General features: G+C 63.8%; 51 protein-coding genes and 1 pseudogene (2 of these 52 running past the window's edge). 24 read left to right on the plus strand and 28 right to left on the minus strand.

Features of this window, described 5'->3' with window-relative positions; all coding sequences use genetic code 11:
- A protein-coding gene (betT, locus tag ACRDT3_RS04855) for a choline BCCT transporter BetT (RefSeq protein WP_431491903.1) crosses the window boundary here: on the minus strand, positions 1–96 show its beginning. Its footprint begins 2,205 nt before the window's first position; only the first 96 of its 2,301 coding nucleotides appear in the window; it begins with the start codon at positions 94–96; its stop codon lies off the left edge, out of view.
- 205 nt (positions 97–301) lie between these two features.
- On the opposite strand from betT, the gene ACRDT3_RS04860 reads away from it, so the two are divergent.
- Entirely contained in the window at positions 302–1,045 is a 744-nt protein-coding gene (locus ACRDT3_RS04860) for an IclR family transcriptional regulator (RefSeq protein WP_431491904.1), read from the plus strand.
- A 17-nt stretch (positions 1,046–1,062) separates the two neighbouring features.
- On the opposite strand, the gene ACRDT3_RS04865 is transcribed toward ACRDT3_RS04860, so the two are convergent.
- Positions 1,063–1,953, minus strand: a complete 891-nt coding sequence (locus ACRDT3_RS04865; RefSeq protein WP_388024428.1) for a LysR family transcriptional regulator — start codon at positions 1,951–1,953, stop codon at positions 1,063–1,065.
- A gap of 127 nt (positions 1,954–2,080) precedes the next feature.
- On the opposite strand from ACRDT3_RS04865, the gene ACRDT3_RS04870 reads away from it, so the two are divergent.
- The gene (locus tag ACRDT3_RS04870; RefSeq protein WP_431491905.1) at positions 2,081–3,154 is read left to right on the plus strand and encodes an MBL fold metallo-hydrolase; all 1,074 of its coding nucleotides are present in this window, start codon (positions 2,081–2,083) and stop codon (positions 3,152–3,154) included.
- A gap of 32 nt (positions 3,155–3,186) precedes the next feature.
- Positions 3,187–4,611, plus strand: coding sequence for an MFS transporter (locus ACRDT3_RS04875; RefSeq protein WP_431491906.1), 1,425 nt, complete (start codon positions 3,187–3,189; stop codon positions 4,609–4,611).
- Between the two features lie 25 nt (positions 4,612–4,636).
- Here the strand turns inward: ACRDT3_RS04875 and ACRDT3_RS04880 are convergent, their stop codons facing one another.
- The gene (locus tag ACRDT3_RS04880) at positions 4,637–5,572 is read right to left on the minus strand and encodes a LysR family transcriptional regulator (protein WP_431491907.1); all 936 of its coding nucleotides are present in this window, start codon (positions 5,570–5,572) and stop codon (positions 4,637–4,639) included.
- A gap of 74 nt (positions 5,573–5,646) precedes the next feature.
- On the opposite strand from ACRDT3_RS04880, the gene ACRDT3_RS04885 reads away from it, so the two are divergent.
- A complete protein-coding gene (locus ACRDT3_RS04885) occupies positions 5,647–6,975 on the plus strand; it encodes an MFS transporter (RefSeq protein WP_431491908.1) in 1,329 nt (442 codons plus the stop codon).
- A 97-nt stretch (positions 6,976–7,072) separates the two neighbouring features.
- On the plus strand, positions 7,073–9,409 hold the full coding sequence (locus ACRDT3_RS04890; protein ID WP_431491909.1) for an arylsulfatase: 2,337 nt from the start codon (positions 7,073–7,075) through the stop codon (positions 9,407–9,409).
- 25 nt (positions 9,410–9,434) lie between these two features.
- Here ACRDT3_RS04890 and ACRDT3_RS04895 read toward each other — a convergent pair whose 3' ends face one another.
- The 5 genes from ACRDT3_RS04895 to ACRDT3_RS04915 form a co-directional block, all read right to left on the minus strand.
- Complete coding sequence (locus ACRDT3_RS04895; protein ID WP_431492014.1) at positions 9,435–10,310, minus strand: formylglycine-generating enzyme family protein; 876 nt, start codon at positions 10,308–10,310, stop codon at positions 9,435–9,437.
- 171 nt (positions 10,311–10,481) lie between these two features.
- Positions 10,482–10,955 (minus strand): DUF3237 family protein, encoded by a 474-nt coding sequence (locus ACRDT3_RS04900; protein WP_431491910.1) that lies wholly within the window; start codon positions 10,953–10,955, stop codon positions 10,482–10,484.
- A gap of 49 nt (positions 10,956–11,004) precedes the next feature.
- Positions 11,005–12,366: an MFS transporter gene (locus tag ACRDT3_RS04905; RefSeq protein ID WP_431491911.1), complete on the minus strand. Its 1,362-nt coding sequence runs from the start codon at positions 12,364–12,366 to the stop codon at positions 11,005–11,007.
- Positions 12,367–12,453: 87 nt separating this feature from the next.
- Positions 12,454–13,467, minus strand: coding sequence for a PDR/VanB family oxidoreductase (locus ACRDT3_RS04910; RefSeq protein WP_431491912.1), 1,014 nt, complete (start codon positions 13,465–13,467; stop codon positions 12,454–12,456).
- Between the two features lie 40 nt (positions 13,468–13,507).
- Complete coding sequence (locus tag ACRDT3_RS04915) at positions 13,508–14,602, minus strand: Rieske 2Fe-2S domain-containing protein (protein ID WP_431491913.1); 1,095 nt, start codon at positions 14,600–14,602, stop codon at positions 13,508–13,510.
- 169 nt (positions 14,603–14,771) lie between these two features.
- Here ACRDT3_RS04915 and ACRDT3_RS04920 point away from each other — a divergent pair, with 169 nt between their 5' ends.
- Complete coding sequence (locus ACRDT3_RS04920) at positions 14,772–15,353, plus strand: PadR family transcriptional regulator (protein ID WP_431491914.1); 582 nt, start codon at positions 14,772–14,774, stop codon at positions 15,351–15,353.
- A gap of 58 nt (positions 15,354–15,411) precedes the next feature.
- Here ACRDT3_RS04920 and ACRDT3_RS04925 read toward each other — a convergent pair whose 3' ends face one another.
- The 10 genes from ACRDT3_RS04925 to ACRDT3_RS04970 all read right to left on the minus strand — a co-directional run bounded on the left by ACRDT3_RS04925 (position 15,412) and on the right by ACRDT3_RS04970 (position 25,253).
- A complete protein-coding gene (locus ACRDT3_RS04925) occupies positions 15,412–16,281 on the minus strand; it encodes an ABC transporter ATP-binding protein (RefSeq protein WP_431491915.1) in 870 nt (289 codons plus the stop codon).
- On the minus strand, positions 16,271–17,044 hold the full coding sequence (locus ACRDT3_RS04930) for an ABC transporter permease (protein ID WP_431491916.1): 774 nt from the start codon (positions 17,042–17,044) through the stop codon (positions 16,271–16,273). The genes ACRDT3_RS04925 and ACRDT3_RS04930 overlap by 11 nt, the downstream gene beginning before the upstream one ends.
- Positions 17,041–17,874, minus strand: a complete 834-nt coding sequence (locus ACRDT3_RS04935; RefSeq protein ID WP_431491917.1) for an ABC transporter permease — start codon at positions 17,872–17,874, stop codon at positions 17,041–17,043. The genes ACRDT3_RS04930 and ACRDT3_RS04935 overlap by 4 nt, the downstream gene beginning before the upstream one ends.
- A complete protein-coding gene (locus ACRDT3_RS04940; RefSeq protein WP_431491918.1) occupies positions 17,871–18,845 on the minus strand; it encodes an ABC transporter substrate-binding protein in 975 nt (324 codons plus the stop codon). Before ACRDT3_RS04940 ends, ACRDT3_RS04935 begins: the two co-directional genes overlap by 4 nt.
- A gap of 83 nt (positions 18,846–18,928) precedes the next feature.
- Positions 18,929–19,927, minus strand: coding sequence for an ABC transporter substrate-binding protein (locus ACRDT3_RS04945; protein WP_431491919.1), 999 nt, complete (start codon positions 19,925–19,927; stop codon positions 18,929–18,931).
- A gap of 217 nt (positions 19,928–20,144) precedes the next feature.
- Positions 20,145–21,662 carry an acyl-CoA synthetase gene (locus ACRDT3_RS04950; RefSeq protein ID WP_431491920.1) on the minus strand — a complete coding sequence of 506 codons (1,518 nt, stop codon included), beginning with the start codon at positions 21,660–21,662 and terminating at the stop codon, positions 20,145–20,147.
- Positions 21,663–21,724: 62 nt separating this feature from the next.
- Positions 21,725–22,180 (minus strand): MaoC family dehydratase, encoded by a 456-nt coding sequence (locus tag ACRDT3_RS04955; RefSeq protein WP_388024459.1) that lies wholly within the window; start codon positions 22,178–22,180, stop codon positions 21,725–21,727.
- A gap of 54 nt (positions 22,181–22,234) precedes the next feature.
- On the minus strand, positions 22,235–23,422 hold the full coding sequence (locus ACRDT3_RS04960) for an acyl-CoA dehydrogenase family protein (RefSeq protein ID WP_431491921.1): 1,188 nt from the start codon (positions 23,420–23,422) through the stop codon (positions 22,235–22,237).
- Positions 23,422–24,312, minus strand: coding sequence for an amidohydrolase family protein (locus ACRDT3_RS04965; protein ID WP_431491922.1), 891 nt, complete (start codon positions 24,310–24,312; stop codon positions 23,422–23,424). The genes ACRDT3_RS04960 and ACRDT3_RS04965 overlap by 1 nt, the downstream gene beginning before the upstream one ends.
- Before the next feature lie 17 nt (positions 24,313–24,329).
- The gene (locus tag ACRDT3_RS04970; protein ID WP_431491923.1) at positions 24,330–25,253 is read right to left on the minus strand and encodes an SDR family NAD(P)-dependent oxidoreductase; all 924 of its coding nucleotides are present in this window, start codon (positions 25,251–25,253) and stop codon (positions 24,330–24,332) included.
- A 133-nt stretch (positions 25,254–25,386) separates the two neighbouring features.
- On the opposite strand from ACRDT3_RS04970, the gene ACRDT3_RS04975 reads away from it, so the two are divergent.
- The 7 genes from ACRDT3_RS04975 to pcaC all read left to right on the plus strand — a co-directional run bounded on the left by ACRDT3_RS04975 (position 25,387) and on the right by pcaC (position 31,442).
- On the plus strand, positions 25,387–25,860 hold the full coding sequence (locus ACRDT3_RS04975; RefSeq protein WP_388024465.1) for a MarR family winged helix-turn-helix transcriptional regulator: 474 nt from the start codon (positions 25,387–25,389) through the stop codon (positions 25,858–25,860).
- 164 nt (positions 25,861–26,024) lie between these two features.
- The gene (locus ACRDT3_RS04980; protein WP_431491924.1) at positions 26,025–27,221 is read left to right on the plus strand and encodes a 4-hydroxybenzoate 3-monooxygenase; all 1,197 of its coding nucleotides are present in this window, start codon (positions 26,025–26,027) and stop codon (positions 27,219–27,221) included.
- A 40-nt stretch (positions 27,222–27,261) separates the two neighbouring features.
- Complete coding sequence (gene pcaH / locus ACRDT3_RS04985; protein WP_431491925.1) at positions 27,262–28,110, plus strand: protocatechuate 3,4-dioxygenase subunit beta; 849 nt, start codon at positions 27,262–27,264, stop codon at positions 28,108–28,110.
- Complete coding sequence (gene pcaG / locus ACRDT3_RS04990) at positions 28,111–28,689, plus strand: protocatechuate 3,4-dioxygenase subunit alpha (protein ID WP_431491926.1); 579 nt, start codon at positions 28,111–28,113, stop codon at positions 28,687–28,689.
- A 144-nt stretch (positions 28,690–28,833) separates the two neighbouring features.
- Entirely contained in the window at positions 28,834–30,240 is a 1,407-nt protein-coding gene (locus ACRDT3_RS04995) for a lyase family protein (RefSeq protein WP_431491927.1), read from the plus strand.
- Positions 30,222–31,019, plus strand: a complete 798-nt coding sequence (locus ACRDT3_RS05000) for an alpha/beta fold hydrolase (RefSeq protein ID WP_431491928.1) — start codon at positions 30,222–30,224, stop codon at positions 31,017–31,019. The genes ACRDT3_RS04995 and ACRDT3_RS05000 overlap by 19 nt, the downstream gene beginning before the upstream one ends.
- 18 nt (positions 31,020–31,037) lie before the next feature.
- Entirely contained in the window at positions 31,038–31,442 is a 405-nt protein-coding gene (pcaC, locus tag ACRDT3_RS05005) for a 4-carboxymuconolactone decarboxylase (protein WP_431491929.1), read from the plus strand.
- A gap of 161 nt (positions 31,443–31,603) precedes the next feature.
- Here pcaC and ACRDT3_RS05010 read toward each other — a convergent pair whose 3' ends face one another.
- The 5 genes from ACRDT3_RS05010 to ACRDT3_RS05030 all read right to left on the minus strand — a co-directional run bounded on the left by ACRDT3_RS05010 (position 31,604) and on the right by ACRDT3_RS05030 (position 39,154).
- Entirely contained in the window at positions 31,604–33,082 is a 1,479-nt protein-coding gene (locus ACRDT3_RS05010) for a type I restriction-modification system subunit M (protein WP_431491930.1), read from the minus strand.
- Complete coding sequence (locus ACRDT3_RS05015; protein ID WP_431491931.1) at positions 33,079–34,041, minus strand: Abi family protein; 963 nt, start codon at positions 34,039–34,041, stop codon at positions 33,079–33,081. The genes ACRDT3_RS05010 and ACRDT3_RS05015 overlap by 4 nt, the downstream gene beginning before the upstream one ends.
- A gap of 199 nt (positions 34,042–34,240) precedes the next feature.
- Positions 34,241–35,158, minus strand: a complete 918-nt coding sequence (locus tag ACRDT3_RS05020) for a DUF5655 domain-containing protein (RefSeq protein WP_431491932.1) — start codon at positions 35,156–35,158, stop codon at positions 34,241–34,243.
- Positions 35,151–36,377, minus strand: coding sequence for a restriction endonuclease subunit S (locus ACRDT3_RS05025; RefSeq protein WP_431491933.1), 1,227 nt, complete (start codon positions 36,375–36,377; stop codon positions 35,151–35,153). Before ACRDT3_RS05025 ends, ACRDT3_RS05020 begins: the two co-directional genes overlap by 8 nt.
- Positions 36,374–39,154, minus strand: a complete 2,781-nt coding sequence (locus ACRDT3_RS05030) for a DEAD/DEAH box helicase family protein (protein WP_431491934.1) — start codon at positions 39,152–39,154, stop codon at positions 36,374–36,376. The genes ACRDT3_RS05025 and ACRDT3_RS05030 overlap by 4 nt, the downstream gene beginning before the upstream one ends.
- 132 nt (positions 39,155–39,286) lie before the next feature.
- Here ACRDT3_RS05030 and ACRDT3_RS05035 point away from each other — a divergent pair.
- Positions 39,287–39,655: pseudogene (locus ACRDT3_RS05035) on the plus strand (carboxymuconolactone decarboxylase family protein).
- Positions 39,656–39,671: 16 nt separating this feature from the next.
- Here the strand turns inward: ACRDT3_RS05035 and ACRDT3_RS05040 are convergent.
- Positions 39,672–40,463 (minus strand): aspartate dehydrogenase domain-containing protein, encoded by a 792-nt coding sequence (locus ACRDT3_RS05040; protein WP_431491935.1) that lies wholly within the window; start codon positions 40,461–40,463, stop codon positions 39,672–39,674.
- Positions 40,464–40,585: 122 nt separating this feature from the next.
- Positions 40,586–41,881, minus strand: a complete 1,296-nt coding sequence (locus tag ACRDT3_RS05045) for a benzoate/H(+) symporter BenE family transporter (RefSeq protein ID WP_431491936.1) — start codon at positions 41,879–41,881, stop codon at positions 40,586–40,588.
- A gap of 202 nt (positions 41,882–42,083) precedes the next feature.
- On the opposite strand from ACRDT3_RS05045, the gene ACRDT3_RS05050 reads away from it, so the two are divergent.
- Complete coding sequence (locus ACRDT3_RS05050) at positions 42,084–42,935, plus strand: helix-turn-helix transcriptional regulator (RefSeq protein WP_431491937.1); 852 nt, start codon at positions 42,084–42,086, stop codon at positions 42,933–42,935.
- Here ACRDT3_RS05050 and ACRDT3_RS05055 read toward each other — a convergent pair.
- Together ACRDT3_RS05055 and ACRDT3_RS05060 are read right to left on the minus strand one after the other, a co-directional pair.
- The gene (locus tag ACRDT3_RS05055; protein WP_431491938.1) at positions 42,932–43,363 is read right to left on the minus strand and encodes an acyl-CoA thioesterase; all 432 of its coding nucleotides are present in this window, start codon (positions 43,361–43,363) and stop codon (positions 42,932–42,934) included. The genes ACRDT3_RS05050 and ACRDT3_RS05055 overlap by 4 nt on opposite strands.
- A gap of 49 nt (positions 43,364–43,412) precedes the next feature.
- Positions 43,413–44,540, minus strand: coding sequence for a hypothetical protein (locus ACRDT3_RS05060; RefSeq protein ID WP_431491939.1), 1,128 nt, complete (start codon positions 44,538–44,540; stop codon positions 43,413–43,415).
- A 179-nt stretch (positions 44,541–44,719) separates the two neighbouring features.
- On the opposite strand from ACRDT3_RS05060, the gene ACRDT3_RS05065 reads away from it, so the two are divergent.
- Positions 44,720–46,567 (plus strand): calcineurin-like phosphoesterase C-terminal domain-containing protein, encoded by a 1,848-nt coding sequence (locus ACRDT3_RS05065; RefSeq protein WP_431491940.1) that lies wholly within the window; start codon positions 44,720–44,722, stop codon positions 46,565–46,567.
- 96 nt (positions 46,568–46,663) lie between these two features.
- A complete protein-coding gene (locus ACRDT3_RS05070) occupies positions 46,664–47,635 on the plus strand; it encodes a D-2-hydroxyacid dehydrogenase family protein (protein WP_431491941.1) in 972 nt (323 codons plus the stop codon).
- Here the strand turns inward: ACRDT3_RS05070 and ACRDT3_RS05075 are convergent.
- On the minus strand, positions 47,604–48,317 hold the full coding sequence (locus ACRDT3_RS05075) for a phosphatase PAP2 family protein (protein ID WP_431491942.1): 714 nt from the start codon (positions 48,315–48,317) through the stop codon (positions 47,604–47,606). The two genes, ACRDT3_RS05070 and ACRDT3_RS05075, sit on opposite strands and share 32 nt — an antisense overlap.
- 63 nt (positions 48,318–48,380) lie before the next feature.
- Between ACRDT3_RS05075 and ACRDT3_RS05080 the strand changes: the two genes are divergently transcribed.
- The 7 genes from ACRDT3_RS05080 to ACRDT3_RS05110 all read left to right on the plus strand — a co-directional run.
- Positions 48,381–48,839 (plus strand): 23S rRNA (pseudouridine(1915)-N(3))-methyltransferase RlmH, encoded by a 459-nt coding sequence (locus tag ACRDT3_RS05080; RefSeq protein ID WP_431491943.1) that lies wholly within the window; start codon positions 48,381–48,383, stop codon positions 48,837–48,839.
- A 63-nt stretch (positions 48,840–48,902) separates the two neighbouring features.
- On the plus strand, positions 48,903–49,367 hold the full coding sequence (locus tag ACRDT3_RS05085) for a hypothetical protein (protein WP_431491944.1): 465 nt from the start codon (positions 48,903–48,905) through the stop codon (positions 49,365–49,367).
- Between the two features lie 3 nt (positions 49,368–49,370).
- Positions 49,371–49,832, plus strand: a complete 462-nt coding sequence (locus tag ACRDT3_RS05090) for a hypothetical protein (RefSeq protein ID WP_431491945.1) — start codon at positions 49,371–49,373, stop codon at positions 49,830–49,832.
- Positions 49,816–50,118 (plus strand): transcriptional regulator, encoded by a 303-nt coding sequence (locus ACRDT3_RS05095; RefSeq protein ID WP_431491946.1) that lies wholly within the window; start codon positions 49,816–49,818, stop codon positions 50,116–50,118. Before ACRDT3_RS05090 ends, ACRDT3_RS05095 begins: the two co-directional genes overlap by 17 nt.
- A 39-nt stretch (positions 50,119–50,157) precedes the next feature.
- Positions 50,158–54,825, plus strand: a complete 4,668-nt coding sequence (locus ACRDT3_RS05100) for an ATP-dependent helicase (protein ID WP_431491947.1) — start codon at positions 50,158–50,160, stop codon at positions 54,823–54,825.
- Positions 54,826–54,879: 54 nt separating this feature from the next.
- Entirely contained in the window at positions 54,880–55,698 is an 819-nt protein-coding gene (locus ACRDT3_RS05105; protein ID WP_431491948.1) for a DNA-formamidopyrimidine glycosylase family protein, read from the plus strand.
- A gap of 536 nt (positions 55,699–56,234) precedes the next feature.
- Positions 56,235–56,588, plus strand: the start of a protein-coding gene (locus ACRDT3_RS05110; RefSeq protein WP_431491949.1) for an aromatic ring-hydroxylating oxygenase subunit alpha. It continues 786 nt past the right edge of the window; the window shows 354 of its 1,140 coding nt (coding positions 1–354); it begins with the start codon at positions 56,235–56,237; its stop codon lies off the right edge, out of view.

A 56,588-nucleotide genomic window follows, 5' to 3' on the forward strand; every position in this document is an offset into this window, starting at 1 on the left:
GTGCTTGGGCTTCTTGCTGACGCCGAATTTGCTGCGTTCCACGACGGGGTTCAGCTTCCCGTCTGGATCCGGCGGCGAGTCGCGGTGCTCTGCCATGGTGTCCTCCCTCAGTCCCGGCGCGTTCACGGCTCCGGACCACTGCGGGCGCCTGCCCGGGCCCCCAGGCCAGTGGTCATCGGGATGCCTGCGCCCATCGCAGGCGTGCTCCGGGCTACTGGTCTAGCATTTCTCGTGTTGGCTTGCCCTGAATCGGCTTCTGGCGGACCACTGGCGTGCTGGCCTGCTGGTCTAGAGTAGTTCCATGGCCAATTCGACCAGCGGGGACTCGATGCTGGACCGCCTGGTGCGGATCCTGGATGCCTTCGACGCGCACAACCCGCAGCTGACCGTCAACGCCCTGTCCCGCCGGGCCGATGTCCCACGGGCCACGGCCTACCGGCTGGTCGAATCGCTGGTCTCCCACGAACTGCTCTCCCGCGATGACGATGGACAGGTGCGCCTGGGCCTGCGGCTGTGGGAGCTGGCCAACCGCAGCGCTTCCACGCTGGGCCTGCGCCAAGCGGCCTTGCCCTTCATGGAGGACATCAACCAGCTCATCGGCCAGAATACCCAGCTATCGGTCCTGGACCGGGATGAAGTGCTGATCATCGAACGCCTTTCCCGGCCCGGGTCCGTGGTGAACCAGGCCAGCGTGGCCGGCCGGATGCCGGTGCACCGCACCTCCATGGGCATGGCCTTGCTGGCATTCGCCCGGCCCGAGGCCATCGCCGGCTACCTGGGGCGCCACCAGGCGGCGGTGGACGCAACCCATCCGGATTTCCGCGCCAAGATCGCCGAGATCCGCCGCAACGGCTTTGCCTCCTTCGATGGATTCATCGACCCGGAGACTACCGGGGTCGCCGCCCCGATCCTGGACGAGTCGGGCTACCAGCTGGCGGTGATCTCGGTCGTGGTGCCCAGGGGTTCGGGAAACCTGCAGTCCGCCGCGCTGGCGCTGCGCACCGCGGCCCGCGGCATTTCCCGCGCCTTGGCCCCGGCTTCCTGATTCCGGCCGGCCCCGGGCTAGGCCCACTGGCCCTGCAGGGCCGCCAGCGTCTCGGTGACCATGGCGCTGCGGCTGACCGATTTCGGCATGGCAGCCACCAGCGAATTGGGCTCGGTGCGCTCGGAGAGTGGCCGGAAGACCAGCGGCCGGTCCTCCAGGCTGCTCTGTGTGGGCTGCATCAGCAGCGAGTAGGCCAATCCGCGGCCCACTACCGCGTGGATGGAGGGCACATTCGCCAGCAGCCAGCTGACCTGTGCGGTGGCCCCATGGCGCTTGAACTCGTCCAGCGTATGCTGCAGGGCGGGCTCCAGGTCCAGGAAAGCGGCCGGGTACCGGGCCAGCTGGGAGAAGCTGATCTGCTCGAACCCGGCCAGCGGATGCTCGGGGCTGACCACGACCTGGCGGTGGAATTCCTTGAGCACCACCAGCGCGCAGTCGGGCCCGAACTGGGTCTCGTAGCCGATGGACAGCTGGGTGCGGCCGGAAAACAGCGCCTCCTGGATCTCGGGGCCGCTGCCTTCGATGAAGCTGAGCTGCAATTGCGGATGCCTGGTGCTGAACCACTCGATGAGGTGCGGGATGACATGGACCGCCAGCGTGGTGAAGACCCCCAGGCTCAGCCGCCCGGTCAGTCCGGTATGCACCTGGGAAACGGCTTGGCGCAGGTGCTCCACCTGGTCGGTGATGATCCGCGCCCGGGTGGCCACTTCCTGGCCTTCGACGGTGAGCGCGATGCCGCGCCCGCGCTGGCGCATGGCGAGCGTGACCCCCAGCGCCTGCTCCAGCTGCCCCAGGGCCAGGCTGACCGCCCCCTGGCTGACGTGGCACAGCCGCGCCGCCTGGGTGACGGATTGCGTTTCGGCGACCGCTGCGAAGTATTCGAGTTGCCGCAATGTCAGTTCACTCATTAGTTCTCCTTATGCCTGTATGCAGTAATTCTAGCTAGGCAAATGTGACGGGGGCCACCAAGATGGAATGAGCACCAGGGGAAGCAGCCCTTCCCCGGCACCATTCGTTGAAAGCGAGAGATCCGCCATGGGCCAATCCGAAGAACCGGCCGACCTGATTCCCTACGTCGTCACGCTGGGCACCGCCGGCGGCCCGCGCTGGTGGAAGGACCACCGCGGCACCCCGCGCTTCGGCATCGCCACCGCGGTGGTGGTCGGCGAGACCTGGTACCTGGTCGATTGCGGCCAGGGCGCAGGGCGCCAGGCCAATGCGGCCGGGCTGCAGCTGCCGCAGCTGGGCGGGATCTTCATCACCCACATGCACTCGGACCACACCGTGGATTTGCCTTCGCTGCTGCTCTTCGGCGCCTTCGAGCTGAAGAACACCGAGCGCGGGCCGATCCCGATCGTGGGCCCCGGCGACCGCGGCAAGCTGCCGCCGCTGTCCCCGCGGGCCACCTCGGTGCCGAAGCCCATTGCCCCCTCACGCCCGACGCCCGGAATCGAAGGCCTGGTCTCCGGGATCCTCTCCGCCTACGCCACCGACTGCAACGACCGGATCTTCGATTCGCTGGCGCTCTCCCCGGCCGTGCAATTCGACCCGCGCGAAATCCGCCTGCCCGAGTCGCTCGGCTTCGACCCGGATACCGATGTGGCCCCGCCGATGAATCCCATCGAGGTCTTCCGCGACGGCAACGTCACTGTGTCGGCCATCCTGGTCTCCCACCACCCCACGGCCCCGGCCTACGCCTTCCGCTTCGACACCGCCGCCGGTTCGGTGACGATCTCCGGGGATACCGCTCCCTGCGCCAACCTGGCCACCCTGGCCCGGGGCACCGACCTGCTGCTGCACGAGGCCATCAACCTGGAGGTCCTGGCCGCGCAGTACTCCGACGCGCAGATGCTGCAGGCCACCATGGACCACCACCGCCGGGCCCACACCACCGCCGCGCAGGCCGGCAGGATCGCCACCGAAGCGGGGGCCGCCCACCTGGCCCTGCACCATCTGGTTCCCAGCTACAGCCCTCCCGAAGCCTGGCAGGAAGCACGTACGGCCTTCAGCGGGCGGCTCACGATCCCCGATGACCTCGACGTGATCCCCTTCGGGCCGGCCGCCCGCGCCACCCCGGCGACGGCCGCGGCCAGCACCCGCAACAACTAGCATCCACAGCAAAGCACCGAAAGGACAGGGCCATGAGCCAGAACCCGCACGCAGGACCGGCAACGCCGGCACCGCAAGGCACGACCTACCATGCCAACCCCAAGGAGATGCGCAGGATCCTGTTCTCCAGCTTCCTGGGCACGGCCGTGGAGTACTACGACTTCATCCTCTATGCCACGGCCGCGGGCATCGTCTTCAACCACGTGTTCTTCGCGGGCCTGGATCCGAATGCGGCCCTATTCGTCTCCTTCGGCACCCTGGCAGTGGGCTACATCGCCCGGCCGCTGGGCGCATTCATCTTCGGGAACCTGGGCGACAAGATCGGGCGCAAGGCCATTCTGATCACCACGGTGCTGGCCATGGGCATCGCCTCGACGCTCATCGGCCTGCTGCCCACCACCGCGCAGATCGGCCTCTGGGCACCGGTACTGCTGGTCAGCCTGCGCATCTTCCAGGGCCTGGCCGTGGGCGGCGAATGGGGCGGGGCGATGCTGCTGGCCTTCGAGAACTCGAAGAAGAGCTCACGCGGCTTCGCCTCGGCCTTCGCCTACATGGGTGCCCCGGCCGGCACCATCCTGGGCACGCTGATCCTCTCCGGGATGTCGCTGCTGCCCAAGGCCGAATTCCTTTCCTGGGGCTGGCGGGTGCCGTTCATCTTCTCCGCGGTGCTCATGATGCTCGCGATCTTCATCCGCATGCGCGTTTCCGAGTCCCGGATCTTCACCGAGGTCTCGGCCGCCGCGAAGAAAACCAAGAAGCGCATCCCCGTCGCCGAGCTGTTCCGGAACCACCGCAAGCCGCTGCTGACCGCGGTGGTGGCCGGGCTCTCGGGCCAGATGACCCAGGGGCTGATGGGCGCGTGGGCGATTTCCTTCGCCGTGCAGCAGGCCATCCTGGCCCAGACCGAAGTGCTGAACATCAAGGCCATCGGTGGGGTCTTCACCGTGCTGGCCATTATCACCGCCTCCAAGCTCAGCGACCGGCTGGGCCGCCGCCGCATCCTGATCTGGGGAAATATCGCCGCGATCATCCTCGCCTTCCCGGTGATGGCCTTGCTGGAGATGGGCAGCACCATGGCCTTCATGCTGGCCATCGTGCTGGGACTGAGCCTAGTCCAGGGATTCACTTCCGGGCCCTATGGCGCCTTCGCCGGCGAGCTGTTCCCGACCGCGGTGCGCTATTCCGGAACGTCGGTGGGCTACCAGCTGGCTTCCACCCTTGGCGCCGGGTTCACCCCGATGATCGCCACCGCCCTGGTGATCGCCGGCGGCGGGAAGCTCTGGCTGGTGGCGGTGCTGTGGATGGCATTCTCCGCCATGTCCCTGGCGGCGCTGCTGCGCTCGCAGGACCGCTCCGGCTCCGAGATCCAGAACCTGGATGCGGAGATGGGCTCGGGCCCGCTGGTGGACAAGTCCCGCAGGGCGCAGGGCCAGGAGGCTGCCGCATTGCGCAACTGAATCCCGCGCGGCTTCGGCGCAGGTGTCAGCCGTGCTGCGCGGTATCCTCGCGCAGCAGTTCCAGCGCGGCGGCAACCCGCCGCGGCATGGTGTGCCCGGCGGGCAATACCGCCACCACCGAATTCTGCTCCATCGCATCGGCTACCGGCACATAGACGACCTCCAGCCCGTCGTAGGTCGTCCCGGTGGCCGGCACGCTGTTGGCGAAGGAATAGCCCAAGCCGCGGCCCACGAGCGAGCGGATGTTCTCCATGCTGGTGCTGCGCCACCTGATGTCCAGCTCCAGCCCGTGCGACCGGACCAGCGCGGTCAGCCGCTCGGCGGTGGGCGGGACATCGAGGATCACCGCAGGCTCCTCAACGATCTCTGCCAGCCGCAGCGAGTCGCGCCCGGCGAAGCGGTGGCCGGCGGGCAGCATGATCTGCAGGTGCACATCGACCACATGCTCGCTGCGCAGGTCCTCGTCCGTCTGCCACGCATAGCCGAAGGCCAGATCCAGCTTCCCCTGGCGCACGGCGTCCTGGATCGGGCCCGGGGCCCCCTCGGAAATGCGCAGGTCCACCAGCGGGTGCCGCTGGGTGAAGTACTGGGCCAGCGGCGGCACCAGCCGGGGTGCCAGCGTCGGGCTGCACCCGACGCGCAGGGCGCCGCGCATCTGCTCGACGCTTTCGGACACGGCCAGCTCGGCCTCGGCCACGCGCTCCAGGACCGACCGGGCGTGGCGGGCGAATTCGGTGCCGGCCGCGGTGGGCAGCAGCTTGCGCGACCGGCTGCGGATCAGCAGGTCGGCGCCCAGGGATTTCTCGAGCTGCGCGATGGCCATGGAGGCCGCGGCCTGGGAAATATGGCAGGCGGCGGCCGCGGCGGTGACCGAGCCGTGGTCAACGACCGCCACGAAGTACTGGAATTGCCGCAGGGTCAGCTCAGCCATAAGTTCCTCTGATGGTTCGTATTGATTCAATTGATTATCCATATTGTGTGTCGCGGAGCACACTTGTTACAAGCCAAGCCACATCGACCACCAAGGTGACCCCCATGAGCAACAAGACCGCCGGGACGGCAAGGACGCCGCATTCCCTGCCCGCCGATTCGCTGAACACCAAGGACATGCGCCGCATCCTCGCCTCCAGCTTCATCGGCAGCGCCATCGAGTACTACGACTTCATCCTCTACGCGACGGCAGCTTCCATCGTCTTCAGCCAGGTGTTCTTCGCGGACCTCAGCCCCTCCTTCGGGCTCTTCGCCTCCTTCGCCACCCTGGCTGCCGGCTACGTGGCCCGCCCGCTGGGCGGCATCGTCTTCGGCCACTTCGGCGACCGGATCGGGCGCAAGAAGATGCTGGTGCTGTCCATGATGATGATGGGCGTGGCCACCACGCTGATCGGGCTGCTGCCCACCACCGCGCAGATCGGCGTGCTGGCCCCCACCGCCCTGGTGCTGCTGCGCGTAGTGCAGGGCATCGCCGTCGGCGGCGAATGGGGCGGGGCCGCGCTCATGGCCCTGGAGCATGCCCCGGCCTCCAAGCGCGGCTTCGCCACCTCCTTCGCCAACGCCGGCGGCCCGGCCGGCGCCATTCTGGCCACCCTGGTCGTCTCCGCCTTCTCGGCCATCGCCGGGGACCAGTTCCTGATCTGGGGCTGGCGCATCCCGTTCCTGCTCAGCGCGGCGCTGATTGCCGTGGGCCTGGTCATCCGGCTCAAGGTCGCCGAGACCCCGATGTTCAGCAAGCTCGCCGAAGCCAGCGAGAAGCGCAAGCTGCCGCTGCTGGAGGTGCTGCGCAACCACCCGCGCGCCGTGGTGCTGGCCCTGCTGGCCACCGTCAGCTTCTACTGCTGCCAGGGGCTGCTCACCGTCTGGGGCGTCTCGGTGGCCGTGGGCGAGGGCGTGGACCGCTCCGGGGTGCTGAACTGGAAGGCCGCTGGCGCGGTGCTCACCTTGATCGTCACCTTCTGGGCGGCCCGGATGAGCGACCGCGTGGGCCGCAAGCGGATGCTGGTTCTCGCCGGAATCGTCGGCATCGTGCTGGCCTACCCGCTGATGGCGCTGCTGAACAACGGCACCCTGTGGGGCTTCGCCGTGGCCATCGTGATCGGCAACGGCCTGGTCCAGGGCCTGCTCTACGGGCCGATCGGCGCCTTTGTCGCCGAGCAGTTCCCCACCCACGTGCGCTACACCGGCGCCTCGCTGGCCTACCAGGGCGCCTCGGTGGTCGGTGCCGGATTCACCCCGATGATCGCTTCCGGGCTGGTCATCGCCGGCGGCGGCGGATTCTGGCTGGTCGCAGTATTCTGGATGCTCGTGATGGCCATCGGCCTGGGCGCGGTGCTGCTGACCCGCGAAAGCTCCAAAACCAGCCTCTCCTAGCAGCCAGTTGGCGCCCGCCGGCCACCGCCTTTGCAATACGGTGGACGGCGGGTGCCCTTCATGCGCCAGCAAGATCCCGAAGAAAGAGAACAACCCCATGCCCGCACAGATCAATTCCGGCCCGTACCCCGTGCGCGGCTACGCGAACTTCACCGGGGAGGTCTCGCAGAAGGCCAGCGAGTCCATCCCGGCCTGGAATCCCCCGGTGCGCGCGCCGCAGGGCGCGCCGAATGTGGTCGTGATGCTCATGGACGACATGGGCTACAGCGACATCTCCCCCTTCGGCGGGGAAATCGACACGCCGGCGCTAGCCGAGATTGCCGCGGAGGGCTACCGGCTGGGCAACTACCAGACCCCGCCAATGTGCGCCCCGGCCAGGGCCGCCCTGCTCACCGGGATGAACCCGCACCGCGCCGGCTTCGCCTACGTCCCGCACATGGACCCCGGCTTCCCCAATTCCGCCATGGAATTGCCCGAAGACGCCCCAACGCTGGCCGAGAGCTTCAGGGCCGGCGGCTACGCGACCTTCATGGTCGGCAAGTGGCACCTGACCGTGGAATCGAAAATGCACGATGGCGCGGAGAAGAGCAGCTGGCCGCTGGCCCGCGGCTTCGACCGCTACTACGGCTGCATGGACGGGTTCACCTCGCTGCTGAACCCGCACCGGCTGGTGCGGGACAACAGCCAGGTAGTGGTCGATGAATACCCCGAAGGCTACTACCTCACCGACGACTTGACCGGCCAGGCGCTGGGGATGCTCACCGAGCTGCGCGCCAACGACCCGTCCAAGCCCTTCTTCCTCTACTTCGCCCACCAGGCCGTGCACGGCCCGCTGCAAGCCAAGCCCGCGGACCTGGAAAAATACCGCGGCCGCTACGACGCCGGATGGGACCACGTGCGCTCCGCGCGCTTCGCCCGGCAGATCGCCGAAGGCCTGTTCCCCGAAGGCACCGCCTGCGCCCCGCGCAACACCGAGCCGGGAGCCGCGGTGGCGCCCTGGGATGAGCTGGCCCCGGAGCAGCAGCAGCTGTTCGCCCGCTACATGGAGGTGTACGCGGCCGCCGTGGACAACGTGGACCAGAACCTCGACCGGCTCATCGGCCACCTGAAGGCCACCGGCGAATACGAGAACACCATCATCGTGTTCACCTCCGACAACGGGGCCACCGCCGAGGGCGGGGACACCGGCACGCGCAGCTACTTCAGCCGCTTCGGCACCCCGCGCTTCGGCCTGCCCGAAGGCTGGGATCCCGATGTGGCCCGCGACCCGGAACTGATCGGCGGGCCGCGGGCCTATGCGCACTACCCGCGCGGCTGGGCCTACGCCTCCAACACGCCGTTCCGGCTCTACAAGACCCACACCTACGGCGGAGGCACCCGCGTGCCGATGCTATTGTCCTGGCCGGCCGGGCTTCCGCGGTCCGCAGCCGATGACGGGATCCGCCACCAGTACGCCTACGCCACCGATATCGGCGCAACCCTGCTGAATCTGGCCGGGATCGCGCCGCTGGCGCAGCGCCACGGAATGCCGGCGCAAGAAAGCGACGCGGTGCCATTCGATGCCTGGCTGCGCGACCGGTCGCAGCCCTCGGCGCACACCGAGCAGTACACCGAGCTCAACGGCCGCCGCGCCTTCATCGATGGCAAATGGAAGGCCGTGGCCCCCGAGCCCAACGGCCCCGGCTGGGAGCGGCGCGCCTGGGAACTCTACGATGTCGCCGCCGATCCCGCCGAGACCATGGACCTGGCTGCCGCCCACCCGCTGAAGGTCCTTGAGCTGGCCGAGCGCTGGCAGGCTGCCGGCTGGCGCAACCAGGTCTTCCCGCTCAATGACGATGGCTCGTTGAACCGCAACCGCCCGGCCACCGAACTGGCCCTGGAGCAACCGGTCACGCTGCGTCCCGGCGCCCCGAGCCTGGAACGCTTCCGCAGCGCCAAGCTGACCCGGCTGCGTTCCTTCAGCATCGATGCGCAGCTGGAGCACCGGATGCACGACGCCGGCGTCATCGTGGCGCACGGCGACCAGGGCGGCGGCTACGTGCTGTCCGTCCAGGACGGGCGGGTGCATCTGGGCTACAACCAGTACGGCACGATGCGCCGCACCAGCGCGCCCCTGGCCACCGGCGACCGGCAGATCACGGCCGAGTTCAGCGCCCGGTCCGGGCTGCGCTGGGATATCCGGCTGCTCGTGGACGGGGTGGAAGCGGCCCGGCTCGATGGCCTGCTGCAGCTGGCCGGCATGGCGCCCTTCGCCGGGATCAGCGTCGGGCTGGACCGCGGCGGGCCGGTGGACTGGGAGCTTTCCGAGCGCCACGGCTGCTTCCGCTACAACGGGAGCTTGCACCAGGTGCGCTATGCGCCGGGGCCGAAAGCCGACTACAACCCGGAGCAGATCCTGGCCCTGGACCGGGCCATGGCCCGCGCTTTCGAGTAGCCGCCGCACCGCGCCGCGCAGCTGGCTAGCTGCGCGGCGCGACGGTGCGGAAGCCGGTATTGCTGCTGGCGGAGTCCGCGCTGTTGGAGGTGCGGGCCGCAACCCGGTAGCGGTTGCAGTAGGAATCGTGGCAGAGGAAGGATCCGCCGCGCATGACCCGGCCGCGCCCGATGGTGGGCCCGGCCGGATCCGCACCGGGAGAATTGCGGTAGTACTTGGGCAGGAACCAGTCGGAGCACCATTCCCAGACATTGCCGCTCGTCTCGTGCAACCCGAAGCCGTTGGGCGGGAAGGAACGGACCGCGGCGGTGCCCAGGAAACCATCCGCACAGGTGCTGCGCACCGGGAATTCGCCCTGCCAGATATTGCACCGGTGCTCGCCCTCCGGCCCGAGCAGCTCATCGCCCCACGGGTACCGCTTGGATTCGAGCCCGCCGCGCGCGGCATACTCCCATTGCGCTTCGGTGGGCAGCAAGCGCCCGGCCCAGGCGCAATAGGCCTGCGCGTCGTTCCAGGAAACCTGGACCACCGGATGCTGCGGAATCTGCCGCCAGCTGGATTCGGCACCGTGCGGGTGCGCCCAGCTGGCCCCGCGCACGGTGAGCCACCAGCCGGCACCTTCGGCGCTGCCCAGGATGTCCTTGTCCGGGGCCTGGGCCAGCAGGTGGAAGACCGCCGAATAGCCATAGGCCTCGGACTCGGTCCGGTACCCGGTGGCTTCCACGAAGCGGGCGAATTCCGCATTGGTCACCGTGGTGGCATCGATCGAGAAGCCCGACAGCGCCACGGCGTGCACCGGCCCCTCCCCGTCCTTCGCGTAGCCTTCGCCGAAGGCGTCCCCCATGGCGAAGCTGCCTGCGGGCAGCGCAACCTCGGCCACCTGGCGAGTTGCCGGATCAATGCCGGCCTGCGGGAGCCCGGGCACGGCCGCGGATGTGGCGCTGGACCCGGTTTCAGAGTACGGACGCTGGACAGGATGGCAGCAGGACACGGCGGACCTCCTTAGTGGAATCTGGTTTCTCCCAGCCTAGCCGAGCACAGCTGCCGCGGCCCGGCAGCCCGCGGCGCTGCCCTAGCGCACCCTGAATACGTCGATGCGCACGCCCTCGGGGCGCCGTTCGCCCACGCCCAGGAACAGGGTGCGGTTCATCCAGGCATGCGGCCCGGAGTCATCGGCCGAGAGGTAGGGGACGCAACGGAAGTAGACGCGGGAAGGATCCACCTGCTGCCCGGCCATCATCTTCTCCAGGTCTGCCGGGTCCGCCGAGCGCACCGCCCGGTTTTCCACCAGGATGCGCTGTCCATCCTCCAATTCCAGGACGTAGTTCGCTTCCAGCAGGGCCAAGTCCGCGGTCGGATAGCGCTGGAAGTCGGCCCCGGCATCCAGCACCTTGCCCTGGATCCCGGGGCCGGCTACGCGTCCGCCGCGGATCGGGGCCACCCTCCGGATGCCCTGTGCGGTGGCGCCGATGTCGATGGTCTCACTGACCTCGACCTCGATGGTGGCCACGAAGTCCAGTGCGGGCGGGGTTGGGTTCTGCTCCATTCCAGGTCCTTTCAAGGGTGCTTGGCTTCCATTGTCCAGCAAGCCCGGGCTATTCGGCCTTGGCCGGCTGCGCAGCGGCATCTGCGGCGGCTGGTTGCTGCCGGTTGCCCGTTCCCGGCGAGCGCAGCATCCCCAGGGCGGCCGCGGCAACCAGCACCACGATGCCCACACCCAGATAGAGCTGGCCGGCGGTCCACGAGGCATCAAGCAAGCTGCCGGCAGCCAGCGGGGCGAGGATGGCGCCGAACCGGCCGATGCCGATGGCCCACCCGACGCCTGTTCCGCGCGATTGCGGAGCGTAGGAGGCCGGGGCCAGGGTGTACAGGCCGGCAACGCAGCCGTTGATCAGCATGCCGACCAGGACGCCGAGCACGAAGGCCAGGGCGAGGATGCCGGCGGCCGAGATGAAGACCACCATGAGCACCGAGGAAAGCACGGTGAACGCGATGAGCACCTTGCGAACGGCCCATTTGGCGGTCAATGCGCCGAAGAGCAGGGAACCGAAGGTGCCGCCCAGGGTCAGCATCAAGCCGCCTACCACGCCCTGGCTTTCGGTCATGCCCGCGGTAACCAGCAGCTTCGGGGTCCAGCTGTTCACGAAGTAGAAGCCGAACATCACGGCGAAGAAGGAAATCCAGATCACCGTGGTCACCCGGCGGGTATCCGGCGAGAACAGCGCGAGCACGGCGTTGCCGCTTCCCTTGGATCCATCGTTGCCCTGCTCGGGCAGGACTACGTCCTCGGCACCCAGGCGCATCTTGCGTGCCAGCTGGCCCAGCTTCTGGCTGGTTCGCGCAGTACGCCGGGTCAGCAGGAAGTCCACGGATTCCGGAACGACGGCCAGCAACGCGAAGAAGGCAGCCATCGTGAGCACGCCGCCGAAGATGAAGACCGAGCGCCAACCATAGTGCGCCTGCAGCCAGACTGCGGCCATGCCGCCCAGGGTGGCGCCGACACCATAACCAGCGGTGTAGATGCTCACGGCCATGCCGCGCCAGCGCCCATTGGAGTATTCGCTGGTGATCACGTTGGTGCATGCCAGGATGCCGCCGACGCCCAGGCCCGTGACGATACGCCAGATGGCAAGGGCCGTCATGGAATCTGCGGTGGCGGAGAGGAACATGCCCGCCGAAGCGAGCGCGGTGGTGCCCAGCAGCATCGGGCGGCGTCCGAACAGGTCGGCAAATGGGGCCAGGAACAACGAGCCTGCGGCCATGCCAAAGAGACCCGCGCTCAGCAGCACGCCCAGCGCGGCTCCGTTCAACGAGAATTCTTCGGATACCTGGTTCGAGGTAAACGCCATGGCCAATACATCAAAACCATCGAGGGCGTTCAAAAAAGTGCAGACTGCAACGACCAGCCATTGGAAGGCCGACATCGGTGAATTTTCAATTCTCTGCTTGATGTCCATGGGGAACTATCTCCAGTTTCGGGGTGCACCAAGCCGCCCGCCGAGCCGTTTCTGCCTGCCGGCGGTGGTGCCAAGATGGGAATTCAGCTAGTTCGGTTCGATGGTGACCACAGCAGGCCCGCCACCGGTGGCGGCATCGGCTTTGGCACCGGTCGCCGAAGTAATGGCCCGTGAAACGCAGCAGTTCATCTTGCTCGACTGGCGTTTTTGCCGTTCGGAGTAGAACACGTCGCGATGGTCGATCTGCCCGGTGATCTCGGTGATGCGCACCTCGCACAATCCGCATTCGCCCTTGCGGCAGTCGGACATCATCTGCGCCCCGGCATCTTCCAAGGCCTCAAGCATGGACCGCCCCTGCGGAACGGCCACTTCCAGGCCCAGCTTGGGAACCCGGACAATGAATTCTTCGGGGTCATGCCAGCCGGAGTTGCCAAAGGTTTCATAGCGCAGCGCCGAAGGTTCCAGCTCGCGCTCTACCCAGCCCCGGCGAACCGCATCCATGAGCCGGATCGGCCCGCACATGTACAGTTCCGTTTCCTGTCCAGCACGTGCAAGCAACTCGTTGACCTTCAGCGGCGTGCCCTCGTCATCAACGTGGACTTCCAGCCGGGAACCGTGCTCGGTTTGCAGTTCGGACAGGTAGGCCATGGCCGAACGCTTGCGTCCGGCGAAAACCAGCGTGTAGTCAGCCTTCAATCCCTTGAGCACCGAAGCCATATTCGCCATGGCGGTGATGCCAACTCCCCCGGCCAGCAGGATGTAGTGCTTGGCTCCCACGCGCAGCGGGAAGTTCTGCAATGGCTGGGTGATCTGCAGCCGGTCCCCCACCGACAGCTCGTGCATGTAGGTCGACCCGCCCCGGGACAGCGGCGCCTTGAGCACGCTGATCGCCAGAGTTGTTCCGTCGGCGCTGGATTCAACTACGGAGTAGGAACGCTTGGCATCATTGCCGTTGATCTGTACCGCCAGATCAATGTGGGAGCCTGGCTCGGCGCGCTTGGGCAGCTGCGGGGCGAGTTCAATGCGCTTGATCCCGTCGGCCACCTCCACGATGCGGGTGACTGCCGCGTCCTGCCAGACTTCAATATTTGTCGCTGCCATTGCGTTGGCACCAACCTTTCAGCTTGAGCGCGGGAACCGGCTAGGCGCGGGCGGACTGGTTTGCTTCGGCTGCGAGCATGCCGTCGAGGATGCGGCGGACCCACATGCCTCCGGCGTCGATGTTCAGGTTGTAGAACTCGTAGTCCGGGTTGGCATCGATGGCTTCCTGCTGGGCCTTGAGCATCGCTTCGTCTTCACCGAAGACGCCATGCACGCCGTCACGCAGCTGGGTGGTGATCAGCTGGCTGTCCAGGCAGTAGTTGCGCATGAACGCCCAGAAGTAGTGCGAGGAGCGGTCGGTTTCCGGGGTGATGGTGTTCATGACGAAACCATTCACGCCTTGGCTGCGGTCGCCTTCCGGTGCGCCGGTGCCGGCCTTGGCCACACCCACGTCAATGGTGATGGTTGCCGGTGCTTCGAAGTGGATGATCTGCCAGCGGTCTACCTTGCCCTCGAAGCCAGGGAATTTGTCGCGCATATTCTTCAGCCAGAACGGGGGTGCATCGATATTGTGCATCCAGCGGGTGACGGTGACCTTGTTGCCCTCGTGCGTGGTGATGAATTCCGAGTCGCTGAGCTCATCCTGGCCAATCGAGGAGGAGTGCACGAATTCCTCATGGGTCAGGTCCATCAGGTTGTCCAGGATCAGCTGGTAGTTGCAGTCCGCGGCAATGGTCATGCCGTCGCCTGCCCATTGGTCGGAAGACATCTGGTGCATGTCCGGGACCAGATCCGGGTCTGCCAGGGATGGGTCGCCCATCCAGATCCACACGTAGCGGTAGCGCTCGACCAGCGGGAAGGAGGGAACGGTGGCCGAGGGGTTGATGGTCTCCTGGGCGGGCATGGAGACGCAGCGGCCAGCGGAGTTGTAGACGATGCCGTGGTAGGGGCACTGCAGTCCGTCTTTGCCTACGGTCTTGCCCATGGACAGCGGGGCCAGCCGGTGCCAGCAGGAATCGGCCAGCGCCACGGCCTTGCCGTCTTCGGTGCGGTAAAGGGCTACCGGACGCTTGGCGATGGTGCGGGACATGGGCTTTCGGGTGACCTCATGGTCCCATGCCGCTACGTACCAGGCATTGAGCGGGTGGCCCATGATCTTGGCGGTGGTGGTGCTCTTGGCTGCAACCTCGGTCATGGCAGTCCTCTCGATGGCGGATCCGGCTGCGCTCAGCCATGGCGGATCCAGTAGGTGATTTGCTCAAGGGTGGAATTCGGGAAACTATCTATGCACATAGATAGTTTGCATGCCATTAGAATAGCTATGCACATAGTGATTGGCAACACATTTCCGGAAAGAGGCGATTTTGAGTCTTCGCAACGCGCTGCTTTCGCTGCTGACAGTTGAGCCAATGACCGGCTACGACCTGTATAAAGTCTTCGAATCCTCGGTCGGGCACGTCTGGCACGCACCGGACTCGCAGATCTACCCCGAGCTGAAACGCATGGAATCCGAGGGGCTCATCACGGGCCAGGATGTACCGTGGGGTCCGCGCGGAAAGAAACGGCAATACACCATCACCCAGCAGGGCGTTGCCCAATTCAAGGGCTGGATGAACACCCCGCTGGAGTACGCACGCACCCGCGATCCGGCGCATCTCAAAGCGGCTTACCTGGAGTGGGCGGAACCCGAGGCCGCACGTGAGCAAATGCGCGGGCATATCGCTCATCACCAGTCCCTGCTCAAGCAATGGCAGGAACGGATCACCGAATTGGAGCAAGGCACGAATTCCATGCTCGCCAAGCGATTGAAGAGCACGCCGCGCAAGGACTGGGAGGCCACGGTTGCCTACAAGCGGTTCACCTATGAAGGCCTGATTGCCCGGGCAGAAGCCGAAATCCAATGGGCTACGCGCGGGCTGGAACTCATCGATCGCTTGAACGCCTGAGAACTGCTGGCGGGCGCAGGAAAGCCGCCGGTCCTGCATGGACCGGCGGCTCAGCTTGCTACTTGGGGTCCGTCAAGAACTTCGTCTTGGCTTCCCCAGGACGATGCCCCTGCTTGGCCTTCTGGATTTCGGCATAGACGTGGTGGCGGAGCTCGGTGAACCGCGGCAGCGACCGGGTCTCCAGCTGGTCTCGCTCTGCCGGCAGATCGATCAGGATATCCTCTTGCACCACGGTCGGCGAGGAGGAAAGGATGATCACCCGCTGGCCTAGGTAGATCGACTCGTCGATGTCGTGGGTTACGAACAGCACCGTCACGCCCAGCTTCTTCCAGACATTGCGGATCAAGTCCTCGAGGTCAGCACGCGTCTGCGCGTCAACGGCCGCGAACGGCTCATCCATCAGCAGTACTTCCGGCTGGTAGGCCACCGCGCGGGCGATAGCTACTCGCTGCTGCATGCCTCCGGAAAGCTGCCATGGGTAGGACTTGGGCACATGGGCCAGCCCCACCGCCTCCAGCGCCTCCTCGACCAGCTTCTTGCGCTCGGCCTTGGGCACCCCCGCATTCTTCAGCGGCAGCTCCACATTGTCCGCCACGCGCAGCCATGGGAACAGCGAACGGCCGTATTCCTGGAAGACCACGGCCATTTTCTTGGGCGGGCCAGTTACCTTCTGGCCGTCCAGCAGCACCTCGCCGCTGGTGGCGCCCAGCAACCCGGCAATGCACTTGAGCAAGGTGGTCTTGCCCGAGCCCGAAGGGCCCACCAGACAGACCAGCTCCCCGTGCCCCAGGTCAAAGGTCAGGTCGCGGACGGCTTCGATATCGCCGCCGTCAGTGTGGTAGACCTTCTTCAGGCCACGAACCGAAAGCAGCGCTTCGCCTTCTGGCAAGGTGCGTCCACCGGTGGTTCCATTCTGGCTAGACAGCATTTTCAACCTCTTTCAGACCGTTGTACCAGCGCAGCACGCGGCGTTCGATCCATTGGAAAATAAATGACAAGATGACACCGATCAGACCCAGCACCACGATGCCGGACCACATTTCCGGAACAGCGAAGGAGCGCTGGAACTGGACTATCGCGAAGCCCAGCCCGGAGGAGGACGCGAACATCTCGGAAATGACCATCAGGATCAGCCCGATCGACAGGCACTGGCGGATGCCGGCCATGATGGTCGGGGTGGCGCTGGGCAGCACCTGGTAGCGGATCCGCGAGAAACCGCTGATCCCGTAGGAACGGCTTGTTTCGTTCTGCACCGGGTCGATGGCGCGCACGCCTTCGATGGTGTTCAGCAGCACCGGCCAAACGGCTCCGGAGATGATGACTGCGATCTTCATTCCGTCGTTGATGCCCACCAGCAGCATCAGCACCGGAATCAGCACCGGCGGCGGCAAGGCGCGGAAGAATTCGAAGACCGGCTCGGTGATGGCCCGTGCGGTGCGGTTCAAGCCCACCAGCAGGCCCAGCAGCACGCCGAGCACGATGGCCCCGAGCACGCCGAAGACCAGCCGCTGAATGCTTGGCAGCACATCGGTGAACATCCGTTCGCCGATCCAGGTCTCGATAAAGGTCCTAACCAGGTCGGCCGGGGTGGGAACGAAGAAGCTCGCTCCGCCCAGGGTGGCGGCAACCCACCAGAGGACCAGCAGGATAGGCAGAGCCACGAGGAAGGTCAATGACTTCAGGGTTCTCATGCGATGACTTCTCCTCGAACAGAGGCATGCCAGGAGAGCACGCGCTTCTCGACCACGCGCATGCACAGGTTGATCACCACGCCCAGCAGGCCGGTGGCCACGATCAGCGCGTACATTCCGGCAATTGCGCCGCCGGATTGGGCCAGCTGGATTTCCTTGCCCAGTCCCGGGGAACCGATGATCAGTTCCGCGGTGATCGCCAGGATCAGCGCTACCGCTGCTCCCAGGCGGATGCCGGTCATCAGGTACGGCAGCATGGTGGGGAAAATGACGTCGCGAATGCGCTGGAAACGGGAGAACCCGTAGGAGCGGGCTGTCTGCATCGCCACGTTGTCCACATCCGCGACGCCGTAGAGCACCTGGATCAGCACCTGCCAGAAGCAGGCGTAGATGATCAGCATCAGCGAGGACTCGATCTTGGTGCCGAACATCAGCACCGCCAGCGGGATCAGCGCCACCGATGGAATCGGGCGCAGGAATTCGATGGTGGAGTTGGTGGCGCGGCGCAGGAAGGACGACATGCCGATGGCCAGGCCCAGCACCAGTGCCAGCAGCACGGCGATGGCCAACCCGATGAACCAGGCGAGCAGGGTCTCGCCCACAGCCACCCAGAAGGCCGTCAGCATGAAATCGGCGAACAGCGTCATCAGCACTTCTGAAGCCGGTGGCAGGTAGGCGGCCTGGACGATTCCCAGCGCCGGGATCAGTTCCCAGATGCCGAGGAAAATCACGATGCCGATCAGCCCCCACACCCCGTTGGGCACCGCCGAGCCGGTTCTTGCGCGCTTGGCCCTGTGCGCCCTCGCAGGTGCTGCGCTCGTGGCACTCATGGCAGCAGCTTTTCCAAGTCAACCGGCTTGGACAAGGTCCCGTAGCTTTGCGCCGCGTCGCCGAGCTTCTGCACGGCCTCGCGGTTGAAGTCGGCGCGGAAGCGCGGCAGCACCATTTCAGCGCGGACTTCCTCGCTGATCTTGGTGTACGTGCCGACGATGTCGCGGACCTCGTCGGGGTTCTGCTGCGCGTAGTCCAGCGACTTGTTCATCGCCCTGGTGAACTTCTGCGCCACCTCGGGATTTTCCTGCGCATACTGCGCCGACGTGAAGTAGCCGGCAACATCCAGCTCCGGATCGAATTCGGCGAAGTTCGCCGACAGCATTTTCGCTCCGGCGTCCAGGGCCGAGCTCTGGAATGGCTCCAGGATCCAGGCCGCATCGACAATGCCGTTCTCCAGCGCTGCCGGGGCATCAGGGAATGGGACCTCGACGAATTCGATGCTCCCCGGGTCTCCCCCGTCTTCTTCGACGATCGACTTGATGGTGGTGTCGCCGATATTCGACAGGTTGTTGACCGACACCTTCTTGCCGGCCAGGTCCTTCGGCGAGGAGATCTTGGAATTGCCCTTGACCAGCACGGAGCCGACATCCGAGGTGCCATCTCCCGTAGTGGAGATGCCATTGGCAACGAATTTCATGTCCAGGCCCTTGTCATTGGCGACCATCACGGAAATGAGGTTAGAGAAGGCGAAATCGTAGCTTCCGGATTGAATACCCGGGACGATGGCCGAGCCGCCGGTGGCGGTTTCGATTTCCAGATCCAGGCCTTCGTCAGCGAAGAACCCCTTGGCGTCCCCGAGCCAGATGGGTGCGGTATCCACGATCGGGATCACGCCGACGGTGATTTGCTCCAGCGAGCCCTGGGCATCGGCGGAGTTGTCCGCTCCGCCGCTGGGTGAACCGGAGCTGCAGGCGGCCAGCGCGAGCACGCAGATGGAAGCGAGTGCGAACTTGAGCGAGTGTTTCATGGCGAATTCCCCCATTGTGGTGCGATTGCCGCTGCGTCCCCGGCTTCCCGGGGCCGCAGCAGCGTGAGTGCAAAGCAGTTGGATTACTTGATGACCAGCTGGTCCATGTCCGGGGCCTTATCCAGGAATCCGAACTTGGCCGCCAGCTCGCCGAGCTTGGTCAGCTCGGGAAGCGGGGTTTCAGCCTGCCAGGTTTCCATCAGCAGTCCCTGGGCCACCTTGGCGTCCATGTTGATGAAATCGGGAAGCATGGCGCGGGCGGCATCCGGATCGCTTTCTGCCGCTTCGAGCACTTCTGCCATCGCGGCCTTCCAGTTCGTGATGACCTCGGGGTTTTCCTCGGCGAACTTGCCGCTGGTGAAGCTGACCATGGTTGGCATGCCGGCAATGGCATCCTGGTTCGGGTAGCCCACCAGCTCGTTGTCCTTGTTGGCCAGCGCGCGGGAGAGGAATGGCTCTGGGACCCAGATCGCGTCGACGTTGCCGCGGTCCAGCTGGGCTTCCATATCCGGGAACGGCATTTCGCTGAACTTCAGGTCCCCAGGATTGGCCCCGGCCATCTCCGCCGATTCCATGATGGTCAGATCGCCCTGGGTGCGCAGCGCATTGACCGAGGTGGTCTTGCCTGCTAGGTCCTTCCAGCCGCTGATTGCCGAGTCCTTGCGGGCAACTACGCCGTTGGCATCTTCGCCTGAGCTGCGGGACTCGGAATAGCCGGTGACGATCTTCATGTCCAGGCCCTTGTCCGCTGCGGTCATCACCGATAGCGGGTTTCCTACGGCAATGGCCAGTTCGCCGGTGGAAACTGCGGGCAGCATTGCCGCTCCGGCGTTGGAGGTGCTCAGCTCGACATCCAGGCCGTGCTTCTCGAAGGTGCCGGTATCGATGCCCTGCTGCACTGCTACCGACGGTGCGATGGGCAGGATGCCCACGGTGATCTTGGTCAGCGAGCCGTCTTCGGCGGCCGCGGAATCGCTTCCTTCGGCTTCCCCCGAGCCGGAGAGCGAACCTCCGCCGCAGCCAACCAGGCCCAGTGACAGGACTGCCGCACCTGCGAGTAATGTAGACCAGCGCTTATTCATATTTCCCCCTAGAAAGCCAGTGCCCCGGTCCCGAGTGGTAGACCGCGAAAAGCGTGTGATTTGAGACACATAACCAGACTAGGGTAATCATTGAAAAAGTCAATGGTTGACCTTGTAATGATTTAACTTCTAAGGCTGCAGGCCAGATCCTGGCCGATGGTCAATGGTCAATGGTTTCCAGCCCGGACGCTGCCATCAACGCCCGGGCTGGAAACCCTCAACTGTATTGCTTGCGCAGATCGGCTTTGCGGATCTTTCCGCTGGCCGTGCGCGGCAGTTCATCGAGGAATACTGCGGTGCGCGGAATCTTGTAGCGGGCCAGCCGGCCATTGAGATGGGCCACGATCTCCTCCTGGCTCAGCGAGCTTCCCGGCTTGAGCACGGCGATCGCACGCGGCACCTCGCCCCATTTATCGTCCGGGATCCCGATGACCGCGACAGACTCGATTTCGGGCAGCTCCATGATGGCTTGCTCGACTTCCGCCGGGTAGATGTTCTCACCGCCGGAAATAATCATGTCCTTCAGGCGATCCGAGATGAACAGGAAGCCTTCCGCGTCCACATGCCCGATATCCCCGGAACGGAACCAGTCGGGTTCGTAGAAGGCGCCGGCAGTAGCTTCAGGGCGGTTCCAGTATTCCTTGATGACATTGGGACCGCTGATCAGGATTTCGCCGACCTCGCCGGCGGGCAGCTCGTTGCCCAGGGAATCGGCAATGCGGATATCGGTGAAGAAGTGCGGCAAACCTGCCGAGCCCATTTTCGGACGGGAATGCGCGGCTTGCAGCAAGGTGGCTCCCGGTGCGGTTTCGGTCAGCCCGTATCCGCCGCTGAACCCCAACCCGCGGGCCTCGTAGGCTTCCAGCACACGCAGTGGCACGGCCGAGCCGCCGCAGGTGAGCATTTGCAGCGAGGACAAATCGGTGTCCGCCCACTTTTCGTGCTCGGCCAGGAGCTGGAAGGTGGTTGGCACCCCGGAAAGCTGGGTGACCTGGTAGCGTTCCACCGCATCCAGGACGGCAGCTGGTTCGAAGCGCTCCTGCAGAACCACAGTTCCGCCCTTGAGCAGCATCGGCAGGGCGCCCATGCCCAGGGCCGCCACGTGGAACAGCGGAGCGATGAGCAGGACCACCGATTTGCTGGTGATGTCGTAGTCCACGATGACGTTGTAGGAATTCCACGTCATGTTCGCGTGGGTGAGCACAGCGCCCTTGGGCGTGCCAGTGGTTCCCGAGGTGTAGAGGATGATGGCCGGGTCCTCGAGTTCCACGGCGATGTCCTCGTGCGCGGCATCGCCGGCCTGCAAAGCCCGCTCGTAGGAGCTGTCTTCGCAAGGAACCAGCGCGACGTCCCAGGCCCGGGCCACCGGGCTGCCGGCAATGGCCGCTTGCGCTTCATCGGCGAAGTTCTGGACATAGACCAGCACTTCGCTGCCCGAATCGCGCAAGGCGAAGTTCAGCTCCCGGGGAGCCAAGCGCACATTGAGCGGTACAAACAGCGCACCGAGCTGCGTGGCGGCGAACATGGTCTCCAGATAAGCAGTGTGGTTGGCCCCGAGGAACGCCACGCGGCTGCCCCGGGTAATCCCCTGGGCAGCCAGGGCACTGCTGAGCTTGTCGATGCGTTCTGCCAGCTGAGCGTAGCTCAGGCTGACTCCCGCGTGGATCACCGCAACCTGCTGCGCGGACTTCACCCGGCGCCGGTGGATCCAGTTGCCAAACCCCTTATTCAACATCTGTCACTCTTTTCATTAGGTCGATCGTTGCGGCTGTCGCGCTGGCCCAGCAGTGCTGCGCCCTAGGCGTAGAAGCGGTAGAGGCCGCGGGAGACCACGGCCGGCTTCGTGCCGCCCTCCACTTCGACCACCTGGTCCACTGCGATCTGGTATCCGCCCTTGACCTCTTCCACTTCGGCAATTACGGCCTTCATGCGGACCTTGGAGCCCACTGGCACCGGAGACGGGAAGCGGACTTTTTCCAGGCCGTAGTTGACCTTGGTCTTCACGCCGGTGACATCGAAGAGCTCGGTCCAGAAGGCGATCTGCAGGCTCAGGGTCAAATAGCCATGGGCAATCGGTCCGCCGAATGGCCCGTCCTTGGCCTTTTCCGGATCGGTATGGATCCACTGGTGGTCATCGGTCGCGTCTGCGAAGGTGTTGACCTGTTCCTGGGTGACCACACGGTATTCGCTGTAGCCCAGGTCCTTGCCCTGTGCGGTGGCGAGGTCTGCGTAATCCAAAATGGTCGGTGCCATGGTGTTTCTCCTGGTGTTGTGTTGATTGTTTGCGGAAGTTCGTTGCTGCCGGATTCAGCGGAAGGCGCTGACCCCGGTAATTGCCCGCCCGATGATCAGCGAGTTGATTTCGTGGGTGCCTTCGTAGGAATAGATGGCTTCGGCATCGGCGTGGTGGCGGGCCACGTTGTTCTCCAGCAGGATGCCGTTGCCGCCGCAGGCTTCCCTGGCCAGGGCCGCGGTTTCGCGCAGCATCCGGGCCGTGAACATCTTGGCCATCGCCGAGTTCTCGTCGCGGTAGATGCCGGCTTCTTGCTGCTGGGTCAGGCGCACCACCATGGCCAGGCAGGCGGTGGCGTTGGAGAGCATATGCGCCAGCTTTTCCTGGATGAGCTGGAAGGAGCCCAGCGGCTTGCCGAACTGGCTGCGCTTGGCAACGTAGTCGCGGGCCGATTCATAGGCCCCGAAGCACACGCCGGTGGCAATCCAGGCGACATCCGAGCGCATATTGCGCAGGCACGCAGCGACGTCCGCGAAGGAGTTGATCTGCGCCAGCCGCGCGGCGGCCGGGACCCAGGCATCGGCAAGCTCGATGTCGGCGTTCTGCATGATGCGCAGGCTGGTCTTGCCCGGGATCTTGCTCAGTTTCACGCCGGGCGCGTCCGTTGGCACCAGGAAGCACTTGACCTGCGAGTCGGCCTCGTCGCGGGCGAAAACTGCCAGCACGTCGGCTTGGCTGGCGCCACCGATCCAGCGCTTTGCGCCGTTGATCAGCCAGCCAGCTTCCCCGTCGCGCTGCGCCTGCTTTGCCGAGGTCGCCAGCCCTCCGGCGATATCCGAGCCGTGATCCGGCTCGGTCAGCGCGAACACTCCTTTATAGGCGAAGGAAGTGATCTGCGGTTCCAGCTGCGCAACCTGCTCTGGGCTTCCGCCCAGATTCACGGTGGTGCGGAACAGGCCCGACTGCGCGTTGTAGAAGGTGGCTACCGAGGCATCCATTCGGCCCAGCTCGAAGTTGCGGAAACCGGCATAGAGGCCCGAGGGGCGCTGGCCCGCTTCCAGGACTTCGGCAGGTTCCATCAGCTGGGCCTCGACCAGCGGCGCGATAATCTGCTCCGGGAATTCCCCGCGCTCCCAGTAGTCGTCGAGTACCGGGCCCACATGCTCTTCCAAGAGGGCACGCAGGCGCGACAGGGCATCGCGCTCCGCCTCGCTGAGCAGGTCCTTGAATCCGTAGAAATCGCTGGTGGCCACCGCTTCCATCAGCCCTGCACCCCCAGCACGCGAAGCGCATTGCCCTTCAGGATCCCCGGGCGGACTTCATCCTTCAGGTCCAGCTCGGCAAAGGCGCCAAGCCATTTCTGCGGAGTGATCAGCGGGAAATCGGTGCCGAACAGCAGCTTGCGCGAGAGCACGTTATTGCCCATCTTCACCAGCGAGGCCGGGAAGTACCTGGGGCTCCAGCCCGACAGGTCGATGTAGACATTCGCCTTGTGGGTGGCAATGGAATTCGCCTCGTCCTGCCAGGGCACCGAAGGGTGGGCCATGATGATGACCAGGTTCGGGAAGTCCGCGGCCACATCGTCCAGCAGCATCGGGTTGGAATAGCGCAGCTTGATGCCGCGGCCGCCGGGAAGTCCGGCACCCATCCCGTTCTGCCCGGTGTGGAAAATGCATGGCAGGCCCAGTTCCTGCAGCGTCACCCACAGCGGGTAGAAGCTCTCATCGCTCGGGTCGAAGCCCTGCAATGACGGGTGGAATTTGAAGCCGCGCACTCCCAGGGACTCGGCCTGGTACCGCGCATCGTCAATGGCCTGCTGCCCGCGGCGCGGATCAACTGAGCCGAAGGGAATCAGCACGTCATTGTTCCGGGCACAGCCTTCCACCAGATCCTCGATGGAGTTCGGATCATGCCCCAGCGCGGTGCGCGCATCGACGGTGAAGACCACTGCGGCCATCTTCAGGTCGCGGTACAACTGCGCGATGCTGTCGATGGACGGGGTCCGGTCCGCTGACTTGAAATACGCTGCCGAGGCCTCGAAGAGGTCTTCCGGCATGGCCTTGTGGCCGCATTCATCGACTTCAAGATGCACATGCATGTCGATGGCGTCCAGCGCCGCGAAGTCGATTCCGAGTTCATAACGTGCAGTCATGGCTTTTCCTCCGGGCGTTACTTGGCTGGTTCCGGGCGGAGTTCTTCAGGAAGCTCCGGGAACTTCTCGCCGACGGACTGCTGGTTGCCCGCGAACGGGAACCGCTCCTGCAGTGTTGCATAGTCCCAGCCGCCGTCGTGGAATTCCGAGGCGATGGCCTCGGGGTGGCTCCACAACTGCAAGCGGTCGCCGCCGGCGCCAATGGCCTGGCCGGTGATGCCGCCAGCTTCCTCGGAGGCGAGATACGCGATGAGCCCGGCCACGTCGTCTGCGGTGCCGAAGCCCAGGTCCTTGCGGAAGAAGTCCGGCATGACTTCGCCCCGCTCATCGGCTTCGACAGCCTTGGCGAAGAACGGAACGGTCTTGGTCATTTCGGTCGCGGCCACCGGGATGACGGCGTTGGCGGTGACGCCGGCGCGCTTCATTTCCATGGCCCAGGTGCGCACCATGCCCACGATGCCGGCCTTGGCCGCAGCGTAGTTGCTCTGGCCGAAATTGCCGCGCTGGCCGGTGGGCGAGCCAATGGCGATGACGCGGCCGGAGATATTGTTCTCCTTGAAGTAGCCGTAGGCCTCGCGGACGCAGGTGAAGGTGCCGCGCAGGTGGACGTTGATGACCAGGTCGAAGTCCTCGTCCGTCATTTTCAGCAGCGACTTGTCGCGCAGCACGCCTGCGTTGGTCACCAGGATATCCAGGCGGCCGAAGTTCTCCACCGCGCCGGCAACCAGCGCCTTGGCAGTTTCGGTGGAGCCCACCGCGGCTACGACGCCCGCGGCTTTGCCGCCGGCCTCGGCAATGGAGGAAACGGCCGCTTCCACAGCCGCCGGGTCTACATCGTTGATGATGACCGCAGCTCCCTGGCGAGCCAATTCTTGCGCGTAGCTCAGACCTAGTCCGCGTCCGCTTCCGGTGACGATGGCAACTTTCCCTGCTAGCGACATGAGTTCTCCATTTCAATGGGTGTTTCGATTGCTCCCCCTCGGTGAAAAGTGGGAACCTTGACTACATACATAAGAACTTTAATCCTTGAGAAAGTCAATGGTTTATTTTTTCATGAAAAGTGAGGATAATGGAGTGAGCAGCAAAATCACCGCCAAATCAGCGAAGGAAGAGCAGTTCATGAAATGCGACCTCGTGCAGGAGCTGAACTTCCTGGTGGCGCGCATGCGCTCCCTGGGTTCAAGCCGGGCCAACCACGCACTGAAGCCCCTCGGCCTGAAAGTGCGTTCCTACTCCGTGCTCTCTTTGGCATGCAGCGACATCATGCCGACCCAGCGCGACCTGGCAGAGTTCCTGGCCCTGGACCCGAGCCAGATCGTCCCCCTGGTGGACGGCCTGGAATCCGGCGGGCTGGTCTCGCGCATGCCGGATCCCAAGGATCGCCGCTCCAAGGTCATCGTGGCCACCGCTGCCGGGCGGAAGCTCTATGCGCAGGCCAGGAAGGTCACGAAGCAGAACGAAGATGAGACCCTCGAAGCGCTCACCCCCGGCGAACGCCTCCAGCTGCGCGACCTGCTATCGCGCGTCGCCTTGGCCGAGGCCGAGTAGCATCGCCGAAAGTATTCTCATTCATTGAGAATGCGCCTGTCTGCCGGGTCGCATGCACCGCATCCTTATGGAAGTTCTTCTTACTTCCTTAGACCACATGCATCGGTCCGGCAACGCAGCCGGGCGCTCGGCTTCTGGTCCAGACGACAGCAAGGCAGGGTCCCATGGTTCAGAATCCGCGCATCCTCAAGACCAAGGTCGGCATCATCGGCGGCGGCCCAGCCGGGCTCATGCTATCGCATCTGCTGGCCAAAACCGGCATCGAGAACATCGTCGTGGAAATGCGCGACCACGAGGCCATCCGCAACACCCACCGTGCCGGAATCCTCGAAGCCCAAGCGGTCAAGATGCTCACCGAGTCCGGCGTGGAAGGACGGGTCCTGACCCACGGCGACGAGCACGCCGGCATCGACCTGCGCTTCAACGGCGAATCCCACCCGCTGGACTTCCGCGACCTGGTCGATGCCACCGTCACCCTGTACGCGCAGAACGAGGTCTTCGTCGACCTGGCCGCGGCGCGCCAACGCGACCAGGGCGATGTGCGGTACTCCTGCGAAGTCACCGAGATCCTGGACATGGAGACCTCCACCCCGAAGTTCCGCTTCACCGATGCGCAGGGCAACCTCTTCGAGGTGCATGCGGATGTGATCGTCGGCGCCGACGGCTCGCGCTCCTTCGCCCGCCGCCAGATGCCCGAAACCCTGCGCAAGGACTTCAAGGTCGCCTACCCCTTCGCCTGGTTCGGCATCCTCACCGAAGCACCGAAATCCGCACCGGAGCTGATCTACGCGAACTCCCCGCACGGCTTCGCGCTGATCTCCCAGCGCAGCGACACCGTGCAGCGCATGTACTTCCAATGCGACCCGAACGAAGACGTGAACGCCTGGAGCGATGACCGCATCTGGGCCGAGCTGCAAAAGCGCGTGGACGGACCGGATGGCTTCCAGCTGAAAACCGGGCCGATCTTCGACAAGACCGTGCTCGGCTTCCGCTCCTTCGTGCGCGAACCGCTCTCCCACGGGCGGCTGTTCCTGATCGGCGATGCCGGGCACACCGTCCCGCCCACCGGAGCCAAGGGCCTGAACCTGGCCTTCGCCGATGTAAAGGTGCTCTTCGAGGCCCTGGACTCCTACTTCTCCACCGGCAGCGAGCAGCTGCTGGACGGCTATTCGGACCTGGCACTGAAGCGGGTGTGGAAGGCGCAGAACTTCTCCTACTGGATGACTTCCATGCTGCACACCCCGGTTGGCGGGGACCCGTTCATGGCCAAGCGCGCCCTGGGCGAGCTGGAAACCGTCACCTCCTCGCGGTTCGGCCAGCAGTACCTGGCCGAGTCCTACACCGGCTGGCCCCACGCTTAGAACCTCTACCCATCCTCCGCACCTTAGAAAGGAGCCCGCAATGAGCACCGAAACCGCACCGCATGACCGCAGCGAAGCCGAGTCCTTCAACAACTCGCATCTTCTGGACCCCGCGGCAACCACCGCCAGCCAGGAAGAAATCAGCGGCGAGATCGCCGATCTCCACGAGGCCTACCGCCAGGAGGTCCTGGCGGGCAAGAAGGCCGAAACCCAGCCGCGCATCGACTTCGCGCCCTACCGCTCCTCGCTGCTGCGCCACCCGACCAAGAACCTGCACCACGCTGACCCGGAAACCATTGAGCTGCACTCCCCGGCTTTCGGCCAGCGCGACGTGCATGCCCTGGAATCGGATCTGACCATCCAGCACAACGGCGAGCCGATCGGCGAGCGCATCGTGGTCGCCGGCCGCGTGCTCGATGGCGATGGCCGCCCGGTGGCCGGCCAGCTGGTGGAAATCTGGCAGGCCAATGCCGCCGGACGCTACATCCACAAGCGCGACCAGCACCCGGCCCCGATCGACCCGAACTTCACCGGCGTGGGACGCGCCATCACCGGCCCGAACGGCGAATACTCCTTCACCACCATCAAGCCGGCTCCCTACCCGTGGAAGAACCACCACAATGCCTGGCGCCCGGCGCACATCCACTTCTCGCTGTTCGGCACCGACTTCACCCAGCGCATGATCACCCAGATGTACTTCCCGGGCGATCCGCTGTTCAGCCTCGACCCGATCTACCAGGCGATCACCGACAAGGAAGCGCGCGACCGCCTGGTCGCCAGCTACGACCATGCGCTGACGTCCCATGAATGGGCGACCGGCTACAACTGGGACATCGTGCTCACCGGCTCCAACCGCACCTGGATGGAAGATGAAGAGGGAGAGAACTAAATGGCCAAGGCACCAGAACTGAAACTTGCCCCGACTCCAGGCCAGACCATCGGCCCGTTCTACGGCTACGCATTGCCGTTCGAGAAGGACAACGAGCTGGCCAGCCAGGCCAACCCGAACTCGGTACGCCTGCACGGGGTGATCACCGACGGCAAGGGCGAGGTGATCCCCGACGCGCTGCTGGAAATCTGGCAGGCCGACGAGAACGGCAATGTGGTTTCGCGCGATGGCTCGCTGGTACGCGACGGCTACACCTTCACCGGATGGGGGCGGGTGGCGGTGGATAACGTCGGGCACTACACCTTCACCACCGTGAACCCGGGCGCTACCGAAGAAGGCAAGGCACCGTTCATCATGCTCACGGTCTTCGCCCGCGGCCTGCTCAACCGCCTGTTCACCCGCATCTACCTGCCAGAGGACACCGAAGCGCTGGCCAACGACCCGCTGCTGGCATCGCTGGGCGAGGCAGAACGCGCAACGCTGATTGCGGCCCGCGAAGACGATGGCTCGCTGCGCTTCGACATCCGCCTGCAGGGCGAAAACGAAACGGTGTTCCTCTCCTACCCGCGCGAGAGCTAGAGGTTACCGCGCCACCCCGCTGGATTGCCCCAGCGCCCGCACTGTTACGGGCGTTGAAGCACCCGGCGGGGTTTGCCCGTTGCCGGGCATTAGAGTTCTAGATAGACGGCTTACACGCTCAACAGGTAAGAATCGAGGCACCGAATGGATGGCGCAGACTACGGCGTACTATCCCCCGCGTGGGCAGGTACTGCGGCAGCGGCCCTGGCCAGCGATGCGGCTTTCGTCCAAGCCATGCTGGATGTCGAAGCCGGATGGGTGCAGGTCCAGGCAGACGCTGGCCTGTGCAGCGTCCAGGATGCGCAGGCCGTGCGCGAGGTGGCCAGCGTGGACCGGTACGACCTGGCCTTGCTGGCCTCCAAGACACCTGATGGGGCCAACGCGCTCATCCCGCTGCTGGGCATGATGCGCGACCTGCTCCAGCACGACGGCGCAGCGAAAACTGCAAGCACCGCGTTGCACCGCGGTGCCACCAGCCAGGACATCATCGACACCGCGCTGATGCTGCTCCTGTCCAAGACCGTTACGCTCACGCTGGCAGATCTGCGCAGCACCGCTGGCGGGTTGGCTGCCCTGGCGCGGTCCCACCGCGGGACCGTGTGCATTGCCCGCTCGCTGACCCAGCATGCGCTGCCCACCACCTTGGGCTGGAAAGCTGCCAGCTGGCTCTCGGCCGTCCTGGACGCCGAGCAGCAGCTGGAAACCGCGGGCCAGCAGTTGCGCTTGCAGTGGGGCGGTGCGGTGGGAACGCTAGCCTCCCTGGAGCAGCTGCTCTGCGCCCAGCCGGAGCCAACGGCCACGAGCCAGGCGCTGAGCTCGGAGCTGGCAGGCCTGCTGGGCCTGAACGATCCGGGAACGCCATGGCATACCAACCGCATGCCTATTCTCCAGCTTGGCTCCGCGCTGGGTGCGGCCATTGCTGCGCTGGGTACCCTGGGCGCTGATGTGCTCACCGCAGCGCGCCCGGAAATCGGCGAGCTGTCCGAACCGCGCGAGGCGGGCAAGGGCGGTTCCTCTGCCATGCCGCAGAAGCAGAACCCGGTGCGCTCGGTATTGCTGCGCAATGCCGCGTTCAGTACTCCCGGTTTGCTCTCCACCCTTTTCACTGCGGCCGGCACCGCGGTGGATGAGCGCCCCGATGGCGGCTGGCATGCCGAATGGAGTGCCCTGCGCGAACTGGCCCGGCTGGCTTCAGGGGCGGCATTCCACGCTTCGTTCCTGGCCAACGGCCTGACGGTGAATCGCGCGGCCATCGAGCGGAACCTCGCCCTGGGCGGAGACGCGGTGCTCTCCGAGCGCCTCGCTGCCGTTCTGGCTCCGCTGGTGGTCGGCGGAAAACCGGCCATCCAGGCCCTGGTGCGCCGCAGCCTCGCCGAGGGCATTTCCCTGCGCGATCTGCTGCGCCTGGAAATCTCCGTGCATGACCTGGGCGACCAAGACCTCTACGAATTATTTGATCCGGCTGGCTACCTCGGTGCCGCGGATCGTTTCACCGAAACCGTACTCGCCGATTACTCGGCACGGAAGGAATCATGGCAGTCCCGCAACTAACCCCATCCTTGCTGCACACCGACAAGGCACTTCCCACCCTCATTGTCGGCCCATCGCTGGGCACCGCGGCCCTGCCGCTGTGGGCCCCGGCCCTGCCCTACCTCAAGGAAAAGTTCCAGGTCATCGCCTGGGATCTTCCAGGGCACGGCGAAAGCAAGCCATCCACCGAGGCATTCTCGCTGGCCGAACTGGCTACCGGCGTCACCAGGGCCGTCGAGGCGCTGCGCGCCGATGGCGTCATCTCCGAGGACGGAAAACTGTTCTACGCCGGAGTATCGGTAGGCGGGGCCACCGCCCTGCAGCTGGCCGTAGACCACGCCGGCTTCTTCAACGCATTGTCCTCCATCTGCTCTGCCGCGAAGATTGGCACCCCCGAAGGGTGGACCGACCGTGCCGAGCTGGTCGCCAAGGCCGGCACCCCGACCATGGTTGCCGGTTCTGCCGAGCGCTGGTTCGCACCGGGATTCATCGAGAAGGAACCGGTGATCAGCACCGAGTTGCTGCACAGCCTGCAGAACGCTGACCGCTTCGCCTACGCCCACGCCTGCGGTGCCTTGGCAGGATTCGACGTGCGAGATCAGCTGGCTTCAACCAGCGACCCGATTATTGCCATCAACGGCGCACAGGATCAGGTTTGCCCTCCGGCAGACGCGGAATTCATCGCCGAAAATGCACCCCAGGGAACCATGGCGGCCATTGATTCGGCAGCCCACCTGGCCCCGGCCGAAGCACCCGAAGAGACTGCGGCCTTGCTGGCCGAGTTCTTCCTGGCCAACTAGTAGCGAGGACTTGCAGAAATGGCTGATTCACCGCGCCTTCCCGGCGATACCTATGATGCCGGCATGGAAGTACGCCGCCAGGTCCTGGGCAACGAGCACGTCGACCGTTCCACCAAGAACTCGAATGAGTTCACCGACGAATTCCAGGAAATGATCACCCGCTACGCATGGGGCACCATCTGGACCCGCGACGGCCTGCCGCGCACCACCCGCAGCGCCATCACGCTGACCGCAATGATCGCCGGCGGCTACTGGGAAGAGCTGGAAATGCATGTGCATGCGGCATTGCGCAATGGCATGGCTCCCGAGGAAATCAAGGAAGTCTTCTTGCAGTGCGCCATCTACTGCTCCGTTCCGGCAGCGAACGTGGCGTTCAAGATCGGCAAGAAGGTGCTGGACGAGTACGCGGCAGAGGCAAAGTAGACTTCTAGCTCAACGCAAGGTGCCGGGCAACCTTAGAATTGATTAATTCGAAGGTTGCCCGGCACCTTTTGGCGTTTTTCCGAGTAATCTTAGTGATATCGCCCGTGAATCAGCATGCCCCGGCATCCAGCCTGCCCACGGCGGAGGCGTGGTTCTGTTGGCTACACTCCTGCGGAAAGCTCCAGTGCTGCAGCGACTGCTTCGAATTCTGCCAAGGCAGCGGAAAGGTCTTCAACAATCTCACGGGCGATCACTTCGGGAGCGGGCAGGGAGTCGAGGTCCTCAAGGGAATTATCGCGCAGCCAGGTGATGTCAAGATTAACCTTGTCCCGGGCGATCAGCTCGTCATAGGTGAAGGACTTCCATCGTTCAGATTCAACTCTATCCTCGCGCGATGCTCCGTGCAGATATGACTCAACGAACTCGTCCAAATGCGCACGACGCAGCGGGTTCTGCTTGAGCGTGAAGTGCTGATTGGTGCGTAGGTCGTACACCCAGACCTTTCGGGTCCACGGTACCTCGCTCGCGGTCTTTTTATCGAAGAACAGCACATTGGCCTTCACCCCCTGTGCATAGAAGATGCCTGTGGGCAGACGTAGCATCGTATGCAGGTCAAAGTCGTTCAGCAGTTTGCGGCGCAGGATCTCACCGGCTCCGCCCTCGAATAGGACGTTGTCGGGTAGTACCACGGCAGCTCGGCCGTTGATGTCGAGGATCGTCATAATATGTTGCACAAAGTTCAGCTGCTTGTTCGACGTGGTCGTGACGAAGTCAGCCCGCTCAATGTCGGTATCCTCCGTCGCCTCCCGGCCGTCTGTACCGACCATGGTCATCGACGATTTGCGGCCGAATGGCGGATTGGAAAGCACTACCGAGTACCGATCACCGGGATCGGCGATCAGCGCGTCGCGTACGTCGATCAGTGAGTCGCCGGTCGGTGTGCCGATGCCGTGAAGCAGCAGATTCATCGCGGCAAGACGTGCGGTGCCATCGACCAGCTCGGTACCGTGCGCGAAGTCGTCGCGCAACCGATTCCGTTGAATTGGAGTCAGATGCTCGGCATCCTTTGAGGCGTGGTCATGGGCAACAAGCAAGAATCCACCGGTACCGCAGGCGGGGTCGATCACCGTGTCGTCGGCCGTCGGACGGACGACATCGACAATTGTCTGGATCAGGTCACGGGGGGTGAAGTACTGCCCTGCACCCGACCCTTTGTCAGACGCGCCCTTCGCGAGCATTTGCTCGTATGCATCGCCTTTCAAGTCAGTACCCGAGGCCGACCACTGTTCCTTGTCGATCAAGTCAACGATGAGGCGCTTGAGCTTCGCGGGGTCTTGGATGCGATTCTGGGCCTTACGGAAGATCACACCCAACGTGCCTGGCTGGTTTGCGAGGCCAGAGAGGATGCGCATGTACTCCTCCTCCAGATGCGCGCCTTCGGCATCCAGAAGGTGTTGCCAGGAGTATTCCTCGGGCAAGATCTGCTGCGGCTTTAACTTCCGGGTTGCTTTCTCGTGTGCCATCTTGAGAAACAGCAGATAGGTGAGTTGCTCGATGTAATCGAGCACGCCCACACCGTCATCGCGAAGTAGGTTGCGGAAAGAATCGAGTTTGCCGACCAAGCGTCGGGAATCGGTCATAGTGGCCTCCTAGACCAGAGTGGATTATTGCGCCATCCCTCAGGGAATCCCATTTCCCCTTCATGGCGTCCGTTAATCGGGGCGAAAGACGTTTCCACAAGATCTTTAATCTTGTTTCGCCATTTTGTTCCCGGCGATGCCGATTCCAGCAATACGCCCATCAAGCAGAGCGCTCCGTAAAGTCGCTCGCTCTGCCCCACAGGCAACGAAGAAAGCTCTGCAATCGTCCGCAACCCGGCCGTGCCCACTGGGGTGAAGGAACGGTTCCATAGCCGGGCGTGATGTGCACTGGTGTTTCGAACAATCGCAATTTGCTCAAACCACCTCACGAGAGGATGGTTTTTTAGTGCCTTATGCGCCTGATTTTTTGACAGCTGATCGACGTCTACGTGCACCCCCATCCCCACAGATACTTTCCATTGCTCACTTGCCGGCAGCGCTTCGAACAGCCTCGAGACGTCTGCAAAGTCAAGTACCTCTGACAAGACCCAGATGGGAAGCTGACCACCATATTTAAGATCATGGTGCCGAACAGCCTCGTTACGTTTACGTGCCCGTTCGACGCGCCCCTCGATGGTTTTCAACCACCGCGCATGATCAAATGTCGGGCGGAAATGTGACGGTTCAAGATATGCCAGCGGATCGATTTGCCCTAGTACTTCGTTAAGTTGCGTGCGAAGCATGACCTCGATACGTTCCACACCATCGTGAATGAAAGTCCGTAGTTTTCGGTCGAATTCATACAGCGCCACCACATCATGGAAGGATGTCCCCGCTACGAACGTGTCACTTCTACATCCTTGGACAAGTTCGCGATAGGGATACCAGTAGCCACTCAGCCGGTAGTACCCGACAGTCAGCAGCCATTGGGTGGCGAGGTCGACATCAAGATGCATCCCCCGCTGCTCAATTTTTTGAAGATGATGAGCGAGCGTTCCATACGGTTTCGTGGGGTTCATCGCACCAACCACCGCACAAAAGAGATCCAGCCCACACCAGATAACTGGGCGGGCTGAACTGTTATTGCAATTCTAGCACCGTTTTGGTCTGGTTCGATGGAGAATCCCCCCGTTGCGCGGCGCGGAGAGGCTCTGAAGGTGTTAGTCCGATGGTTTATCTTAAGCATTGCTCTGCGCTCATGATATAGGTCAAAGCGCATCAACTTGCCTCGTAGCTGCGCTCAATCAGTGGCAGCGCCTTCGCTAGCTCGTCACGATTGCGAATCCGTATTTCCAAATCACCGGTCCCGAAGTGCCCGATATTACGCACGTCTCGACTGAATCCAAGGGCTAGATCAACCGTGTCAGGGTCGATTTTAAGGAAGACCAGTAAAATCTTTGTCTGAGGATGCACTTCTACACAGGCGAAGTTCTTGAGCCTACGGAACGCAAAGTAGAGTTTCGTGGCTTTCTGTGTGACGTCATCGCCCAGGCTTTCGCAGTACGCAACAAATTCGGCGTACAGGTCTTGGAGCGTTGCCGGTGCTTGAGCCAGGTAGTCGCTAACTGTCTTGGCAGGAGAGCTAGATGAATTTTTCAGCGTCGGGGCAGGGACCGTCTCAGTCGAAGAACCTTTCGTGGCAGTAACCAACTCCAGTGCAAGCAACTGGCCACTGAAGTCACGGTAACGCACCAATTCAATACTATGATTAATCTGCTGAACGGCATGAGTGTCATATTTCGTGAAACCTCCGGCAACACAGACAAGACGCGGGTTACGCCAGTCAATAGCCTCGGCTGCCTGTACTCCGAATTGCTTCATTACTAGCAATTGGAATTCGGCGCGGTGATCGAGCAACCAATTAAGATAGAACAGCCCTTGATTGATGACGTTCTCGTTGGTAGAGCGCTTGTACTCGAAAATTACCGGCGAGTGATTTTCATCAATGCCAACGGAGTCCATCCGACCACCATGATTGATGCCAGTGGAGTACTCCGAAGCAAGAAACCGTACGCCAAACAACGTCTCCATGTTCCGTTCGATCATCGTCTGCAGCGATTTCTCCAACGCCATGTCCGTACCAGGCAACTCCGTTGCCATGCCTCCGTCGATTCTGAAGATTTTGAGATCAGACACGCGAACCCACCTCGCCTAAGCGACTCGAAAAAGCCGCTGCGAGCAGGGAGCGGCGGAGAACTGCAGAGCGCGCCAATACTAGTTCGGCTTCATATTTCATGCGATCCGACAGATCGACAATTTCGCTATGCCGCGCTACCAGCTCATGTTGTCGAGGCATAGGTGGAACTGGTAGAGGGAATGCTTTAAGCTTCGTGCCGTTGACGTTCGCTTGGCCTACCTGTTGAGATACGCAGCTAGCCACGTATGCACGCCCTTGTGGGCTATTAATCGCCATGTTCGCCCAGGTCGGTAAGACTGTTTCCGCCAGACGAACTCGGATAAGGTACGACGCGAAAGACGCCGGACGATCGTCTTCAACAACTGCTGACTTTCCCACAAGTTCGGCGCTGTTCGTTCGATTAAAAACAAGGTCTCCACGGCTAACCATAAGACGATCCAGGTCCGGGTGATTTCCACGTAGAAACTTGAGTCGAGTCCAATCGATACGGTTCTCTCGGATGTTGCCCATACGCAATACTGGTACGTCCCCTTCTTCGCGGACTTCATGACACTTCGCGGAGGTTCCATACTCAACGCGATCGGCATGTGCACCAAGGGTGCTCATGAGCGCCTCTTCTGAAGCCACCCGCACAGATTCGCCAAGTGACGAGACAACCAGCGCACGGGCACGCCGAAAGACGTTGCGCGCGTAATCGTCACCAGCGTCCAGCCGGGAGAGGTGGTCTTCGAGGATCGCAACGATGCGCCGCTGTTCTTCCAACGGTGGAACCGGCAGCTCAAATTCATACCACCTCGGCATCTCGATCGAGGCCACAGTAGTTCCGGATTTTCGGGTAGTGCGCATTAGATCCCGTTCGAATGCGCGCAATCCCCAAGCAATCCACCTAGCATCGATCCCTTCGCGAGGGACCACGGCCTTCATGTCTTGATTCATAGTAGTTGCGAATGGCACGAGCGCAACGGGAATCGTGCGCTCCAAGATTCCCGACCGTGTCACAACAGCGACCGATCCGGCAGGTACCAGTTTCGTCGATGAGCCCACAACAGCCGCTTCGGTCACGTGGTCCTTTGTATCAACGAGCACTTCTGCCCCCATGTCCTTGGGCGAAAGCCACGGCACATGACCGCTTTCCCAGAAAGCAGGATTCGATTTTGAAGGTGTTCCACCGCCATACCAAGTGCCTAGGTCCTTGAAGCGCACTTGCTTCCACGTCACGCGGCCAGCTCCCGGTTCAGTTCTATGATGATGCTTCCTGTTTCTTCCCCGAGGTCACGTAAGGCCCCGTCAATTCCTCCCTTCTCATCGAAGGGTGCGTTTTCCAGATCACCGGCGTCCAATTGCGCAGACGAGGCGATGATTTGCATCATCTTGTCCAGCCACCACCGCTGCGTCTCCGTGAACGTCACACCGGCCTGTTCCTGGCGTGCGAGCCAATTTACGTAGCGGGCCTCAACCTGTTCGGCGTATGGCACCAACGCCTCGTCGACACCTGCTTCCAAGCGTAGCAACGAGATTAGGTCAGTGGCGGTGTGCCGGTCACGGTTCTCTGGGCGCCCCTTATATTCTACTTCGAGCGAGAGATACGCATTCCAGATCAGATCAACTGTCCAGTTATGCGGAGGGCGGGCAATCCGGTCTGCCAGCTCTTGGATCTGGTTGAATGAAATGCCGCGCCCCTTGGCTTCATACATCAGTTCAATCGCGCCAATCTCGGCGCGATTAACTGCCAAATATTCGCGCCACGAGGTGACGATTTCTTTTGCCCGGTCGGGCTTCTGGACTCCGTACGCTTCCAGCACCGAGTCCGTACTGACTTCGTCGATTAGTTGATCCTTCATCCGGCGGATGTCGATGATTCGCTTTCGTAGTTCCGGGTTAGAGGCCAGCGGTTCGGTCGCGGAATCCAACAGGTATTGGATCACGTCTGCAGGATCGCGATCAGGCTGAGTCCGGATGGCGGCGGCTTGCTTCTCGGGGTCTACGGCATCGACGAGTGCACGCACAATCTCACGCATCGAGGTGTGGGCGACTTCGTCGATTTCTGTGCGCTCGGCTGGCTTGAGTTGACGGTCAAGTGCGGCGAGTCGGCTCGCCAGCGTTGCGGTTTCATCTTCTGTGAGATTGAGGGTCGCAGATTTATCGAGTAGCTTCTTGAGGCTGATCGATTTATCACGGTTAAGTGGAGGTTCCACGAAGCCGTGCTCGGTCACCCCGATCGCGTCCACGATAACGAATCGAGTCTTCGCGTCAGCATCATCGGTAACCGATTTCAGGTCGGCGGAGTTGATGGTGCGAGCACCGCGGCCCTTCATTTGTTCGAAGTATTGTCCCGACCGCACATCACGCATGAATAACACGCATTCCAGCGGCTTCACATCAGTGCCGGTGGCGATCATGTCAACCGTGACTGCGACGCGCATCGCCGGACTGGTTCTAAATGCCTTGAGGTGTCCCTTGGGGTCTTTCGCTGAGTAGGTGATCTTCGCAGCAAAGTCGTTTCCCTTGCCGAAGACCTCGCGCACAGTTTGCACGATCTCCTCGGCATGGTTGTCATCCTTGGCGAAAATCAGTGTCTTCGGCACGGTACGACGACCGGGGAAAATCTCCGTGAAGAGATTGTTACGGAAGGTTTCCAGAACTGTACGGATCTGATGCTTCGCGGTTACCGCACGATCAAGCTGACCGGGGGTGTAGTCCAGGTCTTCGTCGAGCTTGACCAGCTTCTGTTCGCGGGTGTCACGGTTGACCGCTGGTACATACGTGCCTGCCTCGATCAGGGATCCATTCTGGGTGATATCGGTTTTGATCCGGTAGATGTCGAAGTCGACATTTACGCCGTCGGCGACCGATTGTTGGTAAGTGTACTCCGAAACTAAATTCTGTTGGAAGAACCCGAATGTCTGTTTACCTGGCGTCGCAGTCAGGCCAATCATGTGGGCGTCGAAGTACTCAAGCACGCCGCGCCACACGCCATAGATCGAACGGTGAGCCTCGTCGACAATGACGAGATCAAACGACTCAGGCGGTAGATCGGGGTTATAGGCGACGGTGACCGGCTCATCGGGACGGAACTCATCGAGGACTTGGTCATCCCCCTCGGGGACGTCTTCATTCTTGATGGCCTTAAAAACGCGTTGAATCGTAGAGATCGCAACCTTGGTCGAGTCAGGCATTCCGCCGCGGGCAAGCTTCGTGACGTTGTAAAGTTCCGTGAAGCGGCGGCCGTCATCTGGCGTCCGGTAGTTCTGGAATTCGCCCATCGTTTGGTCAGCGAGGTTATTTCGATCCACGAGAAACAGCACCCGTTTGAAGCCACCCCATTTGAGCAATCGGTAAGCCTCGGTTACCGCGGTGTAGGTCTTCCCTGCACCAGTGGCCATCTGTACAAGCGAACGACCGTAACGCTGTTCTGCCAGGCTTTTCTCGATTCCGTTCACTGCTTCAATCTGGGCGGGGCGCAGTCCGGCCTCGTCAAGAATGGGAAGTTCATGCACCTTGCCACGCCAAGTTGGCAGTTCGTTCGGGTTGTCCTTTTTCGCGCGCATTGTCGCTGCGAGGTGTCCGGGTTTCGGGAAGTTGAAGACACGTCGTGCACGGGGCCTCGGATCGAACCCATTGGTGAAGTGCGTTTCGGTGCCGGATGCTTCAAAGACAAATGGCAACCGGCCTTCAGAATCGAGTGCCTTACGCCGGACGTCGTTAGGCAGACCCGTCGCGTACATCGCCGATTGCCATTCCACACCCGACAGTGGCGTTCCGTTCGGCTTCGCCTCGATGACTCCGACGACCGTTTTGTCAATGTACAGGAGGTAGTCGACACGTCCGTGACCTGGCTTCATGATGACCTCGCGCACGGCGATACCACGCTGCGGAGCAAAGAGATTTAGGTCCTTGCGATCTTGGACTACCCACCCAGCTGCCTCAAGCTGGCGGTCAATCATGACCCGCGCTTTTTGCTCCGCAGCCAGGCGATCATCGCTATTCTCTACCATAATCCGGATTCTATCAGCGGCTTTGGACAAGACTGTGGACTAAGTCTTGAAAACAATTACATCGAGCTGGGCTGGATCGATTTTAATGAACCGGCAATCGAGAAGTGAACATGTCGACCACAAGGTTTCCGCATTGTGCGTGCGCCTTCCAGGAAGGTTTTCGGCAACGAGCACGTTGACCGTTCCACCAAGAACTCGAATGAGTTCACCGACGAATTCCAGGAAATGATCACCCGCTAAGCATGGGGCACCATCTGGACCCGTGACGGCCTGCCGCGCACCACCCGCAGCGCCATCACGCTGACCGCAATGATCGCCGGCGGCTACTGGGAAGAGCTGGAAATGCATGTGCATGCGGCATTGCGCAATGGCATGGCTCCCGAGGAAATCAAGGAAGTCTTCTTGCAGTGCGCCATCTACTGCTCCGTTCCGGCAGCGAACGTGGCGTTCAAGATCGGCAAGAAGGTGCTGGACGAGTACGCGGCAGCCGAAGGCGAATAGCCGTGGCACCGCGCCGCTAGCGGCGTGCCGCCGCGGCTTGCCGGATCGAGTGCAGCAAAGCCCACGGGACGATGCCGCTGGTGCGCGGATTGCGCGGCGACGGGCAGTTCTTGATCGAGAAGCTGTACTCGCCGGCAGGGCCGCGCGCCTCGATGAGGTGCTCGGTCAGGTCTGCCACCGGGTCGGCGAGCAACCTGACCGTCACCGCATCCCAATCCCCCACGGCCAAGGCCACCGCCGCGGCCACGTTCAACGACTTAGGGAAGTCCTGGGCCGCTGCCGCGGCTGAACCGCGAAAAACCTCTACCGGTCCGTTTCCCTGCTCCAATTCACGGCGCCTCTGCGCATCCATCCACGGCTGCACCAAGGTGGCCGGCAGCTTGCGCGTAGTCACCAGCACTTGGTCGATGCCGCCCATCCGGGCGGCCGCGCCCAGCAGGTCCAATCCGCCAATGGCACCGGCCGTGCAGGAAAGGCGCCCCGGTCCGGCGCCCTGCACTTGCGCGGCGAACACCGGATCAGCCAGCGCTCCCATGGAACTGGCCAGCAGATCAACTCCCGAGGACAGGATCCGCACCGCATGCTCGCGCAGGGCTTGCTGGCCTGCGCATTCGACCACCAGGTCGCAGCGCTCCAGGGCCGTCTCCAAGCTCAGCTGCTCATGCTCCAGACCGGCTTTCGGCCGGCGCAGGATCACCCCTTCGAGCTGGGCGCCGTCCACCGAGCCGGCCGCAAGTTGTGCCGCCACCACGGAGCCGATCGCCCCGTGGCCCAGTACTCCCACCCGATACATGCTGCCCGTGGCCATGCCCGTCCTGTCCGAAAAGATCGATGTAAGCTACCGCCAGCTTAGGCCAGCTCGCGCTCCCGGCACGAACTGCCAGTTGCCTTAGCGTGCAGGCTATCCGCGCATCAGATCCGGTATCCGCGCTATTGCCGGGAGGCAGTTACATGGTCCGTTCGTTCCATGAGCCGCGAGGCGCCATATCCGAAGAGGATGCCCCAGAAGGCGGCATGGATGTTGAACAGGTCCAGGCCGGAAATCGTCACGACGAAAGTCACCAGGGCGCCCAGGGTGAATTTGGTGGCGAAGGCCGTCACGAATGCCTGCTGCAGGGCCTTGAGCATGGCGATGCCTCCCAAGGCCAGCACAAAAGCCTCGGGGGTGGCCAGCATGAAGCGCGTCAGCGTTGGAGCGAACAGGGCGAAGAGCAGGGACAGGAAGCCGTAGACCACCGCTGCGGTGTACTGGCGGTGCTTCTCGCCAGATGATGTGAGCAACGCGTTGGTCGGCCCGGTGACGCAGGCGGACACCGCGCCGAAGCATGCATTCAGGATCGAGAACCCGCCCGAGGCCAGCGCAAAGGCATTGACCGGGGGACGGTGCCCGGCAGCCCGCAGCACCGCGACGCCCTGGCCGTTCTGCACGATCAGAACGGTAATGGCCAATGGCACCACCAGTTCCAGCTGCGCAGCCCAGGTGAATTCCGGAGCGGTGAACACCGGGTTAGCCACCACGGGCCCGCCCGCTGCATCCAGGGCGAACTGCCCGCTGGCGGCCACCGCGATGACCCCGGCGATCAGCGTGCCCAGCACCGGGGGCAGCCTCCTGCCCAGCGCCGGCACCGCGGCGAGCAGGACGTAGACCAGCACCATGGGGCCGGCCACCACCGGGTTGGCTTGGGTGGAAGAGACAATGTCGGTGCCGAAGCGCAAGAAGACCGCGGCCACCATGGCCATCACTATCGGCATGGGAATAGCCGCCATGATCCGGCGCACCACCCCGGTAGCGCCCAAGGCCAGGACCAGCACCCCGGAGACGAAGAACGCCCCGACCACCTCGGCGAAAGACAGATGCTGCAGCGAAGGGCCCAGCAGCACCGTGCCCGGGATGGACCAGGCAAAGCCGAGCGGCTGGCGGTAGAGCAGGGACATCACGATGGTCGCCAACCCGGCGGAAAGGAAGATCCCGCAGACCCAGGAGGCCATTTCGGCCTGGGACAGCCCGCCAGCTGCACCCACCGCAAGGGTGACTGCGATGGGGCCGGAAGCGGAGAAAACCAGCCCGATCACGCCATTGCTGGCATATTGCCCGCCCAGGTCGCGCAGCAGGGCGCGGATGCCGGCAGGCCGCTGCGCGGCCCGCTCCAGCAGCGGTTCGCGCGGTGCTCCCGCAGCTGCTGGAGTCGATTCGCGGGTTGGCAGGTCATTGGCTGGTTTGGGCATGTGCGCTCCTGGGCGATGGTGGCAGTGTCATTGGCAGTGGCATTAATAGTCCACCACCATTGCACGGTCCCAGGGGCCGTGGGGCGTGGCGCATTGATCCGGGGTATGGCATTCCTAGGATAGTTCTGGCTGCAGATCCCAAGGCACGCAGGGCTAGGATAAGACCGGGGCGATGCGGCCCGCGGATGAAAGGAATGCAGGGATGAATTCCAATACCGAGCTCGGCGAGTTCCTCAAGGCCCGGCGGGCCCTGGTCAGCCCGGCCGGCGATGGCGGTCCCCGGCGACGCGTGCCTGGGCTGCGCCGCGAAGAAGTCGCGGTCCTGGCCGGCGTGAGCACCGACTACTACACCCGGCTGGAACAGGGACGGCACAAGCGTCCCTCCGAATCCGTGCTCGGCGCGCTGGCCAGGGCACTGCAACTGGATGAGACGGCTACCGGGCATTTGTTCAACCTGGCCCGTTCGGTGTCCGGTTCCGGGCGCAATAACCCGTCGAGCAGCATCCAGCGGGTACGCCCCTCATTGCACAAGCTGCTGGATTCCTTCACCGGGCATCCGGCCTTCATCCGCGGACGGCGTACCGAGGTGCTGGGCATGAATGCGCTGGCCGCCAGCCTGCTCACCGACTTCCTGGCCAAGCCGGTGCGCCACCGCAGCCTGATCCGCTGGGCCTTCCTGGATCCCGAAGCCAAGCAGCGCTACGCCGACTGGGAGCAGATCGCCGCCTCGATGGTCGGTACCTTGCGCCTGGATGCCGGGCGCCATCCGCACGATCCGCTGCTCGCGCAGCTGGTCGGAGAGCTGTCCATGAACAGCGAGGAATTCCGCACCTGGTGGGCTGATCACCGGGTGGTCGAGCGGCGGGACGGGATCAAGCGATTCAACCACCCCGAGGCGGGCTACCTGGAGGTCAACTACGAGGCTCTGGACGTGACAGGAACGGCGGACCAGACCTTGTTCATCTACACCACCGAGCCTGGCTCGGAATCCGAAGCGAAGCTGCGCGATTTGGCCGCGCTGCTCGCCAGCCAGGGACCGGAAGCGGGAGCCTAGCTGCGCGCTGGGACCAGCGATTTGCCGAGCCAGCTGCGCTCCAGCTCGTTGAGCGGCCGCGACGAGACGCCATCGGCTGCCAGCGGCACCATGACCGTGGTCGAATCGAACACCGGCTGCCCATCCTGGTAGCCGATGCCCCGCACCGTGAAGGACTTGTTGCCCAGCCGGCTGATGCCCATGCGGATGAGCATCTCGGGCTGGTAGTACAGCGGGCGCAGGTAGTCGATCTGGATGGATGCCACCACCGTGCCGAATTCGAAACGGCCTGTTGCCCCGTCTTCGCGCGTCCAGCGGATGCGGGCTTCTTCCATCAAGGTCACGATGCGCGCATTGTTCACATGGCCCAGGGCGTCCTGGTCCGACCAGCGCAGCTGCAAGATGACTTCGGTAGCCGCGGACAGTTCATCGTTTTTTGCTTCATTCATGCAACCTATTGCACCAGAAACGCGCGCTGGCCACTGCGCCCGTGACGGCTCATGAACTTGGGCCATCGCCGGCAGGCACCCACCGCGCATCCTCGCTGTTGGCGTTCAGGCAGGTCCATTCCCGGGCCGGCCCGTAGAACCGGAGCTCATCGGTGAACCAGAAGGCCTGGTCCGGGTCCCACCCGGCAATCACGCTGGCGTACTTCTCGTCGATTTCGAGGCATTGCCCGGCGAGCGCCAAATATGCGCCGATGCCCAGATGCACCCCGTCGTAGTCGCGCGCCACGGCCAGCCAATCGGGGATCATCCATGCGCCGTCGCGCCCGGTGGCCAAGAACCAGTCGTGGCGCTTGTGCGCGGTGACCTCGAGGCCGTGCTCCCGGCAGAGCCGGACCCAGTCCTCGGCCGTGGCGATCTCCAGCACCTTGGCTGCGGGAGGCACGCTGACGGCCCTGGTGCTGGCCTGCTCCCACCCAAAACCGTCTTCCACGCAACTCAGGCCCACAGGCTCCCGGCCAGGGAAAACACCGGTGCTGGCGGGCAGGCGGCTGCTGGGCTTGGACCACCATTCGCCGCTGAAGCTGCCCAGCGGGCTGTTGCGCATTCCAACGGCATCGCGGGCTTCGGTCGCCAGGATGCCAGCCCTCCACTCCTGCAATATGCCAAGGGCTTTGCTGCCGGGAGCCTGCGATCTGCCCTGCGGGTCATGCTGGTCGAACTCCACCTGGAATTGGTTGCGCAGATCCACGGGGTCCAGCCACGAAGCCGCGAGCCCGCAGTCCGCCAGGTGCCGGGCCACGCGCTCAAGAGGCGCGGCCAGTGCCGGCAATGCCAGCAGGGTGTCTTCCCCATCCGGTTCCTGCCAATAGCGCGCGCTGCCGACCGAGCGGACCAGGGCTTGCTGCAAGAGCGCTGCGGTGGCCGGCACCAGGCTCGTGCCGTCAAGGCACCGGGCGATCTGCTGGACGCTGGTTTCGGGCATGCTTGCTTCATCCGCGCCAAACAGGCCAACGCTTTCGCCACGTTCGACCGCCACGCGATACGCGGCATAGAACATCGCCGCATGCAGCGGATGCTCCCCGAACACCGGTTGCAGCTTCTCTTCGCTGGCAGTTGCGAACTCCCACAGCAGCCTGCGCCCCCGCGCCCCTGCCATGAGCGCCTGCACTAGTTCCATCGCCGCCACTTCTTTTCGCTGGTTGGGATTCCCTAAATCCCGCCAAGACAGCGGGTAAGTATTTACGGGATCGATTATTCGACATTACCTGAGAAGGGGCAGCTATTTACCTGCCATTGGCACCGTGGAATATGGCCGGCCAAGGGGCCGGCAGATTGTCCCCATCCGGAGGAACGTTCGTGAAATTCTTCGCTCGACCCGGCAAAACCAATCAAATCACCCCATTGCATCTGACCGCCGGAAGCCTTGTTGTCATTGCTGCTTCCACCGCCTTCATCGGCACCAGCCCAGAACTCGTGGCAGTCCCTGCAGCCAAGTCCACCGCGGACTGGAGCTCCTCGGCTTACCGCGGGTCTGTCGAGGTTCTCCCGGCAGGAACTGGCCAAAGCCCCGCCGAGCAGGAGACGCTCAAAGGCGTGGTCTTCGAGGATCGCAACAAGAACTCCAAGCAGGATGCCAAGGAACCAGGCCTTCCGAACGTCACGGTTTCCAACGGCCGCGAAGTCGTGGCCACCGACGGGCAGGGACGCTACGTACTCCCGGCATACAACAACATGACCGCGTTCGTCACCCAGCCCCGGGGCTTCCAAGTTCCGGTCGATGAAGACAACGTCGCCCAATTCTTCTACACCCACCTGCCCGAAGGCTCCCCGGACCTGAAGTACGACGGCATCGCCCCGACCGGCCCGCTGCCGGGGGCCGTCAACTTCCCGCTGGTGCGCAGCAGCGCCACGCAATCGCCCGACCAGAGCTGTGTCATCGGTGCCGATGTGCAGACCTATACCCAGCAGGAAGTCGACTACGCCAGGGAAGGCGCCTTCGCCGATCTGGCGGCCCGCACCGACTACACCGGTTGCGGAGCATTGTTCATCGGCGACCTCGTGGGCGATGACCTGACCTTCTTCCACCAGACCCGCGAGCTGGCCTCCATGCTCAACGGGCCAGCCCGGTTCCTGCCGGGCAACCACGACATCGACTACGATTCGCTGGACGGGCAGCACGAGTTCGATTCCTTCCGCGCCCAGTTCGGCCCGGAGTACTACTCCTATGACACGGGCAAGACGCACGTCATCGCCCTGAGCACCATCGATTACCCGACTGCGGTTCCTGCCAAGAAGAGCGACTACACCTATGACCTGGGCAAGCGCCAGCTGCAGTGGCTGCGCGAGGACCTGGCCAAGGTTCCCGAGAACAAGGCCGTCGTCCTCGCCGGGCACAGCCCCTTGCTTGAGTTCTTCTACAGCGACGAGCATTCCACCAAGCAGGTCCAGGAGATCTACGAGCTGCTCGAAGGACGCGAGGTCGTTTCCCTGGGCGGGCACACCCACATGTCCGAGAACCTGCGCGCCGGGGACCTGATGGATGGCTGGCGCGATGAGGTCGGCGAGGCAGGCCTGCCCTTCACCCACCTGACCGTCCCGGCCATTTCCGGGCAGTGGTATGACGGCCGGGTCACCGAGAACGGCTACCCGACCTCCATCCAGCGCGACGGCACCCCGCCGGGGGTGCTCACCTTGGACATCAAGAACACCAAGATCACCGAGCGCTTCACCGTTACCGGCGGGGATACCAGCAAGCAGATGTCCCTGGGCTTGAACACCCCGGCATATCGGCAGTGGTACGAGGAGAATCTGGAAATGGAACGCGGCACGGTTCCGGCCCTGGATGACCCGCTGGCGGTGAGCCGGCAGGGACTGTCCGAGGACACCTGGCTGACCACGAACTTCTGGATGGGCAGCACCGGCTCCTCCGTCGAGGTTTCCATCGACGGCCAGGACCCGATTGCAGCCGAGCGGACCCAGAAGATGACCGGCGAACGCCCGCTGTCAGGCGCCGAATACTCCGATCCGGCGGCCATTGCCGAGCAATTCGTCCACGGCGGCGGCTTCGCCGAGAAGACCAGCCACCTGTGGCGGCTGGAACTGCCAGATGATCTCTCCGTCGGATCGCACACCGCCACGGTGACGGCCACCGACGTGCATGGGCGTTCCTACACCGAGGAGTTGGATTTCACGGTCGTTCAGTAGCATCTTCCTTCGAGCTGGTGCCTGCATGAGCAGGCGCCAGCTTTTTGTTACGCCCGCATTAGGGCAGCATCGGCTGCAGGTGCCTAGGATGAAGCCATGCGCATTGCAATCCTGGATGATTACCACAACGTGGCCCGTTCGCTGGCCGATTTCGATAGCCTCGCCACCGATCTGGACGCCGAGGTCACCGTCTTCACCGGGCACCTGGGCCACGCGGACAGCACCGTCATCGAGGCGCTGCAGCCCTTCGACGCCATTGTCGCCATGCGCGAACGCACGCCTTTCCCGGCCGCCCGGCTGAATGCGCTGCCCAACCTGAAGCTGCTGGTCACCACCGGCCGCCGCAACGGATCCATCGACCTGCAGGCCGCCAAGAGCCAGGGCATCGTGGTCAGCCACACCGGCTACGTGGCCACCGATGCCGCCGAGCACACCTGGGCGCTGATCCTCAGCGCCGCGCGCCGCCTGGACGTGGAGCTGTTTTCCGCGGATCGCCCGCTTGCGGCTACCTCGAGCTGGCAGACCACTTTCGGCATGGGCCTGTCCGGCAAGACCCTGGGCATCTACGGCCTGGGGAATCTGGGGGCGAAGGTTGCGAAGGTGGGCTTGGCCTTCGGCATGCGGGTTATCGCCTACAGCCAGAACCTCACCAAGGCCCGCGCCACCGAGGTGGGCGTGGAGCTGGTCTCCGAAGCCGAGCTGTTTTCCACCAGCGACATCGTGACCCTGCACCTGAAGCTCTCCGAGCGCAGCACCGGGGTCATCGGGCCTAAGCAGCTGGCGTGGATGCGTCCCGATTCCATCCTGGTCAACACCTCGCGCAGCAGGATCGTGCAGACCGATGCCCTGATCCAGGCGCTGGAAAACCGGAGGCTGCACCTGGCGGCGGTGGACGTCTTCGACGTGGAACCCCTGCCTGCCAAGGACCGGCTGGCCACTACCCGGGGCGTGATTGCCACCCCGCATATCGGCTATGTGACCATCGAGCAGTTCGAGATGTTCTACCGCGACTCGGTGGAAGATATCCGCGCGTGGGCTAGCGGCGCGCCGATCCGCGTGCTGGCCTAGGGGCTTCGGCCCGCGGCACGAAGAAGTAGTGCAGGATCGCCACGACGGCGGCCCATGCGGCCCCGATCAGCAGCCCCACCAGCACGTCAGAGACCCAGTGGTGACCGATGTAAATTCGCGAAGCGCCCATTGCCAGGACAAATAGTGCCGCGACGATGGAGATCAGGTACGCGTAGCGGCGCAGCCCGTAGATGATCGCCAGGTAGCTGGCGATGCCTATCAGCGCCGCCGAGTTCAGCGTGTGCCCGCTGGGGAACGAAAAGGTCTGCGGCGGCGCCGGGCCTCCGGGAACGCCTTGGGGACGTGGCACCTGGAGGTTTGCCTTGAGAATAACGGTCAGCAGGACCGAGACCAGTGCAGTGAATGCGATGGCCGCCAGCGGCCACGCGCTGCGGGTTTTCCAGCACAGCAGTGAGGTGATCACCAGCATGATCATGGTCATTCCCGGCGTGGATCCCCAGAAGTACAGGAAGTCGGAGGCCGCAAACAGGAACGGGGACTGGTGCTCCAGTGCCCATTGGTAGGCCGGGGCGTCCAGATCCTTGGCCCATCCGCCCGCGTGCAGGGATACCAGCACCCTGCGGGTGAAGTAGAACATGGCGACGACCAGCCCGAAAATGATCCACAGCACCTGTGCGCCGCGGGGACGTTGGCCTTGCCGGAAATACCATGAGGATCTCATGGCTTCCATCGTATCGGGATGGGCGCGAAGCGCTGAACTCGATAGATGCGGAACAATGGAAGCATGACGATCAAGGTGCTGGCAGTTGGCAAGAAACACGAATCCTGGGTGGACGAGGGAATTTCCCGCTACGAGAAGCGGCTGAAGAAGCCCTTCGACCTCACCTGGCAGCTGCTGAGCCACTCCTCGCGCGAGAACGACGCGGCACGCACCGAGGAATCCGGGCGCATCCTGGCCAAGATCGATGACCGGGATTTCGTGGTGCTGCTCGATGAACGCGGCAAGAACGTGGACTCCCCTGCGCTGGCCAGCACCCTGCGCACGCCGATCGATTCCTCGCGCAATGTCGTGATCATCATCGGCGGTGCCTACGGCGTGGATCCCACGGTGCATGCCCGCGCCAATTTCACCTGGTCGCTATCGAAGCTGGTCTTCCCGCACCAGCTGGTGCGCTTGATCCTCACCGAGCAGCTCTACCGCGCGCAGGACATCCTGGCAGGCGGGAAGTACCATCACGTTTAAGCCAATCACTTGACTTTCCAACTTGGAAAGACAAGACTTTCCATAACGGAAAGTGAGGAAATCATGGCTGATGGGCAAGAACGAATCGACAAGCTGACTGCCGCGGAGCTTCTGACTTCCGTGGACCAGGCCTCGAACGAGATGGTCGCGACCGGCAGTTTCTCCCGGGCAGCCCTCTTCGTGTATGTATTGCTCGGGAGCACCGCGTTGAGTCTTGAACATGTCTTTTCGCCGAAGATGACCCTGGCATTATTCGCGGCAGCTGTCCTTGCAGCCATGGTGCACTACATGATTACGCGCAGGCGCGCCAAGATGCGCCCTTTCCTCAGCAGCTCTGCAACCTACGGCTGGTACGCATTCCTGGCCTCCATGACCATGATGTGCTTGCGCTTATGGGTCGCCGAGGATCCTTGGACCATCGCAGCGAAATTAGTCGTCTCCTGCACTGCCTTATGGCATTTGCTTTCCTCCGCGCAAGCGGCATGGGACAAAGACCGTGTGCAAGATGCCCAGGAAAAGGCGGTGTAGCAGGTGAGCCATTCGCAGATCCCCTCGGAGCGCGAAGCCGCTTCCCTTCTCGCCGCGGCCAAAGAAGCCGCGAGCGGCACCGTCAGCGCCACCGAAGCTCCTCAGGCATTCATGATTGTCCTGGCTATCCTCTCGGCGGCTATCTTTTCGCTCTACGGAGTCATCGACACCGCCCTCTGGTACTGGTCGCCGGCGCTCTTTGCGCCCTTGATCGCCTGGTACGTCCTCTGGGCGCGCCAGCGGCCCAAGCGCCGTCCCGCATTGAGGCACTCGGGCAAATACATCGCGGTCATGCTGCTCATGATGCTTGCCCTGCAGTTCAGCAACTTCTGGATTCCCCAGACATGGCTGATCGCGATACTCAAGTTCCTCGCATTGGTCGCCGTCTTCACCGGTGCCCTGTGGATCATGCGCCGCGAAACCATCAAGTCCCGCGTCAAGGATGGAAATGAACAAGCCATCTAGCCAGGCGCACTTCGACGAGCTCATCCACGCACCCATCCGCCTGCGAATTTGCGCCAGCCTCGCCCCGGTGCAGTGGGCAGAATTCGCGCACCTTCGCGGCATCCTCGATGTCGCCGACTCCGTCTTGAGCAAGCACCTCAAGCAGCTCGCGGATGCCGGGTATATCGGCATCGAGCGGTTCACCAAGCTGGGGCGCAGCCATATGCGCGTTTCGCTGACCGAATCCGGGCGCCGGGCCTACGTCGGCCACGTGGCTGCCCTGCGAGAGATCACGGCGGGTGAATAATGCCGGATCTTGTCGTGCGCAGACCGTAGTATCAATCCCATGAGCGATGTCCTGTCCCGGTTCGGCGCGGCCACCCGCAAGTGGTTCACCGATGTCTTCTCCGCGCCCACGGTTGCCCAGAGTGGCGCCTGGGAATCCATCTCGGATGGGAAGCACACCCTGGTCATTGCCCCGACCGGCTCGGGCAAGACCCTGGCCGCGTTCCTCTGGGCCCTGGACCGGTTGCACCATGCGGAACTGGACGCGCCGGCGCTGCCCGGCATGGAATCCGCTGCCGATCATCCAACGGGCAATGGCACCAAAGTGCTCTACATTTCTCCGTTGAAGGCCCTCGGGGTCGACGTGGAGCGCAACCTGCGTTCCCCGTTGGCCGGCATCCGCGCCACCGCGCATGAGCTCGGGCTCTCCCAGCCGTCGGTGTCGGTGGGCGTGCGCTCGGGAGACACCCCGGCCAATGACCGGCGCAAGCTGCTCAAGGACCCGCCCGAAATCCTGATCACCACGCCCGAGTCGCTGTACCTGATGCTCACCAGCCAGGCACGCAAGACCCTGGCCGATGTGCACACCGTGATCATCGACGAGGTCCACGCGATTGCCAATACCAAGCGCGGGACCCATTTGGCACTGTCGCTGGAACGGCTCGACGCGTTGCTGACCGCCCCGGCCCAGCGCATCGGGCTCTCTGCCACCGTCGAGCCGCCCGAAGAAGTGGCCCGCTTCCTGGCCGGATCCGCACCGGTGAACATCGTGCGCCCGCCGTCCACCAAGAAGTGGGAACTGGCAGTGCGAGTCCCGGTGGAAGACATGACCGACCTGCCATCCGCGGCCGGAGCGCATGATCTGGGTCCGGGTTCCTCCCCCGCGGCATCGGCGAGCATCTGGCCGCATGTGGAGAACCAGCTGGTGGACCTGGTGCTGGAAAACCACTCGACCATCATCTTCGCCAACTCCCGCCGGCTGGCCGAGCGGCTGACCGGCCGGCTGAACGAAATCTACGCCGAACGCGAGGGCTTCAGCGCCGAGAATGCTTCCACCTCCACCCCCGCAGCGATGATGGCCCAGGCCGGCTCCACCGCTGCCGCGCACCCGGAAGCTCCGTTGCTGGCCCGTGCCCACCACGGCTCGGTGTCCAGGGATTCGCGCGCCCAGATCGAGGAAGACCTGAAGCTGGGCAAGCTGCGCGCCGTGGTGGCCACCAGCTCCCTGGAACTCGGCATCGACATGGGGCTGGTGGATCTGGTCATCCAGGTCGAATCCCCGAACTCGGTCTCTTCCGGGCTGCAGCGCGTGGGCCGTGCCGGGCACCAGGTCGGCTCGGTCTCCCGGGGCGCTTTCTTCCCCAAGCACCGGGCGGATCTGCTCTCCACCGCCCTGGTGGTCACCCGCATGCGCCAAGGGGCCATCGAGAAGATGGTGCTCCCGGCCAACCCGCTGGATGTGCTGGCGCAGCAGACCCTGGCCGCGGTGGCCATGGATGAGCTGGACGTAGAGAAATGGTTCGACACGGTGCGCCGCGCCGCGCCCTACCAGCAGCTGCCGCGCAGCGCCTATCTGGCCACCCTAGACATGCTCTCGGGCAAGTACCCTTCGGATGAATTCGCCACGCTCAAGCCGCGGCTGATCTGGGACCGGGATGCCGGCACCCTCACCGCCCGGCCCGGGGCGCAGCGCCTGGCCGTGATTTCCGGCGGCACCATCCCGGACCGCGGGCTGTTCGGGGTCTTCCTGGCCGGATCCGAAGATGACAAGGCGCCCAAACGCGTGGGCGAGCTGGATGAGGAAATGGTCTACGAATCGCGCGTCGGGGACATTTTCGCCCTCGGGGCGACCAGCTGGCGCATCGAGGACATCACCCACGACCGGGTGCTGGTCACCCCGGCCTTCGGCCAGCCCGGAAAACTGCCGTTCTGGCACGGCGACGGGCTGGGCCGCCCGGTGGAGCTCGGGGCGGCGCTGGGCGAATTCACCACGAAGCTGCTGGCCAGCGAACGCACCGAAGCGGCCGAAGTGCTGCACGGCAGCGGGCTGGATCCGTACGCCGCGAACAACCTGCTGAACTACCTGGGCGAGCAGCGCCGGGCCACCGGACAGGTGCCCAACCACCAGAATTTCGTGATCGAGCGCTTCCACGATGAACTGGGCGACTGGCGGGTCATCCTGCATTCCCCGTTCGGCTTGGCCGTGCACGCCCCGTGGGCCCTGGCCGTCGGCGCGCGGGTCCGCGAACGCTGGGGGCTGGACGCCTCGGCAATGGCCGCCGACGACGGGATCGTGCTGCGCATCCCCGCCATGGACGATGAGCCGCCCGGGGCGGAGCTCTTCGCCTTCGAAGCCGATGAGATCATCGAGGTAGTCACCGCGCAGGTGGCCAATTCCGCGTTGTTCGCCTCCCGCTTCCGCGAGTGCGCCGCCCGTGCGCTGCTGCTTCCGCGGATCAACCCGACCAAGCGCACTCCGCTGTGGCAGCAGCGCCAGCGTGCCAGCCAGTTGCTGGATGTGGCCCGCAATTACCCGGATTTCCCGATCATCCTGGAAACCGTGCGCGAGTGCCTGAACGATGTCTATGATCTGCCGGCACTGTCCAGGATCCTCTCCAGCATCTCCTCGCGGGCCATCCGCCTGGTGGAAGTGACCACCGAGCTGCCTTCGCCCTTCGCCCAGTCCCTGCTTTTCGGCTATGTGGCGCAGTTCCTCTACGAATCGGACGCGCCGCTGGCCGAACGCCGCGCCGCCGCCCTGAGCCTGGATCCGGTGCTGCTCGGCGAATTGCTGGGCCGCAACGACGTGCGCGAAATCCTCGACCCGCAGGTCATTTCCACCCTTGAACAGCAGCTGCAGCACTTGGCGCCCAACCGCAGGCTGGCCGGGATGGAGGGGGCCGCCGACCTGCTGCGTCTGCTCGGTCCGCTGAGCGCAGAACAACTGGCTCAGCGCCTGCGCTCGCCGGAGGATGAGCAGGAAGCCCTGGATGCCGAGACCGCCCGGGGGCATGCAGAATCGCTGGTGGCCACCCGCCGCGCCTTCACCCTGCGGGTCGCCGGGCAGCTGGCCTATGCGGCCATCGAGGACGCGGGCAAGCTGCGCGACGCCCTGGGCACCCCGCTGCCCACCGGCATCCCCACCGCCTTCCTTGAACCTGCGGCCCAGCCAATCGAGGACCTGGTGTCCCGTTTCGCGCGCACCCACGCCCCGTTCACGCTATCCGAGCTGTCCGCTGCGCTGGGGCTGGGCGTCGCGGTGCTGCGTCCGGTGCTCGACCAGCTGGTGGCGGCGGGCCGCCTGTCGCTGGGCGCGTTCCGCCCGGTGGAGCTGCTCCCACCCGGGATCAGCGGCGACGAGTACTGCGAAGTCTCCGTGCTGCGCACCATCCGCACCCGTTCGCTGGCCGCGCTGCGCGCCGAGGTGGAGCCGGTGGACCAGCCCTCCTTCGGACGGTTCCTGCCCGCCTGGCAGCAGGTGGGATCCCGGCTGGAAGGCAGCGATGGGCTCTACGAAATCATCACCCAGCTGGCCGGTGTTGACGTTCCTGCCTCTGCGCTGGAGTCGTTCATCCTGCCCGCCAGGCTGCACGGCTACCAGGCGTCGTGGCTTGATGAGCTGACCAGCAGCGGGGACGTGCTGATCTGCGGGGCCGGGGCCGCCGGAGGCAAGGACGGGTGGCTCTCGCTGCATACCGCCGAGTTCGCATCGCTGAGCCTTCCCGCCCCGGACATGTCCCAGCTGGATTCACTGGCCCGCCGGGTGCTTGATTCCTTCGACGCCACCGGCGCCTATTTCGTGCAGGAACTCGCCGCCCGGCTGCACCCGGATGAAGGGCTGCCGCCCACCGAGCAGGAGATCGCCGATGCCTGCTGGCAGCTGTTCTGGGCGGGGTTCATCTCCCCCGATACGCTCGCCCCGGTGCGCGGCTATCTGGCCGGCGGCACTACCGCGCACAAGATCGCCAAGCCGGCACCGCGTGCCCGTGCCGCCCGGCTGAACCGGCTCTCCGGCCTTACCCGGCTGACCCGCGAGCAGGCGGCCGGACCGCTGGCACGCAATACCCGCGGTTCGGCGCGCTGGGCGCTGCTGCCCGAGCCGGTGCGCGACCCCACCATCGCCGCGCACGCCACCGCGGAAATCATGCTTGAGCGCTACGGGGTGCTGACCCGCGGCTCGGTGGCCGCCGAGGCGGTGCCGGGGGGCTTCGGACAGCTTTACCGGGTGCTGTCCAAGCTGGAGGAGGCCGGGCAGGCGCGCCGTGGCTACTTCATCGAGAAGCTGGGCGCCGCGCAGTTCTCCACCTCGAACACCATTGACCGGCTGCGCGGCTTCGTGCTGCCCGAGGACCCGCGCCGCCAGCCCGAAGCCGTGGTGCTGGCCGCCACCGATCCGGCCAACCCCTATGGCGCGGCGCTGTCGTGGCCCGCCACGCAGACCGGGCACCGTCCCGGGCGCAAAGCCGGGGCGATCGTGGGCATGCTGGACGGCGAGCTGGTATTGTACCTCGAACGCGGCGGACGCACCGTGCTGGCCTTTGGCGAACCCGGAGAGCAGGCCTGGGCGCTGCTGGCGGCCAGGCTGGTTTCGGCGCTGCGCCGTGCCGCGGTGGACAAGATCGCCATCGCCACGGTCAACGGCGAACCGGTGCAGGAGCACCCGGCGGCCGCCGCCCTGCTGGGCGCCGGTTTCTACTCGACCCCGCAGGGCATCCGCTTCCGGCGGTAGCCTGGACACCAGCGTGCTGTACGTGGCGGCTGGCAGCAGCAAAGGAGATGCACCATGCCGGAAGGCGATTCCGTTTACCGGGCCACCGCAAGGCTGCACCATGCGCTGGCCGGGAAGAGCATCCTGCGTTCGGACCTCCGGGTCCCGGCGCTGTCCACGGTGGACCTGGCCGGCTACACGGTGTCCGAGGTCCTTCCGCGCGGCAAGCACCTGCTCATGCGACTGCAGCCTCCCGCCACGGCGGAACCTGCCTTCAACCAGCCGCTGCTGACCCTGCATTCGCACCTGCTCATGGAGGGGCGGTGGGATCTCTACGGTCCGGGAGCCCGCTTCAAGCGTCCGGCGCACACCGCACGCGTGGTGCTCGCCTGCGACGGCGTCACGGCGGTCGGCTTCGACATCGCCCAGGTCAAGCTCGTGCCCACTGCCGAGGAAGCGCAGCTGGTCGGCCATCTGGGCCCGGACCTGCTGGGGCCCGGCTGGGACGCGCAGGCGGCGGCCGCGAATTTCCGGGCGCAGCCGCACCGCGGGATCGGCGAGGCGCTGCTGGACCAGCGGCTGATGGCGGGGGTGGGCAACATCTACCGCTGCGAGGTCCTGTTCCTCACCCGGCTGCACCCGCTCACGCCCGTGGGACAGGTCGTGGACCTCGGGAAGGTCATCGAGATGTCGCAGCGCCTGCTGGAAGTCAACAAGGAGCGTTCCCGCAGGGTCACCACCGGCCTGGCCCGGACCCGCGAGCCCTACTGGGTGTACGGGCGCGCCGGCAAGCCCTGCCTGCGCTGCGGCGCGAAGATCCATGTTGCGAAGGTCGCGGCCGAGGACTCCGGCATGGAGCGCGACTGCTACTTCTGCCCTTCCTGCCAGCCATAGAAGTCTCCAGCGCAATCGCCCTGCGAGGCTCATCAAGGGATAGGTTTCAAATTCGAATTCGAGCGCTTCATGACGACGGCATTCGATAATTTCCCACGTCAAGTCTGCAAGTAGCGGGTCTGCTTTAGGAGCTGAGCCCGAGTTTCGAGTGAAATACATTAACTTACTGCCCGAATTCGGGGAGGCGCCGCGGCTTGAATGGATAAGAACGTTCATGCTGAATCGGCATGCGCTCCAGTCCGAACCAAAGGATGCATTTCAAGTTCTAGGGTTTTGAGCTCTTTGCCTACATTGCGTAACTCCAAACCTTCAATGCTAAGTTCGCCGATTTATCTGGTGGATTAGGCAATATAACCCCCTCTCACCGACCCCAAATACGGAAAATTTACCACTCTGCGCGCAACAGTCACCCTACTTCTCTTACGCAAAAATAATTCACATCATCCAAAATGTTGACTTCGCGTAATTAACTTGAGAAGCTTTTACGCATTACAGGATGTGACCTGAGACACGAACGTGTCGCGAATGGAGGAAAAATGACCCAGACCAGCACCCGGAAATCGAACGAGCTTACCCTGGAAGAAGTTTGCCAGCGTTATGACCTGCCCGCCGTTGAAGAGGTGTTCGCCGCTCTTGAAGAGGGGAACACTCTGCCAGCAGCCTTCTACGCCGCGCCTGAAATTCACCAGCTTGAACAAGAGCGCATCTTCTCAAAGTCATGGCAATACGCCTGCCATGAGTCGCTTCTGCAAAAGCCCGGCGACTACGCAGTGACAAAGGCTGGCGGCATCCCGATTATCATCACTCATGGCCGCGACGGCGAGTTGCGTGGTTTCGTCAATGTCTGCAAGCATCGCCTGCACTCGATTGCGGAGGAGAGCGGGAACAAG

The organism is Glutamicibacter sp. (assembly GCF_050701915.1).
Taxonomy (GTDB): domain Bacteria; phylum Actinomycetota; class Actinomycetes; order Actinomycetales; family Micrococcaceae; genus Glutamicibacter.

What these genes read in the sequence shown, in the direction of transcription:
- ACRDT3_RS04905 (WP_431491911.1), bottom strand. Translation starts at nt 12,366, where the DNA reads ATGGACATCAAGCAGAGAATTGAAAATTCACCGATGTCGGCCTTCCAA.
- ACRDT3_RS04970 (WP_431491923.1), bottom strand. Translation starts at nt 25,253, where the DNA reads ATGTCGCTAGCAGGGAAAGTTGCCATCGTCACCGGAAGCGGACGCGGA.
- ACRDT3_RS05080 (WP_431491943.1), top strand. Translation starts at nt 48,381, where the DNA reads ATGACGATCAAGGTGCTGGCAGTTGGCAAGAAACACGAATCCTGGGTG.
- ACRDT3_RS04955 (WP_388024459.1), bottom strand. Translation starts at nt 22,180, where the DNA reads ATGGCACCGACCATTTTGGATTACGCAGACCTCGCCACCGCACAGGGC.
- ACRDT3_RS04910 (WP_431491912.1), bottom strand. Translation starts at nt 13,467, where the DNA reads ATGGCAGCGACAAATATTGAAGTCTGGCAGGACGCGGCAGTCACCCGC.
- ACRDT3_RS04950 (WP_431491920.1), bottom strand. Translation starts at nt 21,662, where the DNA reads ATGTTGAATAAGGGGTTTGGCAACTGGATCCACCGGCGCCGGGTGAAG.
- ACRDT3_RS05070 (WP_431491941.1), top strand. Translation starts at nt 46,664, where the DNA reads ATGCGCATTGCAATCCTGGATGATTACCACAACGTGGCCCGTTCGCTG.
- pcaH (WP_431491925.1), top strand. Translation starts at nt 27,262, where the DNA reads ATGAGCACCGAAACCGCACCGCATGACCGCAGCGAAGCCGAGTCCTTC.
- ACRDT3_RS04885 (WP_431491908.1), top strand. Translation starts at nt 5,647, where the DNA reads ATGAGCAACAAGACCGCCGGGACGGCAAGGACGCCGCATTCCCTGCCC.
- ACRDT3_RS05050 (WP_431491937.1), top strand. Translation starts at nt 42,084, where the DNA reads ATGAATTCCAATACCGAGCTCGGCGAGTTCCTCAAGGCCCGGCGGGCC.
- ACRDT3_RS04980 (WP_431491924.1), top strand. Translation starts at nt 26,025, where the DNA reads ATGGTTCAGAATCCGCGCATCCTCAAGACCAAGGTCGGCATCATCGGC.
- ACRDT3_RS05040 (WP_431491935.1), bottom strand. Translation starts at nt 40,463, where the DNA reads ATGGCCACGGGCAGCATGTATCGGGTGGGAGTACTGGGCCACGGGGCG.
- ACRDT3_RS04995 (WP_431491927.1), top strand. Translation starts at nt 28,834, where the DNA reads ATGGATGGCGCAGACTACGGCGTACTATCCCCCGCGTGGGCAGGTACT.
- ACRDT3_RS05075 (WP_431491942.1), bottom strand. Translation starts at nt 48,317, where the DNA reads ATGAGATCCTCATGGTATTTCCGGCAAGGCCAACGTCCCCGCGGCGCA.
- ACRDT3_RS04860 (WP_431491904.1), top strand. Translation starts at nt 302, where the DNA reads ATGGCCAATTCGACCAGCGGGGACTCGATGCTGGACCGCCTGGTGCGG.
- ACRDT3_RS04865 (WP_388024428.1), bottom strand. Translation starts at nt 1,953, where the DNA reads ATGAGTGAACTGACATTGCGGCAACTCGAATACTTCGCAGCGGTCGCC.
- ACRDT3_RS04915 (WP_431491913.1), bottom strand. Translation starts at nt 14,602, where the DNA reads ATGACCGAGGTTGCAGCCAAGAGCACCACCACCGCCAAGATCATGGGC.
- ACRDT3_RS04870 (WP_431491905.1), top strand. Translation starts at nt 2,081, where the DNA reads ATGGGCCAATCCGAAGAACCGGCCGACCTGATTCCCTACGTCGTCACG.
- pcaC (WP_431491929.1), top strand. Translation starts at nt 31,038, where the DNA reads ATGGCTGATTCACCGCGCCTTCCCGGCGATACCTATGATGCCGGCATG.
- ACRDT3_RS04900 (WP_431491910.1), bottom strand. Translation starts at nt 10,955, where the DNA reads ATGGAGCAGAACCCAACCCCGCCCGCACTGGACTTCGTGGCCACCATC.
- ACRDT3_RS05085 (WP_431491944.1), top strand. Translation starts at nt 48,903, where the DNA reads ATGGCTGATGGGCAAGAACGAATCGACAAGCTGACTGCCGCGGAGCTT.
- ACRDT3_RS04945 (WP_431491919.1), bottom strand. Translation starts at nt 19,927, where the DNA reads ATGAATAAGCGCTGGTCTACATTACTCGCAGGTGCGGCAGTCCTGTCA.
- ACRDT3_RS05000 (WP_431491928.1), top strand. Translation starts at nt 30,222, where the DNA reads ATGGCAGTCCCGCAACTAACCCCATCCTTGCTGCACACCGACAAGGCA.
- ACRDT3_RS04875 (WP_431491906.1), top strand. Translation starts at nt 3,187, where the DNA reads ATGAGCCAGAACCCGCACGCAGGACCGGCAACGCCGGCACCGCAAGGC.
- ACRDT3_RS05030 (WP_431491934.1), bottom strand. Translation starts at nt 39,154, where the DNA reads ATGGTAGAGAATAGCGATGATCGCCTGGCTGCGGAGCAAAAAGCGCGG.
- ACRDT3_RS05010 (WP_431491930.1), bottom strand. Translation starts at nt 33,082, where the DNA reads ATGACCGATTCCCGACGCTTGGTCGGCAAACTCGATTCTTTCCGCAAC.
- ACRDT3_RS04940 (WP_431491918.1), bottom strand. Translation starts at nt 18,845, where the DNA reads ATGAAACACTCGCTCAAGTTCGCACTCGCTTCCATCTGCGTGCTCGCG.
- ACRDT3_RS04935 (WP_431491917.1), bottom strand. Translation starts at nt 17,874, where the DNA reads ATGAGTGCCACGAGCGCAGCACCTGCGAGGGCGCACAGGGCCAAGCGC.
- ACRDT3_RS04925 (WP_431491915.1), bottom strand. Translation starts at nt 16,281, where the DNA reads ATGCTGTCTAGCCAGAATGGAACCACCGGTGGACGCACCTTGCCAGAA.
- pcaG (WP_431491926.1), top strand. Translation starts at nt 28,111, where the DNA reads ATGGCCAAGGCACCAGAACTGAAACTTGCCCCGACTCCAGGCCAGACC.
- ACRDT3_RS05105 (WP_431491948.1), top strand. Translation starts at nt 54,880, where the DNA reads ATGCCGGAAGGCGATTCCGTTTACCGGGCCACCGCAAGGCTGCACCAT.
- ACRDT3_RS04960 (WP_431491921.1), bottom strand. Translation starts at nt 23,422, where the DNA reads ATGGAAGCGGTGGCCACCAGCGATTTCTACGGATTCAAGGACCTGCTC.
- ACRDT3_RS04890 (WP_431491909.1), top strand. Translation starts at nt 7,073, where the DNA reads ATGCCCGCACAGATCAATTCCGGCCCGTACCCCGTGCGCGGCTACGCG.
- ACRDT3_RS04930 (WP_431491916.1), bottom strand. Translation starts at nt 17,044, where the DNA reads ATGAGAACCCTGAAGTCATTGACCTTCCTCGTGGCTCTGCCTATCCTG.
- ACRDT3_RS05100 (WP_431491947.1), top strand. Translation starts at nt 50,158, where the DNA reads ATGAGCGATGTCCTGTCCCGGTTCGGCGCGGCCACCCGCAAGTGGTTC.
- ACRDT3_RS05060 (WP_431491939.1), bottom strand. Translation starts at nt 44,540, where the DNA reads ATGGAACTAGTGCAGGCGCTCATGGCAGGGGCGCGGGGGCGCAGGCTG.
- ACRDT3_RS05015 (WP_431491931.1), bottom strand. Translation starts at nt 34,041, where the DNA reads ATGAACCCCACGAAACCGTATGGAACGCTCGCTCATCATCTTCAAAAA.
- ACRDT3_RS05095 (WP_431491946.1), top strand. Translation starts at nt 49,816, where the DNA reads ATGAACAAGCCATCTAGCCAGGCGCACTTCGACGAGCTCATCCACGCA.
- ACRDT3_RS04965 (WP_431491922.1), bottom strand. Translation starts at nt 24,312, where the DNA reads ATGACTGCACGTTATGAACTCGGAATCGACTTCGCGGCGCTGGACGCC.
- ACRDT3_RS05055 (WP_431491938.1), bottom strand. Translation starts at nt 43,363, where the DNA reads ATGAATGAAGCAAAAAACGATGAACTGTCCGCGGCTACCGAAGTCATC.
- ACRDT3_RS05045 (WP_431491936.1), bottom strand. Translation starts at nt 41,881, where the DNA reads ATGCCCAAACCAGCCAATGACCTGCCAACCCGCGAATCGACTCCAGCA.